Below are 57,125 nucleotides of genomic sequence, written 5' to 3'. Positions count from 1 at the left end.
CAGCATTGCCGGGATCTCCTCGACCTTTGTCTTCATGTTCATCCTGTTTGGCGCCTTCCTGCTGAAATCGGGAGCGGGCAACTTCATCGTCAATATCTCCAGGACGGTTGCCGGCAAGCTTGTCGGCGGACCCGGCCTGGTGGCGGTGATCGCCAGCGGCCTGACGGGCACGATTTCGGGGTCCGCCGTCGCCAACACGGCATCGACCGGCGTCATCACGATTCCGATGATGAAAAAGGCCGGTTTCAAGCCGCAATTCGCCGGCGGCGTGGAAGCCGCCGCCTCCACCGGCGGGCAATTGATGCCGCCCATCATGGGCGCCGGTGCCTTCGTCATGGCCTCCATCACCCAGCTGCCCTACACCACCATCGTGCTGGTCAGCATCCTGCCCGCCATCCTGTATTTCCTGACCGTCGCCTTCTTCGTCCGGATCGAGGCGCGCAAGGTCAATGCCGTGCTGCCGCCGGAGGAGAATGCGCCGACCGTCTGGCAGGTCTTCAGGGAAGGCGGCCCGCCCTTCATCATCCCGGTCGCCCTGCTGATCGGCATGCTGGTCATCGGCTACACGCCGACCTATGCCGCCGGGTACGCCATCCTGACCTGTATCGCGGCCTCCTGGCTGACCCCGAACCGCATGGGCCTGAAACAGATCATCGCCGCCCTCGAGCTCGGCTCGCGGAACATGATCATGACCGCCATCCTGCTGTGCTCCGTCGGCCTCGTCGTCAATGTCATCGCCACGACCGGGCTCGGCAACACCTTCTCGCTGATGATCACCAGCTGGGCCGGGGGATCCCTGTCCATCGCCATCATCCTGGTGGCGCTGGCCTCCCTCGTCCTGGGCATGGGCCTGCCGGTGACCGCCGCCTATATCGTGCTCGGCACCCTTTCCGCCCCCGCCCTCAACCAGCTGATCCTGCAGGACCAGCTGATCGAACAGCTGGTCAGCGGCACCCTGCCGGACACGGCCAAGGCGATCTTCATGCTGACCGCGCCCGACTCCATCGCGGCCCTCGCCGGCCCGATGCCGTTCGACCAGGCCCATGCGCTGATCAAGGGCATGCCGTTTGAAAGCCTGTCCCTGCTGTATGACACGGCCTTCACCGCCCCCGTGCTGGCGACCGCCCTGCTGTCGGCGCACATGATCGTGTTCTGGCTGTCCCAGGACAGCAACGTGACCCCGCCCGTCTGCCTGGCCTCCTTCACCGCCGCCGCCATCGCCAAATCGCCGCCGATGCTGACCGGATTCTATTCCTGGAAAATCGCGAAAGGGCTGTATTTCGTCCCCTTCCTGATCGCCTTCACGCCGCTGATGAGCGGCAACTGGCCGGAGATGCTGGAAGTGTTCGGGTTCGCCGTTTTCGGTTTCTGGGCGCTCTGCGCTGCCCTGGAAGGCCATTGGGAGAACAGGATGAATCTGCTCGAGCGGGCGGTGATCGGCGCCGTCGGCTTCGCCCTGATGTGGCCGGCCCATCTCTATATCAACATCGCCGCGCTGGCCGTGTTTGCCGTGGTTTTCTATCTCAACAAACGCAAGCCCTGGCCCCATGCCAATGCGGAGATGGGCGCGCCGAGCACATAACGCGTCCTGTCCGCCGCCGGGGCCTCGGCCATCAGGCTCCATAATGGCAGGCTGCAGCCCCTGACCGGCACGGCGTCGAGACAACCGGCGCACGCTGTCGAGGTCAGGGGTGCGTCCCCGCCATGGTGACGTAGACGCATTACAGCCTCGGGTCATCCAGGCCTGAGGATGGCAGGCTCGGTTTGCACCCAACTGCGGGGTCGGCTCTTATACGGGCCGGGAGACAGATCCATGGGCACCGGCCTCACCCTCATCATCTGCGCGGTCATGGTCTCGACCACATTCCTGTCCGGGCTGTTCGGCATGGCGGGCGGGCTGGTCCTTGTTGGCGTGTTGTTCGCGTTGCTGCCGGTGCAGGACGCCTTGACGCTGCACGGGATCACCCAGCTCGCGTCCAATCTCTGGCGCGCGGCGATGTGGTGGCGCTTTATCCGGCCGCGCACCGCCATCGGCTACATGATCGGCTGCCTGATCGTGCTCGGGGCGTGGACGCTGTGGCAATATATCCCGAGCAAGGCGGTGGCCCTCTTGTTGCTGGGTGTGCTGCCGTTCCTCAGCCGGTTGCTGCCGAGCAGGATCCGCGGCAACCCGGAGACGGTGCTGGGCGGGCTCGCCTACGGGCTGTTATGCATGGTGCTGATGCTGGTCACCGGTGTGGCCGGGCCGGTGCTCGATCAGTTTTTCCTGAACGGCAAGCTCGACCGGCGGGAAATCATCGCCACCAAGGGCGTCTGCCAGGTGGCGGGGCACGCCTTGAAGGTGCTGTATTTCGGGTTCCTGCTGGACAGCAGCGCCAGCATCGATCCGACCCTCGCCATCCTCGCCGTCGGCTCGGCCCTGCTCGGGACATGGCTTGCCAAGCCTGTGCTCCAGGCGATGTCCGACACCACCTATCGCCGTTGGGCCGGGCATATCGTGACAGTTGTGTCGCTGTATTACGTCGGCTACGGCGGCTGGCTGATCGCCGACGTCTATCTGCCCTGATGCGTCACGCGACGCAGAAGGGCCGGAACCCGGGGCCGCGCCCGGTCTCTTGAGCCGGTCCACCCTGAAATCTCGCTGTCGGAACAGGCATTGCGCCGCCAAGACCGGGAAAACCGTGCCCGGTCATATCCCGGACCTGGTTCAGGAGGCGGCGCCATCCTCGGAAGACAAGCCGGACGCACCGGGCATGACGGCCGCAATCCCGTTGGCAAGGCGACGCTGCTGGTCTATGGGATGTAGGCGGTCATTCACGGCCGCCCTGCCGCGCGCTGCGTCCGACGGCGCCAGAAAAACCGATCCGCACCCGGAGGAAACATGCCAAGCGTCGGCACCCTGATCGTGGATACACTGGTCCGGAACGGCATCGACCGGATCTTCTGCGTCCCCGGCGAAAGCTATCTCGGCCTGCTGGACGCGCTGTACCAGCGGGACGATATCGACACCGTGGTCTGCCGGCACGAAGCCGGCGCCGGTTTCATGGCCCTGGCCGACGCCCGGCTCTCCGGCGTGCCGGGTATTGCCTGCGTCAGCCGCGGCCCCGGTGCCAGCAATGCCGCCATCGCCGTCCATACCGCCCAGCAGGACGGCGTGCCCTTCATCCTGCTGGTCGGCCAGGTGCCGGCACGGGATGTGCGGCGGGATTCCTTCCAGGAGATCGACTACGGCCACATGTTCGGCCGGATCGCCAAATGGACCGCCGAGATCACCGACCCGGAGCAGGCCCCGGAGGTCATGCTGCGGGCCCTCGTCACCGCCATGACGGGGACGCCGGGCCCGGTTGTCGTGGTCGTGCCGGAGGACGTGCTGACCGCACACCTCGACGCGGCGCCGGTCACCGTCCCCGCACCCCCGGCAACGGCGCCCGACCCGGCCCAGCTCGTTGCCCTGCGCACTACACTCGCCACCGCCGAACGGCCGCTTGCCATTGTCGGCAGCGCCTTTGACCGGCCCGGCGGCCGCGCGGCCATCGGCGACTTCCTTTCCGCCTGGCAGGTCCCGGCCGTGGTCTCCTTCCGCCGCCAGGACCTGGTCGACAATACAGAGCGGCACTATGCCGGCGACATGGGGCTGGCCAACCCGGCGGACCAGATGGCGGCGCTGCGCGACGCCGACCTGCTGCTCGTGCTCGGCGCCCGGCTCTCGGACATCACCACCCAGGGCTACAGCTATCCGCGCATGGTCCGGCCGGAGATGACACTGGTCCATGTCCACGCCGACCCGGCGCAGATCGGCACCCATTTCGCGCCGGACCTCTCGTTCGCCTGCGATCCCATCCGTTTCGTTGCCGAAATGGGTCCGGCCGCGGCACCGCCGCCGGACGGCAGGGCGGCCTGGACCGACCGGTTGCGCGCCATCCGCAACGGCATCGCCGCGCCGCGCAGCTTTTCGGTGACCGACGGCATCCCGTTCGAGACGGTGGTCCACCGGATGGGCGAAATCCTGCCCGAGAACGCCATCGTCACGGTGGACGCCGGCACTTTCGGCGCACCGGTCTATCGGGTGGTGCCGTTCCGGCCCTCCCAGCGGCTGCTGGCGCCGATTTCCGGCGCCATGGGTTTCGGAATCCCGGCCGCGGTTGCCGCCGGCCTGCGCCGGCCCGGCACGCCGGTGATCTGCCTTGTCGGCGACGGCGGTTTCCTGATGACCGGCAGCGAGCTTTCCGTCGCCATGGAACGCGGTCTGCCGCTGAAAGTAATTCTCTCGGAGAACGGCGTCTATGCCTCGATCCGGATCAACCAGGAGCGGCAGTTTCCTGGCCGTCCGGTCGGGACCGGCTTCGTCAATCCGGACCTCGAGCTGATGGGGCGGGCCTATGGCTTCGCCGTCACGCGGTTGAAGACAGAGGCCGATCTCGACCGCCTGCCGGCGCTTCTCGCCGCGCCCGGGCCGCAATTCATTGTCGTCGATACCAGTCTGGACGCGGTGCTACCAAAAAACAGCTAGGCGACCGCCATCAACCATGGGTCTGGCCAGGCCGGCCCTGGAACGCGAACCGGCAACAAGCGAACGGGAAAGGAAACCAGTATGAGCGAGCAAAAAGTCGCATTGATCACCGGCGGGGGCGGCGGAATCGGGGCCGCCATGGCCAGGGCCGTCGCCGCCCGCGGCGTCCGGATCGCCGTAACCGACATAGATGGCGCCGCCGCCGGCAGAGTGGCCGCCGAAATCAACGAGCGGCATGGCGCGGGCTCCGCCGTCGCCTTCCCGCACGATGTCTCTGTCGAGGCGGACTGCACCAGGGCCGTCGCCGAGACAATCGCCGCCTTCGGCAGCCTCGACATCCTGTTCAACAATGCCGGGATCAGCGTCAGCACATTCCGGCCCGACGCGGAGACGAACCTGCCTTCCATCGCCGAGGTCACGCCGGAGCTGATGACCCGGTTCTTCTCGATCAACTACATGGGCGCCGTGCACATGATCCGCGCCGCGGTACCGGCCATGGTCGAAAGTGGCTGGGGCCGCGTCGTCAACAACACGACCAGCTTCATCACCATGCTGCGGGTGCTGCCCTACGGCCCGCTGAAAGCCGCCCTGGAGGCGAGCTCCGCGGTCTGGGCGCAGGAACTGGACGGCACCGGCGTCACCGTCAACGTCCTGGTCCCGGGCGGACCGACCGATACCGCCTTCATCAGCGACGGGGCGGGCATTCCGCGCGCCAAGATGCTGAAACCCGAGGTAATGGGCCCACCGGCCGCCTGGCTGGCCAGCCCCGAGTCCGACGGGATCACGGGCAAGCGCTATATCGCCGGCTTCTGGGACACGGCCCTGCCCGAGCTCGACGCGGCAAAGGAGGCCGGTGCGCCGATCGGCTGGCCCGACCTCGCCACCGCCACGCGGCTCTGGCCCGGTCAGGAACCTGGCAAGGGCCCCGGCATGGGGCTCTAGCGGGGTAAAGGGGGGAGTGCATGCACCGAACTTCGGCTCGTCAGGCGGCGGCCAAATCGCAATGCGCCGTCCGACCGGTCGTCGGCAGACAGAAATTCATTGGATATAATAAATCGGTCGTTCCTGGCACCCTCTTTCGGGTTATCACCCGCCACTCAATCAGCGCCACCACCGCTTCCACTGCCACCTGTATCGGCCCCACCAGTACCATCTCCGCCTCCATCGGCCCCGCCACTTCCTCCGATGCCACTAGGCTCAGTCTTCAACGTCCCAGAAGATGTGAGAGATGATGGTCCACGACTTACGCTTCCGAATCCCGTTAGTGAACCATTACCTCCACCGTCTGAGCCGCCTAGACCACCGTTTTCCGTCCCCAGAGGGAGACCCCCACTTACGAGCTTACCAAGTTCAGAAAGAATGCCGCTCGTGGTAGCAGTCGGGCTCTCACCATTCCCTGAGACTTCATTCTTGGAAAGAACCGGGCGAGGTATTGGAACAGGAGGATTCACGAAACTCTCCTTGGTTCGAACACCGTTTGTGCCATCTCCACCTCCGGCTCCGGTGTTCACGCCATCATCTCCAGCTCGGCCGCCTTGGGTGGCACCGTCCCCCGCATCTCCGCCACCACCTTGACTGAAACCAGAGGCTAAGAGAGGGTCGATCTTGCTGTCGGCTCCACCCTCTGAGCCGCCTCGATCACCCGCCGCGAACCCATCGCCAGTATCTCCACCTGTACCAAACCCAATACCGGGACCCGTACCGGGGGCCGAATCGAAGTTTTCGGACATCAAGCGATAGGTCAAGCTACCAACTAAGATGACCAGCGTGACCAACGCCGTGAGATAGGCTGCTGTCATCAGTCGTCTGGCACGGCGCTCTCGAACCTCAAGGAAGCCGGTAAGGTAGATACTGACGGCTCGGAGGCTCTCCTTGCGTGCTTTCAGACCATCCTGAGGCTCAAGATAAAGCATCGTCCCGGACGGCGAAGCGGTTTGCGCCACGGGCCCAACGCCCTCGACCAGACCATCTATCGCTTCACGCAGGTATCGTTGGAGCACGTCAGCTTGGTCGAGCTTGTCGCCTACGTTTCTGAACTCGGCATAAATCTCATTGCGTGCGTCTCGGAGGTTTTTCGCCGTCGCGGCATTTACAGCCCCCCATACGCCGATAATCACGCTTGCAATGCCAGCAAGCACGCCGAGAGCAGCTCCGATTTCACCACCTAAAGCGCTAACGATTTCTGACATGTGGGCCACCCAAGAGAAGCCATTATAAAGTGTATTATAAGATCTCCACTTACAACCCAAACGGAATAAGCGTCCGGACATGACGTTCCAAAAAGCCCTGCCGCTAGTAAACGGCTTAACCATACACAGTAGGTCTTGCGGCAAAGGCGGGCCGCCACTAAATCATCTCCATGCAAACGAAAAAGCGAGCCCTTTCGGATCTTCTCAATCGAAAGCTACAGGTCGTCCAATCAGACGGCAGGAAGCGCGTCCTCTACAAGAGCAGCCTCATCTTGGCTGTAGGTGCATTGGAACTCTACGACCAGCGAACGCGCGCCGTGCCCGGTTGTGAAACTGCTTTGCTGTACGAAAGCGGAAACAGGGTGAAGGACGTGTCCGCCCTCCGAGAGGCGTTGGATAAAGCACAAGAAGCGCAACGCCTTGAGCAATCCAACAATAACTCCAAGCGAGCTCAAAGCGACGTGGACTTGGACGAAAGGTATCGCCAAAGGCACGTGGTAGCAGCTTACTACTTGAAGTCCTACGGGAAGCAGAACCCGTGGCCAGTGTTCGTCATGTCCCCCCCGGACTTCCAGACTGAACTTGGCATCCTATACACCACTCAACATCGGCACCTGAATGAATCCGCCTACTACGGCCTGCCAGCCGGTATCGACTTCGAGGTCGATGAGGATGAGCAGGACGATGCTCAAACACTGCGGGCTCTCAGAGAGGCTCGGGGAGATCTCGACGCGTTTGCCGTGACGGCGCAAAGAAAGTTGTACCCGCTCGTTTACGAAGAGAGCGGAGACAGGCCACGAATGATCCTTCCACTGGCTCGGCATGATCTATGGTCCGCACTGAGGGACTCACGGTTCAGACGGTCCCCTGCCCTCCACATCGAGCGCTGGGTTGATTTCACTGCGCGTGAACTCACGTTCCTGCGGGGCCTAACAACTAGCAAGTTGGAGATTGCCGAAGATGGCAATCAGACCGTCATCGAGGACCTGACCAGAGAAGAGGTGTTGACGACAACACGGGGGCGACTTCGCCTCACAGAGAAGGGAAAGCTGCTTTTCGAGGAAGCAGACCGTCGCAGAGGGTGATGAGGATTCCTTAGAGAGAGGTAGCCCTTCACAAGCGAGAGCAACCCAACCTTCCCCCATCCGTTCCTACAAGATCTGATTTTCAAGATCCAGTAAGCAACTGATATAAATAAATAATCAGGTCGGTTTGAGAAGGTCTGGCGGAGAGAGAGGGATTCGAACCCTCGGTACGCTTACGCGCACAACGGTTTTCGAGACCGTCCCATTCAACCACTCTGGCACCTCTCCGAACAGGGGCCGGAACATAGCGGGGCGGGTGGCGGGATTCAATACCGGAATTGCATGCCCGGCATTCCGGTTTTCGCACCGGCCCGCGCCGCCTGAATCGCCCCCTATTTCAGATGATAGGTCAGGGCGCTGCGGATGAGCAGCCGCAGCGGGTCGCGCGGCAGGGATGTGCCTGCTTTGAAATGCACCGCGCGATTGCCTTCATACTGGAAATCGTCCGGGAACAGGCTGCGGAAATCCGCGATGAGGGTCGTCCGGCAATGGGTATAGAGGGCAAAGCCGCCCTGTTTCGGCAGGCCGAGCCGGATGGTGGAGCCTGCCTTCGTGTCCGGCGTCAGGTAGGCGGGCTGGCCCCATTTCAGGCATTCCTGCAGGCTGCCGACTCCGGGCGTCTCCGCCGCCGTCTCGAAGATCAGGCCGCGCAAGGCCAGCAGCCCGTCCCGCTGCGGCCGGGGAAGGGCTTCGTAGGCGGCGGCCACCGCCGGGTCCGGGAAAGCAGGATCAGCCTTCAGCATGACACTCCACCATTTCGTCCCGCTCATACTATCGGGCGCCGCCGGGCCGGTCAAAAACCCGGTACGCGGCCGGCCCCGGTGGAAAGCCGCTTCGCCGCCCCGTTCAGGGCCTTTGCGCCTCTCCGCTCCGGACACTATATATAGGGGACGGATCCGGTGACGGAGCGGACATCCGGGGGTGGCAGACCTGCCCTGGAGATTCTCTCAAAAACCGGGCACTCCGCTGTTGACTTGAACGTCGCCAGGAGTATAGTCCGCCGCTCCGACGCGGAAGTAAGTGTCCGCGCGCCCTTTTCATTGCCAGAGTATTGACAATGTTCGCAGTCGTTAAAACCGGCGGTAAACAGTACAAAGTCGCCCCGAACGACGTCATCAAGGTCGAGAAGCTGTCCGGCGACGCCGGCTCTTCCATTGATCTTGCCGACGTTCTGATGCTGGGTGAAGGCGAAGACCTCACAGTCGGTGCGCCGACTGTCGCAGGTGCTGTTGTACGTGCCGAAGTGCTTGAGCAGACCAAAGGCGACAAGGTCGTCGTCTTTAAAAAGAAGCGCCGTCAGGGCTATCGCCGGACCCGCGGACATCGTCAGGAACTGACGGTGCTGCGCGTGACCGACATCCTGGCCGACGGTAAGAAGAAAGCCGCGCCGAAGAAGGCCGCTGCCAAGAAAGCTCCGGCGAAAGCCGACGCTCCGGCAGAGGTTTCGGCCGAAGCCGAGACGAAGGAGTAATCCATGGCCCATAAAAAGGCAGGCGGTAGTTCCCGTAACGGTCGCGATTCCGCCGGACGCCGTCTTGGCGTCAAGAAGTTCGGTGGCGAAGCCGTGATCGCTGGCAACATCATTGTGCGTCAGCGGGGCACCAAGTTCCATCCGGGCGAGAATGTCGGGATCGGACGCGACCACACCCTGTTCGCGCTGTCCGAAGGCAAGGTTGCCTTCCGCCGGAAGAGCAACGGCCGCACCTTCGTGGAAGTGGCACTGGCCGAAGCAGCAGAATAACGCCGCATCCGCCTGCGGGCGGGTCACGGCTGCGGATGAGGGAACGGTCCTGTGACTGTTCCCTTTTTTCGTGCCCGGATGCCGGCCCCGGTTTCGGAGCGGCGGACCGGGTTTTACTGGATGACATGAGATGAAGTTTCTCGATCAGGCCAAGGTGTTTCTGAAGAGCGGCGACGGCGGCCCCGGATCCGTCAGTTTCCGGCGCGAGGCCTTCATCGAATATGGCGGACCGGACGGCGGCGACGGCGGCCGCGGCGGCGCCGTGATCCTGGAATGTGTCGACGGCCTGAACACGCTGATCGACTATCGCTACCAGCAGCATTTCAAGGCCCAGAGCGGCCGGCCCGGTTCCGGCGGCAACCGCAGCGGCGCCAGCGGCGGCGACGCGGTGCTGCGCCTGCCGGTCGGCACGCAGATTCTCGACGACGACCGCGAGCATGTCATCGCCGACCTGACCCGGGTCGGCGAGCGTATCGTCCTGATGAAGGGCGGCGATGGCGGCTTCGGCAACGCCCATTACAAGACCTCCACGAACCAGGCGCCGCGCAAGTCCCTGCCGGGCTGGCCGGGCGAGGAAATGTGGGTCTGGCTGCGCCTGAAGCTGATCGCCGATGCCGGGCTGGTCGGCCTGCCCAATGCCGGCAAGTCGACCTTCCTGTCCAGCGTCACACGGGCCCGCCCGAAGATCGCGGACTATCCCTTCACCACCCTGCATCCCGGCCTCGGCGTCGCCACGGTCGGCAAGGACGAATTCGTCATCGCCGATATCCCGGGCCTGATCGAGGGCGCCTCGGAAGGGGCCGGGCTCGGCCACCGCTTCCTCGGCCATGTCGAGCGCTGCGCCGTGCTGCTGCATCTGGTCGATGCCACCCAGAACGATCCGGCCGCGGCCTATCGCACCGTGCGGCAGGAGCTCGAGGAATATGGCGGCGGCCTCGCCGACAAGCAGGAGATCATCGCCCTGTCGAAGATCGATTCGGTGGCCGAGGAGGACATCCCGGTGCTGGTCGACATGGTGCAGCAGGAAATCGGCCGCAAGGTCATCACCATCTCCGCCGTCTCCGGCGCCGGCCTCGATGCCGCGCTGGCCACCCTGATGGGCCCGGTTCAGGAAGCCCGCCGCGCCCGCAAGGACGCAACGGCGGCGGACGCGGATCAGGCCGCCGCGGAAGCCGCCAATCTGACGAATGCCCCGGAAGATGCCGGCAAGAGCGGGGCCGGCTGGTCTCCCGTATGAGTCCCGACGGCACGGAACAGACAAAGAGCGCCGGTCTCGACACGGCCGAACGGATCGTCGTCAAGATCGGCTCCGCCCTGCTGGTGGACGAGGACGGCGGCCAGGTCCGGCGCGACTGGCTGAACTCCCTGGCCGACGATATCGCGGCCCTGAAGGCGGCCGGCAAGCAGGTTCTGGTCGTCTCCTCCGGCGCCATCGCCGTCGGCCGGCGCCATCTCGGCCTGCCGAAAGGCGCCCTGAAGCTCGAGGAAAAGCAGGCAGCGGCCGCAACCGGCCAGATCCGGCTCGCCCACGCCTATCAGGAGGCGCTGGCCCGGCACGGCATCACCGTGGCCCAGATCCTGCTCTCCCCGGACGACACCGAAGAGCGCCGCCGCCACCTGAACGCCCGCTCCACCCTGACCGCCCTGCTCGGCCTCGGCGCGGTGCCCGTGATCAACGAGAACGACACGGTCGCGACCGAGGAAATCCGCTTCGGCGACAATGACAGGCTCGGCGCCCGGGTCGCCCAGATGGTCAGCGCGGACACGCTGATCCTGCTGTCCGACATCGACGGGCTCTATACCGCCGATCCGCGCCGCGATGCCTCGGCCGCCCACATCCCCTTCGTCGCGCATATCGACGCGGAGATTGAGGCGATGGCCGGGACCGCCGGCAGCGACCACGCGTCGGGCGGCATGGTGACCAAGATCGCCGCCGGCAAGATCGCCACCGCCGCCGGCTGCCGCATGGCCATCGCCAAGGGCTACGCGCCGCATCCCCTGCGCGCCATCAGCGACGGCGCGCCGGTGACATGGTTCGCGGCAGCGACGACTCCGCGCGGTGCCCGCAAGAACTGGATTGCCGGCTCCCTCACGCCAAAAGGCTCCCTCATGCTGGATGACGGCGCCCTGAAGGCGCTGACCCGCGGCAAGAGCCTGCTGCCGGCAGGCGTCACCGCGGTCAGCGGAAGTTTCGAACGCGGCGACCTGGTGGAAATCCTCGACCCGGCGGGCCGGCCGGTTGCCCGCGGCCTGTCGGCCTATGGTGCGGCGGACGCCAGGCTGATCGCCGGGTACAAATCCCGTGAAATAGAACGGGTCCTCGGCTACCGTGGCCGCGACGAGTTGGTGCACAGGGACGATCTGGTGCTTGAGCGCTGACCGGCGCGCACCGGAAGAATTTGGGGAGCGGATGGACCCATGGCCATTCTTGAGATCGACAGGGCGGACAGCAGCGATATTGCCGGGATGATGTCCGGCCTCGGCGCCGCCGCGCGTGAGGCGGCCGCAGCCCTGGTCATTGCGACAACGGAACAAAAGAATGCGGCGCTGATAAATGCTGCCGAAGCGATCCGTGCGTCCCTGCCGCAGATCCTGGCCGCGAACGCAAAAGACCTTGATTTTGCGCGCGAAAAGGGCGTCCGCGAGTCCCTGATGGACCGCCTGGTTCTGGATGCGGACCGGATCGAAGCCATCGCCAGGGGCATGGAAGACGTCGCCGCCCTGCCCGATCCGATCGGCGGTGTGATGGCGGAATGGGATCGTCCGAACGGGCTGAGGATTTCCCGTATCCGGGTGCCGCTCGGCGTCATCGGCATCATCTATGAATCCCGCCCGAACGTGACGGCGGATGCCGGCAGCCTGTGCCTGAAATCCGGCAATGCGGCGATCCTGCGCGGCGGCTCGGAGAGCTTCCATTCCTCGAATGCGCTGGTCGACTGCCTGCACCAGGGGCTGAAGGCCGCCGGTCTGCCGGAAGCCGCGGTGCAGCTGATCCCGACCCGCGACCGGGCGGCGGTCGGCGTGCTGCTGACCATGAGTGACACCGTCGATATCATCGTGCCCCGGGGCGGCAAGAGCCTGATCGAGCGGGTGCAGAAGGAAAGCCGGATCCCGGTGATCGCCCATCTCGACGGTGTCTGCCATGTCTATGTCGATGCGGCGGCGGACCCGGCCATGGCCCGCGAGATCGTGCTGAATTCGAAAATGCGCCGGACCAGCGTCTGCGGGTCGGCCGAAACCCTGCTGATCGACAAAAAGGTCGCGGCGGACCAGCTTCCCGGCATCGCCGCGGCGCTGCGGGACGCCAGCTGCCTGCTGAAGGGCGACGCCGCCGCGCGGAAAATCCTCCCGGATATGCAGGACGCGACGGAAGCCGACTGGTCCACGGAATATCTGGATGCCATTCTCTCGATCCGGGTGGTCGACGGCGTGGACGACGCGATCGGCCATATCAACCGTTACGGCTCGCACCATACGGACAGCATCGTCACCGGGGACGCGGCCGCCGCCGCGCGCTTCGCCGCCCGGGTGGACAGCGCCATCGTGCTGCACAATGCCTCGACCCAGTTCGCCGACGGCGGCGAGTTCGGCATGGGCGCGGAGATCGGCATTTCCACCGGCAAGATGCATGCCCGGGGGCCGGTCGGGGCGGAGCAGCTGACCAGCTTCAAATATGTCGTGACCGGCACCGGCCAGACGCGCCCGTGAACAGGCATCCGCGTCACGCCGTTAAAGCGTCATGATCAAAGATCCCAAAGCCCGCCGTTTCCTCGCCGCCGCGCGCGGCAAGACCATCGCGGTGATGGGCGGATCCTTCAACCCGGCGCACAAGGGCCATCTCGACGTTGCCCTCTATGCCCTGAGGAAGCTCCGGGCGGACGAGGTCTGGTGGATGGTCTCGCCCCAGAACCCGCTGAAGACCGCCGACGGGATGGCGCCCTTCGCCGAGCGCATGGCCTCGGCCGAGCGGATCGCCCGGCATCATTCCAGGATCCGGGTGACGGATATCGAGGTCCGGCTCGGCACAAGGTTCACGGCCGACACGCTCCGCCGCCTCGTCGGCGGCGTCCGGGACGCCCGGTTTATCTGGGTCATGGGAGCGGACAACCTGGTCGGCTTTCACCGCTGGGCGGCATGGAAACAAATCTTCAACAGTGTCGCCGTTGCAGTTTTCGACCGTCCATCCTATTCTCTAAGGGCCTTGTCGGGCCCGGCGGCCCGCCGTTTTGCCAGGACGCGTATCCGGGAACGCTCCGGTCCGCTGCTTCGCAATCGACGGGCACCGGCGTGGGTGTTCTTTCACACCCCGCTGAATCCGTTGTCTGCTACCCGAATCCGGTACAGGACAGACGGACGCTAATCCTGATATATGGCACAAACGGGCGCCGTTCCGGATTGACGGTGCCTGAATATATGATCGGCTTAGCGCCATTGGCGCGAAAGGAGACTGTCATACCGAAAAAAACCGCTCTCCCTTCAAGGGAAAGCCTCGTCGATCTGGCCTCTCGCTCGCTCGACGATAGTAAGGCTGAAGATTTGGTCGTTATCGACCTCGAAGGCAAAACCTCCATCTGCGATTACATGATCATCGCAAGCGGGCGATCCACCCGCCAGGTCGCCGCCATGGCGGGACACCTCATCGAAAAACTGAAATCCGTCGGCGTGACGGGGATCTCCGTGGAAGGTCTCTCCCAGGGCGATTGGGTTCTGGTCGATGCCGGCGACGTCATCGTGCATCTGTTCCGTCCGGAAGTCCGCGAATTCTACGGACTCGAGAAAATGTGGGGCAGCGAGCTCGCCGACAGCGGCAGGACCGTTCAGGTCGGCGGCATGGACGATGCGCGGGAACTCGCCAGCGCCTGAGTAACTGACCGGCAGGTGGCGCGGCGCCGACAGCACGGACTGGCGCCCGCCTGAAGATCGCCCGGTCCCGGAAGTTCTGCATGAAACTGACCCTGGCCGCGGTCGGCAAGGCCCGTCGTGACGTCCATTCGGACCTGTTCGCGCATTACAGCGGGCGCCTTTCCTGGCCGCTGGAGCTGCGCGAGGTCGATATCCGCCGCAAGCTCCCGCCGGAGCAGCTGCAGGAGGAAGAAGCCGCCCAGCTCCTCACCCTCGTGCCGGACGGCGCCATCGCCGTGGTGCTGGACGAGCGGGGGAAATCCCTGTCGAGCGCCGAGTTCGCTGACCGGATCGGCACCTGGCGCGATGACGGTATCAGGGACATCGTCTTCCTGATCGGCGGCGCCGACGGACATCACCCGCGCGTCCGCTCCCGGGCCGACCTGCTGTTCTCGCTGGGCCGGGCAACCTGGCCGCACATGCTGGTGCGCGGCATGATCGCCGAACAGCTCTACCGGGCGCAGCAAATCCTGGCCGGGCATCCCTATCATCGGGAATGACCCCATTATCGGGAATGACCATGGACCTCTAACTCTGTATAAACCGGAACCATGACCGAGCAGCCGAACAAACCGCGTCCCGTCCTCCTCTGCATCATGGACGGCTGGGGACAGCGCAGCGAGCGTGAGCACAATGCCGTCGCCCTCGCCAACACCCCGAATGTCGACCGCCTGACAGCGTCCGAGCCGAGCGGTTTCATGCGCGCCAGCGGCGCCGATGTCGGCCTGCCGGACGGGCAGATGGGCAATTCCGAGGTCGGGCACATGAATCTTGGCGCCGGGCGCGTGGTCATGCAGGACCTGCCGCGCATCGACACGGCCGTCAGCGACGGATCGCTCGCGAAGAATCCCGCACTGAAAGCCCTGATCGAGGCGGCAAAGGCCGGAACCGGCCGCTGCCACCTGCTCGGCCTGACCTCGCCCGGCGGCGTGCACGCGCACCAGCGCCATATCGCCGCCCTCGCCCGGGCGCTGACCGATGCCGGCATCGAGGTGCTGGTACACGCCTTCCTCGATGGCCGCGACACACCGCCGAAGAGCGCCCGCGGCGATATCAAACGCCTGCTGGCCGACCTCCCGGACGGCGCGAAGATCGCCACCCTCTCCGGCCGGTTCTACGCCATGGACCGGGACAACCGCTGGGAGCGGGTGGAGCAGGCCTACAAGGTCATTGCGGAAGCGGAAGGAAATGCCGCCGCCGACCCGCTCGCGGAAATCGACCGGGCCTATGCCGCCGGCGAGACCGACGAGTTCGTCACCCCGGCCGCGATGCCGGGCTATGACGGCGTCCGGGACGGCGACGTGCTGCTCTGTGCCAATTTCCGGGCCGACCGGATGCGCGAAATCCTGGCCAGCCTGCTCGCCCCCGCATTCGACGGTTTTGCCCGCCCCCGGCCGCTCAATTTCGCCGCTGCCGCCGGCATGGTGAGCTACTCGAGCGCGCTGGACCCGTTCCTGTCCGTGTTGTTCCCGGCGCTGGATCTGGAGAACACCCTCGGCGAGACGGTCGCCAAGGCGGGCCTCGCCCAGCTGCGCATGGCCGAGACCGAGAAATATCCGCACGTCACCTTTTTCCTGAATGGCGGCCGCGAGGAAGTGTTCGAGGGCGAGGACCGCATCATGGTGCCATCGCCGAAGGTCCGGACCTACGACCTGCAGCCGGAAATGTCCGCGCCGGAGCTGACCGCAAAGCTGGTCGGCGCCATCGAGAGCGGCAAATACGATCTGATCGTCTGCAACTTCGCCAACCCGGACATGGTCGGCCATACCGGCAGTCTGGACGCGGCGATCAAGGCGGTGGAAACCGTGGATGGCGCCGTCGGCCAGGTCGAGGCCGCCCTGCGCAAGACCGGCGGCTGCATGTTCCTGACCGCCGATCACGGCAATTGCGAAATGATGCAGGACCCGGAAACCGGCGGCCCGCACACGGCGCACACCACCAATCTGGTGCCGACAATCCTGGTCAACGCGCCGAGCGGAATCGAAAGCCTCGCAACCGGCCGCCTCGCCGATGTCGCCCCGACCCTGCTGGACCTGCTGGGCGTGGCCCAGCCGGCGGACATGACCGGCACCTCCCTGTTGCGCATGAACGCCGCCCGCGCGGCAGAGTAGCGGCGGACCGCGCCATGGCGAGCACACGCGACAGGGCCGGCCGGGTGCCGGCGTCCGTCGTGGCGCTTATGCTGCTTGGCCTGCTCCTCGGCACGCCGCCGGCGCGCAGCGCGGAATCCCTGCCTGACGCGGAGACCCTCGACCACAATCTCGATCAGGTGGAGAAAGCGCTGCAGAACGGCGCCGCGCGCAAGCGCGACCTGGATGAACTTGCCAACAGCGTGGAGCAGGAACTGCAGCGCCTGCGGCAGGCGCTGGTGCAGGCGGCCGCGGCCACGCAGCAGCGCGAAGCCGCGCTGACGGCCGTCGAAGACAGGCTCGCGGAGCTCAAGTCGGAACGCACCCTGAGCGCGGCATCCCTCGGGATCAAGAAACGGCAGCTCGCCCAGGTCTCCGGCGCCCTGCGGCGCCTGGCCGCGCGGCCGCCGATCGCCATGGTCGCTTCCCCCGCCGATCCCCTCGATACCGTGCACACAGCCATGCTCCTCAGCGCCGTCGCGCCGGCCCTGCGCCGGGACGCCCGGCAGCTGGCAACGGAAATCGCCCGGCACGAAGCCGTCGAGCGCGGGATCCTGGAGGAGAAACGGCGGCTGGCCTCGGCGACGGCCGGCCTCGAACGCGAACGGGAGACCGTCGCCGCGCTGCTGGCGCAGAAGCAGAAGGCACGCCAGTCCATGGCAAAAGAACGGTCGGCGGTGGTCGACCGGCTGAACGCCCTCGCCGCCTCGGCCCGGGACCTGCGCGATCTGATGCAGAAGATCGAACGCCACAAGGCGGCAGGAGACGAGGCCCGGGAGCGGCTCAACACAATGGTCCAGAAGGATGCGTCACCGTCCGCCGAGAGCACCGTGGCGCCGGGCGCCGCTCCGGCCGACAGTGCGAACACCGCAACCGGCACCGGCGCGCTCTCCCCTGATTTCGTGGCCGATCTTCCGCAGGGTCCCGAGATCGGCGCAAGCAAAGGCGGCCTGACCTTTCCGGCCGCCGGTGAAATAAGCCAGCGCTACGGCACCGCGAACCGCCTCGGGCTGACCGAACAGGGCGTCGTGATCGCCACACGGGAGAACGCTCAAGTCGTTGCCCCTTTTGACGGAAAAGTCATTTATGCCGGACCGTTTCGCGGATATGGTCAGATTGTGATGATTGAACATGGGCAGGACTACCTTACCTTGATGGCAGGTATGTCCGCGATTGATGTTCAGGTGGGGCAGGGCGTGCTTGCAGGCGAGCCTGTGGCTCGTATGGGAGAAATTGGGACGGGTGCCGACGGAACCGAGGGGCTTTATGTGGAGTTTCGCCACAATGGTGCCCCGATCGATCCGATACCATGGTGGTCCGCGCGCACGAACAAGGTAAGGCGATGATGAAATCGATCCGTCAGACGAAATTCTGGTCCAGGGCCGCTCTGGTCGGTGCCGTAGCCGCCACAGCGCTGCTTTTCGTGCCGCCGTCGGAGGATGCCAGTGCGCAGCTGCAGCCGACAAACGACACCTACGACCAGCTCAAGCTCTTCGCCGACGTGTTCGAAAGGGTGCGCTCCGAATATGTCGAGGAAGTCACGGACCAGGAGCTGATGGAAGCGGCCATCAACGGCATGCTGACCAATCTCGACCCGCATTCGAGCTTCCTGAACTCGAAGAGCTTCCGCGACATGCGGGTGCAGACCAAGGGCGAGTTCGGCGGCCTCGGCATCGAGGTCTCCATGGAGAATGGCCTGGTCAAGGTGGTCTCGCCGATCGACGACACGCCGGCGGCGGAAGCCGGGCTGGAGCCGGGCGACCTGATCACCCATCTCAACGGCGAGCCGGTCATGGGCCTGACCCTCGGCCAGGCGGTCGAGAAGATGCGCGGCCCGGTCGATTCCGACCTGACCATCTCGATCCGGCGCAGGGACGAGGAGCCTTTCGACGTCACCCTGACCCGCGCCGTGATCAAGATCCGTTCCGTTCGCTCCCGGATGATCGACGATGTCGGCTATATCCGCATTACCACCTTCAACGAGCAGACCACCTCCGGCCTGCACAAGGCGATCGAGAAGATCAAGGCGGAGAAGGGTGGCAATCTGACCGGCTATGTCATCGACCTGCGCAACAATCCGGGCGGCCTGCTGGACGAGGCGATCTCCGTCTCCGACACCTTCCTGGAGCAGGGCGAGATCGTGTCGACCCGCGGCCGCGATCCGGAGAATGCCTCCCGTGTTCATGCCAAGGCCGGTGACATGACCGAGGGCAAGCCGCTGGTGGTGCTGATCAATGGCGGCTCGGCCTCGGCCTCGGAAATCGTCGCCGGCGCGCTGCAGGACCATCGCCGGGCCATCCTGCTTGGCACCCAGAGCTTCGGCAAAGGGTCGGTCCAGACCATCATCCCGCTATCCGGACAGGTCGCGATGCGCCTGACCACGGCGCGCTACTACACGCCGTCCGGCAGCTCCATTCAGCAGACCGGTATCTCGCCGGATATCGATGTGCCGCTGGCCCGGATCGAGACACTCGACAATGGCCGGGGACGGCGTGAATCGGACCTGCGTGGCGCCCTGGTCAATCCGGCCGGGAATGGCGATGAAACATCCGAAGCCAAGCCAGCGGACGACGACGACACGGCAGAGAAAAAGCCGGCGCAGGAAGATTATCAGCTCGCCCGGGCGCTCGACCTGCTGCGGGGCATTGACCTCTACAGACAGCGCATCGTGAATTGAAACTGGCCCTTCCGAAAATCAGCCTGAAACTGCCGGGTCTTCCGTTTCGCAAACGGGGCCCGGCGGAAAGCTTGGAAGACGACGGTCCGCCGAAGAAGACCAGCCGCCTCGGCCGGATCCTGCGGATCGCCGGCATGGCGGCGCTCGGCACCGTGGTGATCGGCAGCCTTGGTGCCGTGGTCGGCTGGCTCGTGGTCAATGGCCTGGAAACCGTGGCGGAGCGCGAGGCAAGGAAGCCGATCCTCACGGTCGCGATCCTCGCCGACGGCGTCACTCCGGAGCCGAACACGAGCCTCGACAACATGCCCGCGGACAAGCCCGGCAGCCATGACGACGGTCATGCCATGGCGGGCAGTGACGGGAAGACCGAAGACGGCGCGGCCGGACACAGCGACACCCCGGGAGCCAGTACCGCCAGCCCCGATGCCGAACCAGCCAAGCCGGAGGGGCCCCGGTTCGAACTGGCGCTGGTGGAGGAAACCGAAAAAGGCATGCTCCCGGTCGTGGCGCCAGACGGCCGCATGGCCTGGGAGACCTATGCCCGGCCTTTCAACGATGATTCCAAGCTGCCGCGCGTCGCCATCATCATGACCCGGATGGGCGTTTCCCGCTCCCTGACGGCGGCCGCCGCCGAAGCTCTCCCGCCTGAAATCTCGTTCTCCTTCTCAACCACGGCAAGCGATCTCGACGACCAGGTGGCCATGGCGCAGCAGGCGGGGCACGAGGTTTTTCTCGATATTCCCATGGAGCCGTTCGGTTATCCGGCGAATGACCCCGGCCCCATGACCCTGCTGACCTCGCTCAGCGCCGTCGACAATCTGAACAGACTGGAATCGGCGCTCGGCCGGACGGTCGGATATGCCGGCATTGTCGGTGTGAGAGGTTCCCTGTTCACCACGGACGAGGAGGCCCTGACACCCGTCCTGGGGGTCCTGAAGGAGCGCGGCCTGATGTATGTGGACGATGCGGCAACGTCCCGGACCATCGCCCTGGAAATTGCCGGCTCGATCCAGCTTCCCCGGGCCATCGCGAACGCGAGCATCGACGACAATCCGGCGCTTCCGGACATGGAACGCCGGCTGGCCGCGCTGGAGCGGACCGCACGGCGTACCGGGTTCGCGCTCGGCGTGGTCCCGCCCCTGCCTGTGACCATCGACCTTCTGGTATCGTGGTCATCGACACTCGCCGAACGCGGCTTCGTGCTGGCACCGGCGACCGCGATCGCGAACAAGCAAAGCCTGCGCTGACCTACAGGCGCCCGATTGGAGAATGCCGAGATGGCCGGTCAAGCGGATGACCTTCCCTATCGTCCCTGCGTCGGGATTGTGCTGATCAACAACAAAGGCGAGATATTCGTCGGGCGGCGCGCCGATACCAGACCCGACGCATGGCAGATGCCCCAGGGCGGTATCGACGATGGCGAGGAGCTGCTGGGCGCAAGCCTGCGGGAGCTCGCCGAAGAGACCGGGGTGACGACGTGCGAGGTTATTGCCGTGACGCCGGACTGGCTGACCTACGATTTCCCGTCCGACATGGTGCGCACGGGAATAAAGGCGCGCTATCGCGGACAGAAGCAAAAATGGATTCTGGCCCGGTTTACCGGCGCGGAGTCCGAAATCGATCTCTCCGGCCATTCCGCGGAGTTCGATGCCTGGCAATGGGTTGGGAGTGATCAGGTGCTGCGCCTGATCGTGGAGTTCAAGCGGCCGGTTTACCAGACCGTCATCGACCATTTCGCCCAACACCTTTCGCGCTAGTTTCCTTGCCTTCAGCCACCGGGCTGATAGGGTTGATAGAGACCGGCATCCAATACCGGGCCATTCTCACGAATGGCCGACCGCCGGTCGGGAGAAACGGAAAGCCGAGGTGCGATGGGCGCGGCGAGCGATACCCTTCCGCAAACATTCGAGCGTCGCGGGACTTGTGTCCCCATGCTGTCGGTTCCGGCATTCAATCACCTGCGTGTGCGCGAATATCTCGGAGGGCGCGGGCGCTTGCTCGAAGCGACCATCCCGAATTTCTCCGGCACCCGTCGCGGCGAGTTTGCCATTGTCGATTGGAAACAGCTGCCCAGCATGGGAACGCTTTCCGAGCGTGACCAGGAGGTCCACGGCCGGATTCTCCAGACCAGTAATGCCCAGGATCTCGACCCAATCAACGTCCGCTCCATCCTGCAACAGGCCGATTCCGCCTACAGCCCGGACGAAGAACGCCGCCGTCTGGCACGGGAACAGGTCCAGCGCGACCTCGAGGAAAAAGAGATCGTACGGATGTCCTGCATCGCCCAGATGACGCGCGAATGCGGCATTGCCCAGGGCGATACCTTCATGGCGCGGGCGAGTACGCAGACGCTGCTGAACCTGATGACCGGCAAGAGCGCGGTCGAAGGATTCCGCATGGATGAACTGGTCGCCAAGGTCATGGGGCACACGGCGGTGCGCGCCGGCTGTTCCGTCGAGGAAGTCCGCGACTGGCTGGAGCCCCTTGTCGGGCTGATTGCCCCCTTTGGCAGCGTTGACGCCGACAAGAGCAAGAAAACAAGCGGCTTCCTGTTCCGCCAGCATCTTCGCCTGCTCGAGTTCCGCGGCTCCTTGCAGACCTATGCGGCGCAGGCGCGTCCCGAGGTGTCGGACTCTGTCGAGCTTGTCATCAAGGTCACGGACCAGACAATCGGCTATGTCAGCGAGCGCATTGTCACCCTCGACGGCTTGCTCGCCAGCATCGCCGGCATGTTCAGCACGGTAGAGAATTCGGTCGCCATACTGCAGAAGCTGCGGCGGGAGGTTGCCTATGGGCTGGACGGATGGGACGATCTTGTCTCTGTCTGGCTGGATGCGTTCGAGAACAGTCATCTGATCGGCGGCGAACAGGGATTGGAGCGGGCCATTCTGCATATTCTCTGGCACCTGCCCGTGCTGCCTTACAAGGAATTGCACGGCGACGCCTTCGACACCCAGTCCTCCGTCGAACGGGCACGGGTCAGGATCGTCAGTCAGATGCATTCATGGCAGACCGACGAAATGGACCACGAACTGCGCGAGCGGGTCGAGAAAGGCAAGGAAAAGTCAGACCGGGAAAAAGCCGGCTGGAACAGCAAATAGAAAAACGGCCGACGCAAGCGCCGGCCGTTTCATTCTCTCGAGCCCCGTGAGCGCGGTGGTCAGCCGACCGCGGCGCGAAGGGCTTCCAGAACCGTGATCCGCTGCTCGATCCGCTCGCGGTCAAGATCCGTCTTCGCATCCTTCAGATCATCACGCAGATCCGCAAGGTCGGCATCGACCTTTGCGGAATCCACCTGGTTCAGTATCTGGGCTTCTTCGGCAAGCACCGTGCAGCGGGTTTCCGTCACTTCGGCGAAACCGCCGGCAACGAAGATCCGCTCGGCCACGGAGCCGTTCTGGTGAATGTCGATCACCCCGGGCTCAAGGGTGGAGATCATCGGCGCGTGGCGCGGCAGCACACCGAAATAGCCTTCCGTGCCCGGCACGACGACCATTTCGGCCGCTTCCGAGTAGAGAAGCTTTTCCGGCGATACCAGCTCGAACTGTGTCGTCTCGGCCATGTCTATGGCTCCACTCCGTTAGGCAACCTGAATTAAGCCGCTTCCGCCGCCATCTTCTTGGCCTTCTCGACGGCTTCCTCGATGGTGCCGACCATGTAGAAGGCGGCCTCCGGAAGATCGTCATACTCGCCGGCAACGATGCCCTTGAAGCCCTTGATGGTGTCCTCGAGGGAAACCAGCTTGCCCGGAGACCCGGTGAAGACCTCGGCAACGTGGAACGGCTGGGAGAGGAAACGCTGGATCTTCCGGGCGCGGGCCACGGTCTGGCGATCTTCTTCCGACAGCTCGTCCATGCCGAGAATGGCGATGATGTCCTGCAGGGACTTGTAGGTCTGCAGCACTTCCTGCACCGAACGGGCGATCTGGTAATGCTCGTCACCGATGATCCGCGGATCGAGCATCCGGGAGGTGGAGTCGAGCGGGTCAACGGCCGGGTAGATGCCGAGCTCGGCAATCTGACGGCTGAGAACCGTGGTCGCATCAAGGTGCGAGAAGGACGTGGCAGGTGCCGGGTCGGTCAAGTCATCGGCAGGCACGTAAATGGCCTGCACCGAGGTGATCGAGCCCTTCTTGGTGGTGGTGATGCGTTCCTGCAGCATACCCATGTCGGTCGCCAGGGTCGGCTGATAGCCCACCGCCGACGGGATACGGCCGAGAAGTGCGGACACTTCTGAACCGGCCTGGGTGAACCGGAAGATGTTATCCACGAAGAACAGCACGTCCTGGCCTTCTTCGTCGCGGAAATACTCGGCCTGGGTCAGACCGGTCAGCGCGACGCGCGAGCGGGCACCTGGCGGCTCGTTCATCTGGCCATAGACCAGGGCTGCCTTGGAGCCTTCGCCGTCCGGAACAATAACGCCGGATTCAACCATCTCGTGGTAGAGATCGTTACCTTCACGGGTCCGCTCACCGACGCCCGCGAACACGGAGTAACCACCGTGCGCTTTCGCGACGTTGTTGATGAGCTCCATGATCAGAACCGTCTTGCCCACGCCGGCGCCGCCGAACAGGCCGATCTTGCCGCCCTTGGCGTACGGAGCCAGCAGATCGACGACCTTGATGCCCGTGACCAGGATCTCGGCTTCGGTGGACTGCTCGGCAAAGGACGGAGCCTGGCGATGGATCGGGGATTTTGTCTTGGTCTTGACCGCAGGACCGTCGTCGACCGGGTCGCCGATGACGTTCATGATGCGGCCCAGGGTTTCCGGACCGACCGGAACCATGATCGGGGAGCCGGTATCTTCAACCGGCTGTCCGCGCACCAGGCCTTCGGTACCGTCCATGGCGATCGTGCGAACCGTGCTCTCACCGAGGTGCTGGGCAACTTCCAGAACCAACAGGTTTTCACCATTCTTCGTATGCAGGGCGTTCAGGATGGCCGGGATCTCGCCGTCGAACTGAACGTCGACAACGGCGCCGATTACCTGTGTGACTTTGCCTGTCGCAGTCTTAGCCATAAGTCAGCTCCAAACCTCTATCCGGGTTATCCGGATCCTCGTTAATTCCATTCGATCAAGACTGTCTTCAGTGCGGCCTAGACGGCCTCGGCACCGGAGATGATCTCGATAAGCTCTCTCGTGATGTTCGCCTGACGCGCCCGGTTGTAGTTCAGCGTCAGTTTCTCGATCATGTCGCCGGCATTCCGCGTGGCGTTATCCATCGCGGTCATCCGGGCTCCATGCTCACTGGCATTGCTTTCCAGCAGCGCGGTGAAGATCTGCGTCGCAACGTTGCGCGGCAGCAGCGCGGCCAGGATTGTTTCCTCGTCCGGCTCGTACTCGTAGAGAGCGCCGCTCTCCGTCTTGGACGACCCCTCTTCCACCTCCGGCATACTTACCGGAATGATCTGCTGGTTGGTGACGACCTGAGTCATCGCCGACTGGAAGCGGTTGAAGAGCAGGCTGCAGATGTCGAAATCTTCGTTCTCGAACATCTTCAGGATCTGGGCCGCCAACTCGTCGGCGGAGGCGAAGGCCACACCCTTGCGGGTCACGTCCTGGACGGAACCGACAATGAGGTCGCCGAATTCGCGCTTCAGGGCATCACGGCCACGACGGCCGACGCAAAACAGCTTGACCGTCTTGCCGGCAGCACGCATCGACCGGACGCGCTGGCGCGCCGACCGGATGATCGTGCTGTTGAAGCCACCGCACAGGCCCCGGTCTGCCGTGAAGACCACCAGCAGGTGGATATCGTCGCGACCGGTTCCCGACAGCAGCTTCGGGCCGCCGGCCTGCGTCGCGGCTCCGGCCAACGACGCAATCATCCGGTTCATCCGCGCGGCATAGGGCCGGGAGGCTTCCGCCTGTTCCTGGGCACGGCGGAGCTTCGCCGCCGCGACCATTTTCATGGCAGAGGTGATCTTCCGCGTCGACTTGACGCTGTTGATCCTGATCTTCAGGTCCTTGAGGGTGGCCATGTATGCTCCTCGCTCTGCTCGCTAGCTGCCAATCCTCAGGCGAAGGTCTTGACGAAGCTGCTGAGGAATGCCTTCAGCTTTTCTTCGATATCGGCAGTCAGCGCCTGCTCGGTCCGGATCGCGTCCAGGATGTCCTTGCCCTTGGCACGGATATCCGAGAGATAGGCCTGCTCGAAGCGGGTCACATCGCCGAGCGGCAGCTCGTCGAGATAGCCACGCACACCGGCATAGATCACCGCAACCTGCTCTTCCACCGTCAGCGGAGAATATTGCGGCTGCTTCAGCAGCTCGGTCAGGCGGGCACCACGGGCCAGCAGCTTCTGCGTGATCGGGTCGAGGTCCGATGCGAACTGCGCAAAGGCCGCCATTTCACGATACTGGGCGAGTTCCAGCTTGATGGAACCGGCAACCTGCTTCATCGCCTTGATCTGGGCGGCGGAGCCGACGCGGCTGACCGAGAGACCGACGTTCACGGCCGGGCGGATGCCCTGATAGAACAGCTCGGTTTCGAGGAAGATCTGACCGTCGGTGATCGAGATCACGTTGGTCGGGATGTATGCGGAGACGTCACCGGCCTGGGTTTCGATGACCGGAAGGGCGGTCATGGAACCGGCACCGTGCTCATCATTCAACTTCGCCGCACGCTCGAGGAGACGGGAGTGCAGATAGAATACGTCACCCGGAAATGCTTCACGCCCCGGAGGACGACGGAGCAGCAGGGACATCTGGCGATAGGCGACGGCCTGCTTGGACAGATCGTCATAGACGATGACACTGTGCATGCCGTTGTCGCGGAAATACTCACCCATGGTGCAACCGGTATACGGCGCCAGATACTGCATCGGCGCCGGCTCGGACGCGGTTGCGGCCACGACGATGGAATATTCCATCGCGCCGTAATTTTCCAGGGTCTTCACGATCTGCGCGACCGTGGAACGCTTCTGGCCGATGGCGACATAGATGCAGAACAGCTTCTTGCTGTCGTCGTCGCCTGCAGCGTCATTGACGGCCTTCTGGTTGATGAAGGCATCGATGGCGATGGCGGTCTTGCCGGTCTGGCGGTCACCAATGATCAGCTCACGCTGGCCACGGCCGACCGGGATCAGGCTGTCGATGGCCTTCAGGCCGGTCTGCATCGGCTCATGCACGGATTTCCGCGGCATGATGCCCGGCGCCTTCACTTCGACGCGCTTGCGCTCGACATCTTCGAGCGGGCCCTTGTCGTCGATCGGGTTGCCGAGGCCGTCGACAACGCGGCCCAGCAGGCTCTTGCCGACCGGAACGTCGACGATGGAGCCGGTCCGCTTGACGGTGTCGCCTTCCTTGATCGACCGGTCGTCACCGAAGATAACGATACCGACATTGTCGCTTTCGAGGTTCAGCGCCATGCCCCGGATACCGCCCGGGAATTCCACCATTTCACCAGCCTGGACCTGGTCCAGACCATAGACGCGGGCGATACCGTCACCGACGGAGAGAACCTGACCGACTTCGGCCACTTCTGCTTCGGTACCGAAATTCGCGATCTGTTTCTTCAGAATCGAAGAAATCTCAGCGGCGCGGATATCCATCAGCCAACACCTTTCATGGCAAGCTGCAGACGCTGCAGCTTGGAACGGATTGAATTGTCGATCATGCGCGAACCAACACGCACGATAAGTCCGCCGATCAAAGCCGGATCGACAGAGAGATTAACGGAGACCTTCTTGCCGACGGCCTTCTTCAGCGCATCGGAGATGTCGGAAAGCTGGGCATCGCTCAGCTCAACGGCAGAGGTCACATCGGCCGTCACTTCGCCGCGCCGGGCGGCAAGCTGGGCCAGAAATGCGGTGATCATGGCGTTCATAGCGAAGAGACGACGGTTGGATGCCACGGCGCCGAGGAATTTCTGGGTCAGCGCATGCGCCCCCATCTTTTCCAGCACCGCGGCCATACCGCGTGTCTGCTCTGCCCGTGTCAGGACCGGGGAACGCACAAGGCGTGAGAGGTCAGGGCTTTCGATCAGAGCCTGCCGCAGGGATTTCAGATCCCCCGCAACGGCATCCAAAGCCTTTTCCCCTTCCGCCAGCTCATAGAGGGCGGAAGCATATCTTCCGGCCAAGCCTGTCGTTTCGGAAGCCACCAGGGAACGCCTCATTCCAGAGATTATCGCCGTTTACCGGGCACCGTTTCGAAAGCGCACCGTTTATCAGCGAATATTGAACAACAAAAACCCTCGTTGACGGCAGTTTCCGCCAAGCGCGGCGGTTCTCTAGCATAGAGGTTCACCCCGTGCAAGCGGTCGGTTGCCGCTTCCCGCAAGGCGGGTCGCCCCGCACGGAAGGCTGGGGCCCTCAGAGGAAACTATACGGGTCGATATCCACCGCCACGCGCACCGAATTCGGCACCTCCACGCGGCCGAGCCAGGCCCGCAGCACAGCCTGGATATTGACGTCGCGCCGGGTCTTGATCAGCAGACGGCGGCGGTGCCGGCCGCGCAGCAATGCCAGCGGTGCCGGCGCCGGACCAAGCACCGCAACGCCCTCGATATCCGGTGCCGCACGGCCGATCCGGCTGGCCACCATGTCCGCCTGGTTGGCATCGGCCGCACTGACGATGATCGCGGCCAGCCGGCCGAAGGGCGGCATGCCCTGCTGCTCCCGGGCCGCGGCCTCTTCGGCGAGGAAGCCGTCGCGATCCCAGGCCGCGATCGCTTTCAGAACCGGATTCTCCGGCTGATGGGTCTGCAGCAGCACACGGCCGGCATGTTCCGCCCGGCCGGCCCGGCCGGCCACCTGGTGCAAAAGCTGATAGGTCCGCTCCGACGCCCGCAGATCGCCGCCGGCGAGACCGAGATCCGCGTCGACCACACCGACGACGGTCAGTTTCGGGAAATGGTAGCCCTTGGCCACGATCTGGGTGCCGAGCAGGATATCCACTTCGCCGGCCCGGACGCTGCGGACGAACTCGGCCGCGGCCGTCGGCCCCTGCAGGGTGTCGCTGGAGACGATCTGGAACCGGGCATCGGGAAACAGGGCCGCGACTTCCTCCGCCATCCGTTCCACACCGGGACCGCTGGCAACGAAACTGTCTTCGGCTGCGCATTCCGGGCAGGTCTTCGGCAGCCGCGCGCTGTAGCCGCAATGATGGCATTGCAGGCGGCCGAGCAGACGATGTTCGACCAGCCAGGCCGAACAGCTCGGACATTCCAGCCGATGCCCGCAGGCCCGACACAGGGTCAGCGGCGCATAGCCCCGGCGGTTGAGGAAGACCAGTGACTGTTCGCCGGCGGCAAGCGCGCCCGCGATCGCCTCGATCAGCGGCCGGGACAGCCAGCGGCCGCGTTCCGGCTGATCCCGGCGCAGATCGACCAGTTCCACCGACGGCAGGGTGGCGACACCGTGCCGGACGGTCAGACGCAGATGCTGGTAGCGGCCATTCTCGACATTGCGCATGGTCTCCAGGGCCGGCGTCGCGGACACCAGGATGACCGGACAGGGGGTCAGGCTGGCCCGGACCACGGCCATGTCCCGGCCGTGATAGATCACCCCCTCCTCCTGCTTGTAGGCGGACTCGTGCTCCTCATCGACCACGATCAGGCCGAGATCGGGAAACGGCAGATAGAGTGCGGAGCGGGCGCCGACCAGCACGCGGGCCTTGCCCTCGGCGACCTGGCGCCAGGTATGCCGGCGGCGGCGCGGCTTCAGCTCGGAATGCCATTCCGCCGGGCGCACGCCGAAGCGGGCCTCGAACCGGTTCAGCCATTCCGCCGACAGGGCGATTTCCGGCAGCAGAACCAGGATCTGCTTGCCCATGCGCAGCGCGGTCGCAACCGCCTCGAAATAGACTTCGGTCTTGCCCGCCCCGGTCTCGCCGTCGAGCAGCACGGGGGAAAACCGTTCTGCGCCCACCGCGGCGATCAGGGCTTCGGCCGCCGTATGCTGTTCGTCCGACAGCGGAGTCTCCCGGGGCAGATCCGGATCGGGCTGCGGGAACGGCGCATCCGCCGGCAGCGCCACGCTGACCAGCCCGCCCCCCTCGGCCAGGCCCTTCACCACAGACGTGCCGACACCGGTCTCATCGGCGATCTCCCGCGCCGTGCGCGGCGGCCCCTCCGCCAGCAGATCAAGCACCCGGCGGCGGGCCGGGGTCAGCCGCAGCCCGAGCGCTTCCACCGCCCCGGTTCCGCCGGACAGCGCGGCATAGGCGGTCACCGGTTTCGCCGGCTCGAAGGCGTCGGGCACGCTGATGGCCATGCGCAGCACGGCCCCCTGTGCCGTCAGCGTGTAGGACGCGGTCCAGTCCACCAGCTTCAGCACAGCCTCCGGCAAGGGCGGTACCGGCAGGGCGCGAATCACCGGTTTCAGGCGGCTCCGCGCCACCTGCCCGCTCTCCGGGTCTTCCGCCACATCAAGGGCCCAGACCACACCGGTGGTGCGCCGGTTGCCGAGCGGCAGTTCGACGATGCTGCCGCACTGCAGCGCCATCTCGGCATCCGCCAGATAATCGTAGGGACCGGCCAGCGGCAGCGGAATCAACACCTGGATACGGCGGGACTCATCGGGAAATAGATCGGACATGCGCCGGAGTGTGGCGAGGTGTTCGGCGCTCCGCAACGGTCTCGGTCAGGCAATGGCGGGCCGCCGGCCTCACAGGGGCGGACCGGACCTTCTGTTTCCTGCAGTTCCGTGAAAGCCTCCGGCATCATCCCGGCGTCACTGGTACCCGTCCCCTGTATGCGCTAGACTCGCTTCGTCGATTCAGCCATACGGGGCGCGGATTCACCACCTGCCGAGGATACAGGACGACATGAAGTTTTTCATCGACACTGCGGATGTCGCGGAGATCAAGGATCTGGCCGCCACCGGTCTCGTGGACGGGGTGACGACCAACCCGTCGCTCATCGCCAAGTCCGGCCGCCCGATCCTGGAAGTGATCAAGGAAATCTGCGGCGTCGTCGACGGTCCGGTCAGCGCGGAAGTCACCGCGACCGACCACGCGACAATGATGAAAGAGGCGGCCCTGCTGCTCAAGCTGGCCGACAATATCGCCATCAAGGTGCCGCTGACGGTCGATGGTCTGAAAACCTGCAAGGCGCTGAGCGACGACGGCATTCAGGTCAATGTCACCCTCTGCTTCTCCGCCGGGCAGGCCCTGCTGGCCGCCAAGGCCGGTGCCGCCTTCATTTCGCCCTTCGTCGGCCGGCTCGACGATATCGGCATCAACGGCATGGACCTGATCGCGGATATCGCGGACATCTATGCGAATTTCGATTTCGACACGGAAATCCTGGTCGCCTCAGTGCGCGGCCCGCAGCATGTCATCGACGCCGCCAAGCTCGGCGCGGATGTGGCCACGCTGCCGCCGGCCGTGCTGCGCAGCCTGTACAACCACCCGCTCACCGACAAGGGTCTCGACGCCTTCCTGAAGGATTGGGCGAAGACCGGGCAGAGCATCCTCTAGGGACGGACGGCAAGCGATGACAGGCAAGGGCTCCGTGGCGGAACCGGGCAAGAAAAGCGTCAAGCAGGCGGCCAACCAACCTGCCGCCACGCTGACGGCCGGACAGGTCGCGGACTATCTTTCCGCCCATCCGAACTTCCTGGTCGAGCACCCGGAGCTGATCGACGTGCTGACCCCGCCGAGCCGGACCAGCGGCGGGGCGGTGGTCGACATGCAGCATTTCATGCTGGAGCGGCTGCGCGCCGAGAATCAGAGGCTGAAGGATTCACACGCCGGTCTGATCGCCACCGTGCGCGGCAACCAGTCGACCCAGAACCGCATCCACGCGGCGATCCTGCGCATCGTGGCCGCCAACTCCTTCGACAACCTGATCCAGTCAGTGACCATCGACCTGCCGGTCATGCTCGGCATCGACGTGGTGACGATCTGCATCGAGGCCGGCGACGTGCCGATCCCGAAGGCCTATGCCTCGGGCGTGCGCTCCATCCCGGCCGGGACCATCGACCGCAAGATCGGAGTCGGCAGGGACGTCATGCTGGCCGCCAATGTCGAGGGCGATGAAGAGATTTTCGGCTCGGCCGCCGGGCTGGTCTCGTCCATGGCGCTGGCCCGCATCCAGGTCAGCCCGCACTCGCCGATGGGCCTGATGGCCTTCGGGACACGGGACGGCGAAGCCTATCATCACGGTCAGGCAACCGAGCTGCTGAGTTTCCTGGCCCGCACTACGGAGCTGACCATCCGGCAATGGCTGAACCTTCCGGGCTGACCAAGAGCGAAACCATCACCGATCTCAACGGCGCCGTCCGGGTCTGGAAACAGTGGCTGACGAGCGAGAAACGCGCCTCCGCGCACACCCTCACGGCCTATGAGCGGGATCTCGAACAGTTTCTCGAGTTCATGCAGGATCATCTCGGCACGATTCCCGGCTTTGCCGATCTCGCCGCCCTGAAGCCGGCGGATTTCCGGGCCTATCTGGCCCGCCGGGCGGCCAAGGGCTACGCCAAGACCTCGACCGGCCGCGCGCTCTCCGTGATCCGCGGCTTCTTCCGCTTTCTCGAACGGCGGGGCGTGCTTTCGAACGCCGCCATCTTCTCCATCCGGGGGCCGCGCATTCCGGCCTCGGTGCCGAAGGCGCTGACCGTCGCCGAGGCGGCGGAAACCCTCGACGCCATCGGCGATCTCGCCTCCGAGCCCTGGATCGCCGCCCGCGACATCGCGCTGGTCTCCTTGCTCTACGGCGCCGGTCTGCGCATCGGCGAGGCGCTGGCGCTGAACCGCGATGCGCTGCCGGTCGGCGAGACGCTCTCCATCACCGGCAAGGGAAACAAGCAGCGGATCGTCCCGGTGCTGCCCGCCGTCCGCGCCGCGATCGACGATTATATCGCCCAGTGCCCCTATCGGGGCGGCCCGGAAGATCCGCTGTTCCGCGGCGCCCGGGGCAAGCGCCTGCAGGCCGGCATCGCCCAGCGCACCATGCGGCTGGCCCGGGGCTGGCTGGACCTGCCGGAAACCGCGACGCCGCATGCCCTGAGACATTCCTTCGCCACCCACCTGCTGGCCGGCGGCGGCGATCTGCGCGCCATCCAGGAACTGCTCGGCCACGCGTCGCTCTCCACCACCCAGCGCTACACCAGCGTCGATGCGGAGCGGCTGATGGACGTGCACAGCCGGGCCCATCCGAGGGATCGCTAGGGCAGGCCTAGTTCCGGAAGAACACCAGCTTGCGGTCCTCCTCCCAGTCCGGCACCCAGAAATAATAATGCAGGTCGCACATGCCGTCCTCAAGGATGATCGCCATCGGACAGGCGCCCTCGATGCCGGTCATCTCCCGCACCTCTTCTCCGGTGAGTTTCTCCAGAGAGATCTTCGGCGGCGGCGTACCGGTGCCGCACAGACCCATCTGGTTTGCGCTGTCGAAGAAGGTCAGCACTCCCTCCGAGACCAGAACACCCTTCTCGTGCGTCGCCACGACCAGCTGAAAGGTGCGCCCATCCGGATTATCGTCGCTGACATAGCCGGCGACCTTGTCCTGGAAGCCGTCACAGGTAACATCGCCGGTTTCGACCTGCCAGTCGTGGCGATAGGCGTTCGCGCCGCCCTGGAAGCGCATCTCGGCGCTGAGCTCACCCTCGGTGACATCCTGCGCCCCGGCGCCACTGCCCCACAGCAACACGCAGCCGAAGGCCATCAAGACAAACCGCATCTGCAGACACTCCCCATCCGTTTCACCCGAGTGCGCTTGCACAGCGTTATCGGCTCGGCCATGCTCACTACCAGTTCACCCGGCGGCGGCCCGCGCCCGCATGGCACTGCCGGCCCGCCAGTCTAATCATAGCGTCCGAACAGGGAACAGCCGATGCCCGAGATTGCGCATAAGGGCTATATGCCGACCATCTGGGAAAGCCTCGCCGCGGCACCGCATCCCTCCCTCAGTTTCCAGAGCTCCTTCTGGCATTCCGTTGCCCCGGCAGGTCCCGCCTGCACCCGCCTCGAGGGCGAGGCGCGGACGGAGATCGCGGTTGTCGGCGGCGGTTTCCTCGGTCTCTCGACCGCCCTGCATCTGGCCGAGGCCGGGCACAGGGTGACCCTGCTGGAAGCGGACGAGGCCGGATTCGGCGCCTCCGGACGCAATACCGGTTTTGTCGTGCCCAATCTCCTCACCGGTCTCGACCCGCGCCATGCAAAGGAGAAATTCGGGCCGGAGAAAGGCGAGCTGCTGGTCCGCATGCTCGGCGAGGGCGGCGATCTGGTGTTCGACCTGATCCGGCGTCACCAAATCGACTGCTGGGGCAAGCAGACCGGCTGGATGCAGCCGATCCATACGGCGAAGAAAACAGCCTGGCTGGAAGACCGGGTGCAGCAGTGGCAGGCGCTCGGCCGGCCGGTCAGGCTGCTGTCCCGGGACGAGGCGGTGGCCGAGACCGGATCCGAGGCCTATCATGGCGCCTTCCTCGACCCGACCGGCGGCCATATCAACCCGCTCGCCTTCGTGCGCGGGCTGGCCCATGCCGCCGTGAAGGCCGGGGTCACGCTGCATAGTGACAGCCGGGCGACCGGGATCGGTAAAAAGGGTGCCGAATGGCATCTGCAGACCGATCACGGCACGCTGATCGCCGACCGGGTGCTGCTGACCACCAACAGCACCGGCGGCGGGCTCGCGCCGAAGGCGGAAGGCACCCAGTTCCCGATCACCCTGTTCCAGGTGGCAACCCGGCAGCTCGATCCCGAACTGCGCAAGAGCGTCCTGCCGAACGACCGCTGCTCCGCCGATACCCGCAAGGACCTGATCGCCTACCGCTGGACCGACGACAACCGGATCGTCACCGGCGGGCTGCTGGCCAACCCGCTCGGCTCGCTGGAACGGGGCCGCACGCACCATCTCGGCCGGCTGCAGGAACTGCTGCCGCAACTGCCGAAGCTGGAAGCGGAATTCTACTGGCAGGGCCGTCTCGCCGCCGCGCGGGATTACATGCCCCGGCTGATGCAGCTCGGCGACGGCGCATTCTCCGCCATCGCCTGCAACGGACGCGGCATTGCCATGACCACCGCCCTCGGCCGCAAGCTGGCCTACTGGCTCTCCGGCGGCGCCAACGAGGATCTGCCGCTGCCGATCACCGCCCCGGACCCGGTCCTGCTGCCGAAGCTGGCGCCGCTCGCCTTTTCGTTCTGGCTGCCGATGGGCCGGCATCAGGATGCGAAGGATATGAGGGAGTAAATTCCCTCTCTCCCTACATCGTCATCCCGGGCTTGACCCGGGATCTCCCGAGGCCGGACTCAGCCCGAGGATCATAAAGGTCCCGGCTCTCCGGCCGGGATGACGAATAGATAAGTTTCCAAACAAAAACCGCGGCTCGAAGGCCGCGGTTTTCTGTGTGAACTCGAAAAGCCCGATCAGATGTGGATTGCGCCCTTGTTGACCGCGAGGCCCGCTTCCTTGACCGCTTCGGCCAGGGTCGGGTGGCCGTGGCAGATCCGGCCGATATCCTCGGCGGAGCCGCCGAACGCCATGACGGCCGCAACCTCATGGATAAGATCGCCGGCACCCGGGCCCATGATATGGGCACCGAGCACGGCATCCGTCTTCTTGTCCGCCAGGATCTTCACGAAGCCCTCGGTCATCCCGGTCGACTTGGCGCGGGCATTGGCGCTGAACGGGAAGGAGCCGGAATTGTATTCGACGCCCGCTTCCTTCAGCTGCTCCTCGGTCTTGCCGATGCTGGCCACTTCCGGCCAGGTGTAGACGATGCCCGGAACCAGATTGTAATCCACATGGCCGGACTGGCCCGCCATGGTCTCGACCGCGGCAACGCCGTCTTCCTCGGCCTTGTGCGCCAGCATCGGGCCCAGGATCACGTCGCCGATGGCGAAGATGCCCGGCACGTTGGTCTCGAAATCCGCGTCGACGGTGATGAAGCCGCGCTTGTCCATTTCCACGCCCACCTTGTCGAGGCCGAGGCCTTCGGTGAAGGGCCGGCGGCCGATGGCGACCAGCACCACGTCGGCGTCGATGGTTACGGCATCGCCGCCCTTGGCGGGTTCGGCCGTCAGGGAGACGCCGGTCTTGGTCTTCTTCGCCGCCGTCACCTTGGTGCCGAGCTTGAAGGTCATGCCCTGTTTCTGCAGCACGCGCTGGAATTTCTTGGCGACCTCGCCATCCATGCCCGGGACGATGCGGTCGAGGAACTCGACGACAGTCACCTTGGCGCCGAGACGGGCCCAGACGGAGGCCATCTCGAGCCCGATCACGCCGCCGCCGATGACCACGAGGTGATCCGGCACCTTGGCGATGTCGAGCGCGCCGGTGGAAGTGACAATTTTCTTCTCGTCGATCTCCAGACCCGGCAGCGGGGTCGGCTCGGAGCCTGTGGCGATCAGGACGCGCTCGGTCTTGAGCACTTCCTTCTTGCCCTTCTCGCCGGTGATCTCGACCTCGGTCGCGGACTTCACCACGGCGGAGCCGGTCTTCCAGTCGATCTTGTTTTTCTTGAACAGGAAGGCGACGCCGCCGGTGAGCTGTTCGACGACGCTGGCCTTGTTCGCCATCATCTGTTTCAGGTTCAGCTTCACGGAGCCGACATCGATGCCGATATCCTTCAGGTGATCCTGGGCCTCGGCATATTTCTCCGAGGAGGAGAGCAGTGCCTTGGAGGGAATGCAGCCGACATTGAGGCAGGTGCCCCCGAGGGTCGCGCGCTTTTCGACGCACGCCACTTTCATGCCCAGTTGCGCGGCACGGATGGCGGCCACATAACCGCCCGGGCCCGCACCGATGACGACGAGATCGTAGCTGTCAGCCATGGTAAATCGCTCTCTTGTCCAGCTCGTTCTTGGGAAGAAGCGCGCGGGACAAGCCCGCGCGCAATCCAGTTACATGTCGATCAGCAGGCGGCGCGGATCTTCCAGCGCATCCTTGACGCGGACCAGGAAGGTGACCGCCTCGCGGCCGTCGATGATGCGGTGATCGTAGCTCATCGCCAGATACATCATCGGCCGGATCTCGACCTTGCCGTTCACGACCATCGGCCGGTCCTGGATCTTGTGCATGCCGAGAATGCCGGACTGCGGGGGATTCAGGATCGGGGTCGACATCAGCGAGCCGTAGACACCGCCATTGGTGATGGTGAAGGTGCCGCCCGTCATGTCCTTCATGGTGAGCTTGCCGTCCCGCGCCTTGCGGCCGAGATCGCCGATACCCTTTTCCACGCCGGCGAAGCTGAGATCATCCGCATCGCGCAGCACCGGCACGACCAGGCCCTGCGGCGTGCCGACAGCAACACCGATATCGTAGTAATTCTTGTAGATCAGCTCGTCGCCATAGATCTCGGCATTGACCGCCGGGAGTTCCTTCAGGGCGGCGATGCAGGCCTTCACGAAGAAGGACATGAAGCCGAGCTTCACGCCGTGCTTCTTCTCGAAAGCATCCTTGTATTCGGCGCGCAGGCCCATGACCGCGCCCATATCCACCTCGTTGAAGGTGGTCAGCATGGCGGCGGTGTTCTGGGCCTCTTTCAGGCGCCGGGCGATGGACTGGCGCAGACGGGTCATCTTCACCCGCTCCTCGCGCGGATCGTCCGCACGCGGCGGCAGCGGCCCGGCAGCAGCAGGAGCCGCACCGGCCGGGGCCGAGGCGGAAGCCTTGGCGGTACCGGCTTCGATTGCGGCCAGCACGTCGCCCTTCACCAGACGGCCATCCTTGCCGGTCGGCTTGATCTTTGCAGGGTCGAGATTGTTGTCCTCAACCAGTTTGCGCACGGCCGGCGACAGGGTCTTCACCTCATGGCTCCCGGCAGCAGCGGCGGGCGCGGCGGCAGGTGCCGGAGCAGCTTTCGGCGCTTCTTCCTTCGCGGCGGGTGCCGGCGCGGCCTCGGCCTTGGCTTCCGCCGGCTTCTCAGCCGGTTCCGCCTTCTTCGCCGGCGCGGCGCCTTCGGCGATCACCCCGAGCAGCGCATCGACCCCGACGGTCGCGTCCACATCGGCGACGATTTCCTGCAGGGTTCCCGCGGCCGGAGAATTGACCTCAAGGGTTACCTTGTCCGTTTCCAGCTCGACCAGGGGCTCGTCAAGACCGACAGCATCCCCGACGGCTTTCATCCAGCGCGCCACAGTTGCCTCGGACACCGATTCCCCAAGAACCGGGACCTTGATTTCCGTCGCCATTTTTCCGTCCATTCTCTCTTTGTTGCGCCATGACCGGCGCGTCATGTGAGGTGCCGCCGGGGATGGGCCGGCGGCTGGTATTGCTTTGGATTATTCGGCCGCGTACCGGCTGCCCTTGCTCATTTCCTCGCCGACGGCCAGGGCTTCCTGAACCAGCGCTTCCTGTTCGCGAACATGGCGGCCGTGACTGCCGGTCGCCGGCGATGCCGCTTCGGCCCGGCCCGCATAAAGCGGACGCTTGCAGGCGCCGTCGAGCTCGACCAGCACGCTTTCGATGCGGCGATCGACGAAGGACCAGGCCCCCATGTTCCAGGGCTCTTCCTGGCACCAGACCACCTCGGCCTGCGGGAAACGGGCCAGTTCCTCCATCAGCGCCTTGCGCGGGAACGGATAGAGCTGTTCCAGGCGCAGGAAGAAGACGTCGGTCTGACCGCGCCGGGCCCGCTCCTCGTACAGGTCGTAATAGACCTTGCCGGAGCAGATCACGACCCGCTTCACGTCCTTGTCCTTGCACAGCACCTCGTTGTCATACATGACCCGGTGGAAGCTGGTGCCCTCGGCCATGTCATCCAGCGTCGAGACGCAGAGTTTGTGGCGCAGCAGGGATTTCGGCGACATCACGATCAGCGGCTTGCGGAAATCGCGGCGCTGCTGACGGCGCAGGACATGGAAATAGTTTGCCGGTGTGGTGCAGTACACCACCTGCATGTTGTCTTCGCCGCAGAGCTGCAGATAGCGCTCGAGACGGGCGGAGGAATGCTCCGGACCCTGGCCTTCATAGCCGTGTGGCAACAGCATCACGAGGCCGGACATGCGCAGCCATTTGTGCTCGCCGGAACTGATGAACTGGTCGACCACGACCTGGGCACCATTTGCGAAATCGCCGAACTGGGCTTCCCAGAGCGTGAGAATGTTCGGCTCCGCCTGGCTGAAGCCGTATTCGAAGCCGAGCACCGAGGCTTCCGACAGCGGGCTGTCGATCACTTCGTAATGCAGCGGATCCGTGCCCAGGCTGTTGAGCGGAATGTGCCGCTCCTCGGTATTCTGGTCGATCCAGACCGAATGCCGCTGGGAGAAGGTGCCGCGGCCGGAATCCTGACCGCTGAGCCGGACCCCGTCGCCCTGTACCAGCAGGGTGCCGAACGCCAGGCTCTCGGCATTTGCCCAGTCGATGCCCTCGCCGCTCTCGATCGCCTTGCGGCGCTGCTCGACAACGCGCTTCAGCTTGCGGTTCATGGAGAAACCGTCCGGCGCCTGGGTCAGCTTCATGCCGACATCGCGCAGGATTTCCTTGTCGACCGAGGTCTCGCCCCGCCGGGCATCGCCGTGCGCCTTGGTGAAGCCGGACCATTTGCCCTCGAGCCAGTCGGCCTTGTTGGGCTTGTAGTTCAGCCCGGCCTCGAACTCGCTGTTCAGATTGTCGTCATGCTCCTTGACCATGCTCTCGGCTTCGCCGGCCTTGATGACGCCTTCGCGCTCAAGCTGCTCGGCATAGAGCTGACGGGTGGTCTTCTGGGTCGCGATCTTCGAATACATGAGGGGCTGGGTGAACATCGGCTCATCCCCCTCGTTGTGGCCGAAGCGGCGGTAGCAGAACATGTCGATGACCACGTCGACGCCGAATTCCTGGCGGAACTCGATGGCGATCCGGGCGACATGCACGACGGCTTCCGGATCGTCCCCGTTCACGTGGAAGATCGGCGCGTCCACCATCTTCGCCACATCCGTCGGATAGGGCGAGGAGCGCGAGAAGGCCGGTGCCGTGGTGAAGCCGATCTGGTTATTCACGATGACATGGATGGTGCCGCCGGTGCGGTAGCCGCGCAGGTCGGAGAAAGCGAAGGTTTCCGCCACCACGCCCTGCCCGGCAAAGGCCGCATCGCCATGCATCAGGATTCCGAGCACCTTGCGGCGGTTCGATGAGTCATTGCGCTGGGCCTGTTTTGCGCGGACCCGACCGATGACCACCGGGTTGACGATTTCCAGATGGGACGGGTTGGCGTTCAGCGTCAGGTGAACGTTGGCATCGTCGAACTCGCGGTCGGCGGAAACACCCATATGGTATTTCACGTCACCGGAGCCGCCGACATCTTCCGGATTGGCCGGATTGCCGAGAAACTCGGAAATGATGGCGCGGAACGGCTTGCTCAGGAAATTGCAGAGCACGTTCAGCCGCCCGCGGTGCGACATGCCGATCACGACCTCTTCCAGGCCGATCTGGGTGCCCCGCTTCAGGATCTGTTCCAGCGCCGGGATCAGGCTTTCCGCGCCATCCAGACCGAAGCGCTTGGTGCCGACATATTTCCGGCCGAGAAACTGCTCGAATGTCTCGGCCGCTGTCAGCCGCTCGAGGATCGTATGCTTGCCGCGCTCGGTGAATTCGGTCCGGTTGCGGATCTGCTCGATCCGCTCCTGGATCCAGGCCTTCTGCTCCGGATCCTGCATATGCATGAATTCGACGCCGATGCTGCCGCAATAGGTGCGGTCCAGCAGCTCGATGATCTGCCGCAGCGTGGCTGTTTCCAGCCCGAGCACGTGATTGATGAAGATCGGGCGATCCCAATCCTCTTCGGTGAAACCGTAATGGGCCGGATCGAGTTCGGGGTGCGGGGTCGGCGGCTCAAGACCGAGCGGGTCGAGCTTCGCTTTCAGATGCCCCCGGATCCGGTAGGCCCGGATCAGCATGATCGCCCGCAGCGAGTCCAGGCTGGCCTGGCGGATATCGCTGTCCGAGAACGGATCACCGCTTGCAGCGGGTTTCGCCGCGTCCGCGACCGGTCCGGACCCGTCGGCCGCCTCGCCGGTGCCGCCGATCACACGGTTGCCGCGGCTGGCCCAGCTCGGGCCGTGCACGTCTCCTTGGACGAGACCGACATCGTCGTGCAGATCCGCGAAGTAATCGCGCCAGCTTTCGTCTACTTGGGCCGGGTCCTGGAGAAATCGTTCGTAGAGTTCACCGATGAAAGGTGCGTTCGCACCAGAAAGAAAGGATTGATCGCTCACTACCGTCGCCATATTGGAACCTGCCCCTTTGCGAAGTGGCTGTTGGTCCTGTCTGTTTCGGCTCCGCGCGCCCCTCGCGCAGGGCCTGGGTAACCCTTGCGGCAATCCGCCGCAACGGAAAGCATCTTCTTATACTAGCTAAGAAATTACTAACTTGAAGCGGTTCTGCATGGCAGATGGCAAAAAATCGCAAGGGTGTGTCCGGACGGCAGCATGTCAGCGCCGTCCGGAACACGTCATTTAACCCGCGATCGCCTTCACCATGGTGGTGCCGAGCGACGCCGGACTGTCGGCAACGAGAATGCCGGCAGAACGCATGGCGTCCATCTTGGAACTGGCGTCGCCCTTGCCGCCCGAGATGATCGCGCCGGCATGACCCATGCGGCGGCCCGGAGGCGCGGTGACACCGGCGATGAAGCCACACATCGGCTTCTTCACCTTGTTCTGCTTGAGAAATTCAGCCGCATCCTCTTCCGCGGATCCGCCGATTTCACCGATCATGATGATCGCTTCGGTCTCCGGATCGCCGAGGAACAGGTCCAGCGCATCGATGAAGTTGGTGCCGTTCACCGGGTCGCCGCCGATCCCGATGCAGGTCGACTGGCCGAGGCCGGCCGCCGTGGTCTGGGCCACCGCCTCATAGGTCAGCGTGCCCGAGCGGGAGACGATCCCGACCTTGCCGCGGCGATGGATGTGGCCCGGCATAATCCCGATCTTGCAGGCGCCCGGTGTGATCACACCGGGGCAGTTCGGACCGATCAGGCGGGTCTTGGAGCCGGTAAGGGCACGTTTCACCTTCACCATGTCGAGCACCGGGATGCCTTCGGTGATGCAGACCACCAGCGGAATTTCCGCATCGATCGCTTCCAGGATCGAATCGGCGGCGAATGGCGGCGGCACATAGATCACCGACGCATTGCAACCGGTCCGGTCCTTCGCTTCCATGACGGTGTCGAACACCGGCAGGTCGAGATGGGTCTGACCACCCTTGCCCGGCGTGACGCCCCCGACCATCTTGGTGCCGTAGGCGATTGCCTGCTCGGAATGGAACGTGCCCTGGCTTCCGGTGAAGCCCTGGCAGATCACTTTGGTGTTTTCGTCGACCAGAACGGCCATCAGGCTGCCTCCTTCACCGCTTTGACAATTTTCTCCGCCGCGTCCGCGAGATTGTCCGCGGACGTGATCGGCAGACCGGAATCGGCGAGGATCTGCTTGCCGAGATCGACGTTCGTGCCTTCCAGCCGGACGACGAGCGGAACATGCAGGCTGACTTCCTTGGCCGCCGCAACAACGCCCTCTGCGATCACGTCGCAGCGCATGATGCCGCCGAAGATATTGACCAGGATGCCTTCGACATTCGGATCGGACAGGATGATCTTGAAGGCGGCGGTGACCCGCTCCTTCGTCGCCCCGCCGCCGACATCGAGGAAGTTCGCCGGCTCGGAGCCATAGAGCTTGATGATGTCCATGGTGGCCATGGCGAGACCCGCGCCGTTCACCATGCAACCGATACTGCCGTCGAGCTTCACATAGTTCAGCTCGTATTTGGCCGCCTCGAGTTCGGAAGCATCTTCCTCGCTCTCGTCCCGCAGCTCGGCCACGTCCTTGTGCCGGAACAGCGCGTTGTCGTCGAAGCCCATCTTGGCATCCAGCGCGATAACGTCGCCGGAGCCGGTGATGACCAACGGGTTGATTTCGACCATGGCAGCGTCGAGATCGGTGAAGGCCTTGTACATCGCCGACAGGAACTTGACCGCTGACTTTATCTGATCGCCTTCAAGGCCCAGGGCGAAGGCGATGCGGCGGGCATGGAAGCCCTGCAGGCCGGTCACCGGGTCGATGGCGATGGTGATGATCTTTTCCGGGGTCGCCTCGGCGACTTCCTCGATCTCCATGCCGCCCTCGGTCGAGGCCATCACGGTGACGCGGCTGCTGTCGCGATCGACCAGCAGGCTGAGATAAAGCTCGCGCTTGATATCGCAGCCTTCCTCGACATAGATGCGGCTGACTTCCTTGCCTGCCGGACCGGTCTGCTTGGTGACCAGCGTGGCGCCGATCATCTCGCCCGCGTTCGACTTGACGTCCGCGACCGATTTGACGACGCGGACACCGCCGGCGCCGTTCTCATTGCCCTTGAAGCGTCCCGCGCCTCGGCCACCGGCATGAATCTGAGACTTCACGACCCAGACCGGACCGCCAAGCTCGTTGGCGACCTTCTCGGCCTCCTCCGGGGTGTAGGCAACGCCGCCCCGCGGCACTGCAACACCGAATTTGGCCAAGAGTTGCTTGGCCTGATACTCGTGAATGTTCATGGCTCTCCCATTTCCCTTGCACCGGTTTTGGCGCGAGAACCGCCGAAGCCGCTGCTGCAACCGGCCAGACTGGCCGGCTCAATCCCTAACGCGGGAAGCGGCCCGGTGCCGCAGGCTTAACTGTAGCACCGAACCGCCTGATAACAAATGGTGGTATACCACATACCACCATGCCGTTCCTAGATACCGAGCTTTGCCGCAACCTCGTTGAGGCTCTTCACCGCATCGATCGAATGGTCGAACATGGCCTTCTCGTCCGCGTTCATCTCGATTTCGACGATGCGCTCGACGCCGCCGGCGCCGATCACGCAGGGCACGCCGACATACAGACCGTCAAGACCATACTCGCCGGAGCACTGCGCCGCGCAGGGCAGCACGCGCTTCTTGTCCTTGAGATAGGAGTCGGCCATCTGGATGGCGGAAGACGCCGGTGCGTAGAAGGCCGAGCCGGTTTTCAGCAGGCCGACGATTTCGGCGCCGCCGTCACGGGTACGCTGGACGATCTGGTCGATCTTCTCCTGCGTGGTCCAGCCCATCTTGATCAGATCCGGAACCGGGATGCCGGCAACGGTGGAGTAGCGGGTCAGCGGCACCATGGTGTCACCGTGGCCGCCCAGCACGAAGGCGGTGACGTCTTCAACGGAGACATTGAATTCCTCGGCCAGGAAGTAGCGGAATCGGGCGCTGTCGAGCACCCCGGCCATGCCAACGACCTTGTTGGCCGGCAGGCCGCTCAGCTTCTGCAGGATGCCAACCATGACATCGAGCGGATTGGTGATGCAGATGACGAATGCTTCGGGGCAGTTCGCCTTGATGCCGTCGGCAACCGCCTTCATGACCTTGGTGTTTGTTTCGATGAGATCGTCGCGGCTCATGCCCGGCTTGCGCGGGATGCCTGCCGTGACGATGACGACGTCGGAGCCTGCGAGCGCGCGGTAGTCGTTCGCGCCGAGCATCTTGGCATCGAATCCTTCGACCGGAGAGGCTTCCGCGATATCCAGAGACTTGCCCTGGGGGATGCCCTCAACGATATCGAAGAGCACCACGTCGCCGAGTTCCTTCAGGCCGGCGAGCAGCGCCAGCGTGCCGCCGATATTCCCAGCGCCGACCAGCGCGATTTTGTTGCGAGCCATCTTGTTCCCCACTCCTATGATTCGGGACAGATCCGCCGCGCCGTCAAGGCTTCGGCCTCCTCCTGGGCGGCGGAAAACCGAGGCGCGGTGTAGCGCGATTCCGCCCCTCCCGCAAGGCTTCAACCGGACCAGTGCCCGTTCACAAGCCCATTATCAGAAGCGCGGCGCCGAACTCTCGACCTTGAGAAGATGGTCGAGGCCGGGCTGAAGGTCGGACAGCACGAAGTCGACGCGCTGCTGAATACCCACATTCGGCTTGGCAAAACGGCTGCGCCACTCGAAAACCTTCACCGTTATGCCACACAGAACCTCGGCCATGGTTGCCTGGTGCGCGAGGATCTGCCCGCGTGCTTCGGCGAATTCGTCGAGGGTCAGCGATTCCCAGTCGAACACGGCCCTGCGGTCGAACTCGCCGAAGCGCTGGACCACGCTTTTGACAATACGGTCGAAGGCGGACGACACCTGCTTCATGCGTTTGGTCGCCGGGTCGCCTTTCCGGAACGAGCCGCGCGAAATGGCTTCCTCGATCCAGTCATGCAGTTCCTTCACGCGTGGAACGATGAGGTTGAGATAGCTCCGGTAGTAACCGAGGGACAGGAACGCGTCGCCGTAATCCTCAAGCAGTTCCGGCAGGCCGTCGAGATCCGTTTCCAGAGCTTCGGACATGCGCTGCAGTTTCTCCCGCGCGGCGGCCTTGTCCGCCATCTGCATGATGTCCCGGAGGCTGCTCGGATCGGTTATGTCCAGCTCGCCCTCGCCGAAAACATGCCGGACAAGCGGCCGGGTCAGGTTACGCATGTGACCGGCGAGCTCCCGTTTCTTCTCGTCCGACAGGCTGAGCACTTCGGTTGTCCCCACATCGATGCCGCTGGAGCGCACCGCACGGCGCAGGGAATAACAGTCGAAGGCCGGAAGCTCGGCCGCGCGCTTCAGCAGCGGGATGTCATGCCTGATCAGATCCTCGTCCCGGTTCACGTAGTTCGGCAACTCTTCGATCGCGAACTGGCCGCTGCCTGTACCGCTGCCCCGATAGAGCTCGATCCGGGTTTCCAGCCTCACATTCTTGATCAGACGCAGGCGCAGCACACCCCTGTTACGGACCGGCAAAGCCGCGCAGGCAAAGGTATTGATGGAATCCCGGTCTTCCCGATCAATGGGGCTTTGGCCGCTTTCTTCCTGAACTGTCGATCCGGACATGAGTGTCTCACGGCAAGGGCCCGGCAGGTCGGAGCTCACCGACGGCCGGGCTTGGAAATGGGTTAAGCGAAAGTCGCTGCCTCGCGCTCGATCGCCGACAGGCGATCGAGGCCGGCCCGGATATCGGACAGGACAAAATCGGCACGTCGCTCGAACGTGCCGCCGCCGCCGGGAAAACGGCTTTCCCATTCGAAAACCTTCACCGTCAGCCCGCAAAGGACCTCGGCCAGACTCTCCTGATGATCCAGAATCAGTTGCCGGACATCGCTGAAGTTCCCGACGGTCACGCGGTCCCAGCGAATCGTGGCTCTGCCTTGAAAATTCTTGAACCGGCGCTGCAGGGACTGGTGCAGGGCTCCGAGCACGCGTTCGGTATTCTGCAGCGCCGGCCCCACCATCGGATCCCGCGCGATATGGGGCACCCGGTGGGCTTCCTGGATCCAGTCCTGCAACGCACCGATTCTTGGCGCAATTGCCGCCAGGTGTTCCTTGTAAAAACCGAGGGCGAGAAAAACATCGCCATAATCCTCGAGAAGATCCGGCAGATCATCCCGTGTGGTGTGCAATGACGCCGCCATATCCGAAAGCCGCTGGAGTACTTCGGCGCCGTCGGCCTGGCGCAGCCGGTCGCGAATGATCTCCGGATCGGTGATTTCGAGATTGTCCACACCGAACACATGCTGGACGAGGGGACGCGTGAGTTTGCGCATATGCGGCTGCAATTCCCGCTTCTTGGCTTCGCTCAGCGTGAAATTCTGCAGGTTCTCGATCTCGATCCCCGCCGCCCGCAAGCCGCGGCGCAGGGAATACGGATCGAAGCTCGCCATCTCGCCGACGCTCTTCAGCATCGGCAGATCGTGGTGCAACAGATCCTCTGTCGCCGTCATGTAATCGGAAAGATCGTCAATCTCGACCTGCCCGCTGCCCATGCCGGATTCGCGATAGAGCTCGATCCGGGTTTCGACGCGGACATTCTTGATCAGCCGGACCTTCTTAAGTCCGTTTGTGCGCAGCGGAAGGATGTCGCACCGCAGCGTGTGGAGACTGTCCTGATCTGGATTTTGGGCCAGCGGGTTGTGGCGCGCCGAAAAATCGATGGCGTATGCGATGACACACTCCCGGATGCGGTGGCTTTGTACGGGCCTTCTGCCGTCCGCGAGCTATACCCGCCTCTATCTTAAGTTATTCTTAAGAATTAGATTTAATTTAAATCTATTTCCCCTAGCCGGGCAAGTTCTTGCACCATAAACTATTCCCACGATTCAACGCCGGCGCGATTCGAAGTAATCGGAGGATTGCATTTCCATCAGCCGCGAGATCGTCCGGTCGAACTCGAAACCCCAGTCCTCCCCGTCATAAAGCTTCTCCGGCGCCGCTTCGGCCGATGCGATCAGCCGCACGCCCTGGTCGTAGAGCGCGTCGATCAGAGTCATGAACCGGCGCGCCTGATCCCGGTTCGCGGCCCCGAGGATCGGGATGTCGGAGAGAATCACGGTATGGAACCGTTCCGCCACCGCAAGGAAATCGGCGGCTGCCAGCGGCACGTCGCAAAGGTCCCTGAATCCGAAACGGGCAACGCCCGACGCCGCGGCCGGAACCGCGATCTCCCGCCCCTTGCGATTGATCACGTCCGGCATTGTCTCGGCATTGTCGGTCAACTCGGCGAACGTCCGGTCCAGCTCCGCGTCCGACTCCGGCCCGGAGGGAACGTGATAGACGATCTTGCCGCGCAGTCTGCCGAGCCTGTAATCCTCGCCGTCATCCAGCCGGAACAGCTCGTGCCGGGCTTTCAGAATGCCGATGAACGGCAGGAAGAGATCGCGCTGCAGCCCATCCTTGTAGAGTTCGTCCGGCGCCCGGTTTGACGTCGCGACGACCACGACACCCAGCTCGAACATGGCGAAGAACAGCCGGGAGACGATCATCGCGTCGGCGATGTCCCGGACCTCGAACTCGTCGAAGCAGAGCAGCCAGGCACTGTCGGCGAGTTTCTGCGCGGTCGGCCGGATCGGCTCCGACGTCTTCGACACCTTGTTGTCCTGGCGCCACTGGTGGATCAGGTCATGGGCTTCGCGCATGAATTCGTGAAAATGCACACGCCGCTTTCGCTCGACCTGCGCGCCGTCGAAAAACAGATCCATCAGCATGGATTTGCCGCGCCCGACCGAGCCGTAGATATAGAGGCCCTTCGGCGGCGTGGACGGCTTGCTGCGGGCGAAGCCGAGCTTCGCGGTCCAGCCCGTCTTGGCCTGCGGCGGCCGGTAGTCAATCAGCTGATCGTGCAGCCACTGAAGCTTTGCGGCGGCCGCCTCCTGCGCCGGATCGTGCGCGATCGTGCCCTCGTCGAGCAGGGATTCGTAACGGGCCAGAGGGCCTTCATGCTTCACGGTTTATTCTCCCTCGGACGAGCCGGGCGGCCCGTTCCCCTCCAGGAACAGAAGTCGCGCAACTCGCGGCGGAGGTCAAGTCGCTGCACCGGGCCGGAGCGCTTCAGCGCCCCCCGGCGACTTCCAGTATGGATCCGGCGCAATAGCCCGCAGCATCGCTGAGCAGCCAGACAATGGCCTCGGCGACCTCTTCCGGCGCTGCGGCACGGCCGATCGGCGTGGTCGGCCCGAGGCGGGCGGCCCGGTCCGGCGCGCCGGCACTGGCATGGATGTCCGTATCGATCATGCCCGGCGCCACCGCATTGACCCGGACACCCTCGGAAATCACCTCCCGGGCGAAGCCGATGGTGAAGGAATCCACCGCCCCCTTGGAGGCGGCATAGTGGGTGAATTCATTCGGCGCACCGAGCCTGGCGGCGATGGAGGAGAGATTGACGACGGCGCCGCCGGCACCACCGTCCGTGTTCGACATCCGGCGCACCGCCTCGCGGCAACAAAGCATCAGGCCGATCACATTGAGCTGCATGACCTCGAGGATCGCAGACTCGGACATGTCCCGGACCCGGGAGATCTTGCCGGTGATCCCGGCATTGTTCACCAGCCCGCGCACCGGCCCGAGCGCCGCCTCGGCCTCGTCGAACAGCCGGATGATGTCGGCCTCCTTCGAGGTATCCGCCTGGATGACCACGGCCTTGCGGCCTTCGGCTTCAACCCTGGCAGCGACGGCGCGGGCGGCCGCCTCGTTTCCCGCGTAATTCACCGCGATGTCCCAGCCGTCACGCGCCGCGCGCACAGCCGTCGCCGCGCCAATACCGCGGCTGGCACCAGTGATGATGCAAAGTCCTCTGCTCATGCTCCGTTCCCCCCAGAACTCTCTATTCCAGGGGGGATCATAGCGCGGTTCAGTCGCCGGAGCGAACTTCCGCGGCAAACCTGATCGAGGCACGCAGCTCGGCTTTCTGGGCCACGCTGTCGCCACCCCCGCTTGCATCGGCGGCGAATTTCGGCGCCGCTTCCGCGCGCAGCATCATCGCCGGTTGCGGGCGGGGTGTCGCGCCCTGCCCGATATTGATCGCAGCCACCCGGTATCCACGATCCGGGTACACCGCCTTCAGGCGCTCCAGCTCGTCGGCGGCACGCTGGTAGATGTCGGCCCGAAGTTCGGCCAGCGCCGCCTCGCGCTCCGCCAGTGTCGGCGTGAAATCAATGCCGAGCAGGGCGTAGCTCCGGCCCGCTTCGCCGAGATCGCCGACAGTGCTGCCGATGCCGCCAAGGGCCGTGCTCGGCAGGCGGGCTTCCGCCGTGATCCGCCAGCGCTCGAACCCGGCCTCGTCCCGCAGACGGTCGTATCCGACAAGGCGCCAGGGAGCTCTATCGGATATTTTCGCCAGATCCGCCTGTACGGCCGCGCGGGCCACGCCGAACCCGCCGGCCCTGACCGCGAGATCGGCGGCGACCGTGACGGTTGCCGAGTCGGTCTCGACCCATTTTTCCAGGCTGAGATCGAGCGTGACGATATCGTCCCGCACTGTTTCCGCCTGGACGACGGGAGAGGCGAACAACATCAGGATCGCGAGGGCGGCGGACAGAAAGAGTCGGGTCATTGCATGGCTCCGGCATGTTTGGGACTGGGGCACTATCATCTTGAATTGCGTCGGCAAAATGACACGGACAGCGAAATCCCGGCATGCCGCCTCTCCGCATTCACAGTATTGCGACTGGCCCGGCGCGGCATTTCGCGATAGGGTAGCGCTGCAACTGACCGTGGAGGTTCACCCATGCGTAAACTGATCGGACTGTTCGTTCTTGCGGCCGCCGTCGTCGCCTTTACCGCGCCGGCCGCCTTTGCGGGCTGCGCTTCGTCGCACAAAACCGCTGAACAGAGCAAACCTGCACAGACCTCGTAGAAAAGCAGAACCGCAGGCTCACCTTCCGGGACGCTTGCGGCGTCTTCTGTCCTGTCGATCATAAAAACGGCCGCTGTTTCCAGCGGCCGTTTTCCTGTCCGGGGATTTTGCCCCGCGCTACATGCGCTGGACCATCAGCTTCTTGATCTCGCCGATGGCCTTGGCCGGGTTCAGGCCTTTCGGGCAGGTCTTGGTGCAGTTCATGATGGTGTGGCAGCGATAGAGCCGGAACGGATCTTCCAGGTCATCAAGCCGTTCACCGGTATATTCGTCACGGCTGTCCGCGATCCAGCGATAGGCCTGCAGCAGGACGGCCGGGCCGAGATAGCGGTCGCCGTTCCACCAGTAGCTCGGGCAGGAGGTCGAACAGCAGAAACACAGCACGCACTCCCACAGACCGTCGAGCTTCTCGCGCTCCACCGGGCTCTGCAGACGCTCCTCGTCCGGCGGCGGCGGCGATTTCGTCTTCAGCCACGGCTCGATCGAGGCGAGCTGCGCATAGGGCTGGGTCAGGTCCGGCACCAGATCCTTCACCACCGGCATGTGCGGCAGCGGGTAGATCTTCACGTCGCCCTTCACATCGTCGATGCTCTTCAGGCAGGCCAGCGTGTTGGTGCCATCGATGTTCATGGCACAGGACCCGCAGATGCCCTCGCGGCAGGAACGGCGGAAGGTGACGGAGGTATCCACCTCGTTCTTGATCTTGATCAGCGCGTCCAGGACCATCGGGCCGCATGCGTCGAGGTCGATCTCGTAGGTATCGACCCGCGGGTTCTCCCCGGTGTCCGGATCATACCGGTAGATCTTGAATGCCTTGACCCGTTTCGCGCCGGCTTCAGCCTTGTGGGTGTTGCCGATCTTGACCTTCGAGTTCGCCGGCAAAGAAAATTCAGCCATCTCTCACTTCCGATCTTTTCTTCGTTCTCAAGCGATCAGTAGACGCGCGCCGCCGGCGGCACGACCTCGACCTCGTTCGAGAGCGTGTACATGTGCACGTCGCGATACATCACCCGGTGCTTGTACGTGTCGTCGAGCCACATGACCGTGTGCTTCATCCAGTTCTCGTCATCCCGGTCCGGGAAATCCTCGTGCGCGTGCGCGCCGCGGCTTTCCGGACGAAGGCTTGCCGACGTCAGGGTGATCACCGCCTGGCTCATCAGGTTCTCCAGCTCCAGTGCCTCGACCAGATCCGAGTTCCAGATCAGGGAGCGGTCGCTGAGGCCGATATCCGGCAGCGTGGCCGCGATATCCTGGATCTTCTTCACACCATCATCCATCAGCTCGGTGGTGCGGAACACCGCCGCGTGCTGCTGCATGGCGCGCTGCATGTCGAGACGAATCTCGGCGGTCTTGCGGTCGCCCTTGGCGTGACGCATCTTGTCGAGACGCGCGATGGCATACTCGCCCGCATCCGACGGCAGCGGCTTGTGCAGCTCTCCCGGACGCACGGTTTCCTTCGCCCGCAAGGCTGCGGCCCGGCCGAACACGACAATGTCGAGCAGGGAGTTGGTACCGAGACGGTTGGCGCCATGCACGGAGACGGAGGCCGCCTCGCCGATGGCCATCAGGCCTTGGCACACCCGGTCCGGATCGTCCGCCGTCGGAGACAGCACTTCACCGTGATAGTTCGTCGGAATGCCGCCCATATTGTAATGCACGGTCGGCAGAACAGGGATCGGCTCCTTGGTCACATCGACACCGGCGAAGACCTTCGCGGTCTCGGAGATTCCCGGCAGCCGCAGATGCAGCACGTCCGGGTCGAGATGCTCGAGATGCAGGAAGATGTGATCCTTCTCGGGCCCGACGCCCCGGCCCTCGTTGATCTCGATGGTCATGGCCCGGCTGACCACGTCGCGGGAGGCCAGATCCTTGGCCGTCGGCGCGTACCGCTCCATGAAGCGCTCGCCCTCGGAATTGGTCAGATACCCGCCCTCGCCGCGCGCACCCTCGGTGATCAGACAGCCTGAGCCGTAGATCCCTGTCGGGTGGAACTGCACGAATTCCAGATCCTGCATCGGCAGACCCGCACGCACCACCATGCCGCCACCGTCACCGGTGCAGGTATGGGCGGAGGTGCAGGAGAAATAGGCCCGGCCGTAACCGCCGGTCGCCAGCACCGTCTGGTGCGCGCGGAAGCGGTGGATGGTGCCGGTTGCCAGATCGATCGCCATGACGCCACGGCAGGCGCCCTCTTCGTCCATGATCAGGTCGATGGCGAAATATTCGATGAAGAACTCTGCATTGGCCTTCAGGCTCTGCTGGTAGAGCGTGTGCAGGATGGCATGACCGGTCCGGTCGGCCGCCGCACAGGCGCGCTTGGCCATGCGCTTGCCGAAATCCAGCGTGTGGCCGCCAAACGGGCGCTGGTAGATCTTGCCCTCGTCGGTCCGCGAGAACGGCACGCCGTAATGCTCCAGCTCGATGATCGAGGGAATGGCGTTCCGGCACATGTATTCGATGGCATCCTGGTCGCCCAGCCAGTCCGACCCCTTGACGGTGTCGTACATGTGGAACTTCCAGTTGTCGCCCTCGCCCATATTGTCGAGCGCAGCGCCAACCCCGCCCTGCGCGGCCACAGTATGGGAGCGGGTCGGGAACACCTTGGTGATGCAGGCGGTCTTCAGGCCTTCGTTTGCCATCCCGAAGGCGGCACGCAGACCGGCACCGCCAGCGCCCACGACGACGGCGTCGTAGGTGTGATCGATGATCTCGTAGGACTTCATGGAGCTCAGCCTCCGAAAGCGAGTTTAAGCACCGCAAACAGGGCGGCAACGGCGAGAAGGGAACAGAGCAGCTTTACCCCAAGCAGCAGGGCCAGCTTTCCGCCTTCGTGATGGACATAGTCCTCAATCACGACCTGCAGGCCCAGCGCCGCATGATAGAAGGTCGCAATGATCAGGGAGATCATCAGAACGGCAACGATGGGAGAGCTGATCCATGCCACTGTCTCCGCGTGGCCGGCACCGGCCAACGAGATCAGGGATGCCACGAACCAGAGCGTAAGCGGGATCAGCGCTACCGCCGTCACCCGCTGCATCCACCAGTGATGCAGACCGCTTTTGGCGCTGCCAAGGCCGCGCACGCGTCCGATTGGCGTACGCATCGAGTTGTCAGTCATAACCAGCCTCTCAATAGAGTCTTTTTGTTGGCCCTGCCTCTTAGAGGGCGCAGGCGAGTATCCAGGCAAGAACTGTCAGTACTGCCGACGCAGCGAACACCAGTTTTCCTGAAAGGTAGGCGGTTTCAAGTTCGAAGCCATAGCCGGCGTCCCACACGAGATGCCGGATGCCGTTGCACAGATGGTAGAACAGAGCAAAGGAGAACCCGAAAAGGACCAGCAGTCCGATCCAGGAGCCCATGATGCCCTGCATGTAGCCGAAATAAGACCCGCCGGTGGCAGCAGCCATCAGCCACCACACCAGAAACAGGGTCCCGACCGCCAGCGCAACGCCGGTTGCGCGGTGCAAGATCGACGTGATGCTCGTGAGCTGAGGCTTATAGACCTGAAGATGCGGGGAAAGAGGGCGGTTGGAAACGCTCATGGCGCACCTTTCCTGTGGAACATCGACAACGAGGCCGAACCATATTGCACTGCGAACAGGACCTCAATTTATTTCGACCCCGCCGCTTGTCCAGTCCCTGGGCACGCTTCGCAGCCGGTTTGTGCACAGCGTCACCCGATGCCCGGCAGCCTGCGGCGGGCTGTGGATAAGAATTTGCATTTTCTGTGGATTGTTTGTGAATGGATTACTTAAATCTGAAAATTCTGTTTTAATTCAGCTTACTAATCTGTATTCATCAAGTGAATAACTGGCTGGATATTCAAAATAAAATCTGTGAATTAATGAAAAACATCCTATCTTTCTTGAATGAACACAACAGCATCGTGCACCTACCATATTTTTATTGATCTACACTCAAAACAGGGCCATAGTTTTACTAATGACATGGGAGCTTTGCTTTCGTTCTGTCGCGTTTTCACGTGGCTGACAGAGTGGGACACCCAAATAATACCGGCGGAGTCCGTGCCAAGACAGTCGCATTGGTAGTGTCGGTGTCTGCCTTCCATGTCCGACGGGCCGCGCGTCTTTTGACGGGCGGCCCGTTCGTTTTGGCCGGGGCTTCCCGGCATCCTTCTGAAGTCGCGACGATCTGTCGGATGGCAATGCCCGATCCTTCTGGTACGGTACCCTCGCGCCAACCGACGAATTATCCGGGATACACTGTGATTCAAGCTGTCCGATCCAGATGCCTGCACCTGACTGCGGCGGCCGCCTTCCTCGCCGCGCTGGTGCTTTTCCCATCCGTGGGCCAGGCCGCCTGCGCCGATCCCCCGGGCCCTGGCGTCGACTGGCGGCGTTGCAACTTCGACAATTATCCGCTGGCCGGTGTCGACCTGACCGGTGCCAACCTCAATGACGCCAGCTTCAACTGGGCGGATCTGACCGGCGCCAAGCTGGACGACAGTCGCGGCCGCGTCCGCTTCAGCCGCGCCAAGATGAAAGGCGCATCCTTCCGGAACGCACAGCTCCGCGACGCCGACTTCAGCCAGGCCGATCTGACGGATACGGATTTCACCGGCGCAAACCTGATCAAGGTCCGGTTTCAGAGCGCCATCCTCCGCGGCGCCAATCTGACGGGAACCCGTCTCCGCGATGCCGATTTCTTCCGGGCCGACCTTTCCGGCGCGACCTGGATTGACGGCAAGAGAATCTGCGCCGAAGGCTCGATCAGCTTCTGCCGCTAGGCCGGGTGGCCACTAGACCGGATGGCGTCAGCCGCCGTTCTCGCCGCTGGATTCGCGATATTCGATCATTTCCGCCAGCGCCAGGATGCGCCGGGCATTCTCGACATGCAGGGATTCGACCAGCTTGCCGTCCACCAGCACCACGCCGCTGCCGGCATCGTCTGCCTGCCGATGGGCGTCGATGATCTTCCGTGACCAGGCGATTTCCTCACCGCTCGGCGCGAAAATCCGGTTCGCCGGCTCGAGGGTTTTCGGATGGATCAGGGTCTTGCCGTCAAACCCGAGTTGCAGCCCCTGGCGGCAGACCTCCTCGAATCCCTTTGCATCATCCAGGTCAAGATGCACCCCGTCGAGCACCGCCAGGCCATAGGCCCGGGCGGCCAGCACACAGAGCCCCAGGCTGGTGACAAAGGGCAGACGGTCGCGCGTGTGCAGGGCGTGCAGATCCTTGGCCAGATCCGACGTGCCAAGCACCAGGCATCCGAGGCTTGGACTGGAGCCGGCAATCTCCTCGGCATGCAGCATGCCGAGCGGGGTTTCCATCATGCACCAGATCGACAGATTCGCGGGCGCACCGGCGGCGGCCAGCGCCTCCTCGGCGAACCAGACCTGATCCGCATGCTCGACTTTCGGCAGCAGCACCGCATCCGCGCCCGACTGCGCGACAAAGGCGAGATCTTCCGCGCCCCAACTGCTGTCCACCGCATTGATCCGGATGACGATCTCCCGGTCGCCATACCCGCCCTGCTTGAGAGCGGCCGCGATGGTCTTGCGGGCCTCGGCCTTCTTGTCGGGCGCCACCGCGTCCTCGAGATCCATGATCACGACATCGGCTTCCAGAGTCCGCGCCTTTTCAAGCGCCCGCGCATTCGAGCCCGGCATGTAGAGCGCCGAACGGCGCGGTCTGATGGAAGCGGTCATTGATCAATCTCCGGATGTGCCATTCGCGCCATCCTAGTGGATCGCAGAGGAAAACCAAGCGCGGAGAGGGACTTGTCACTTGACCGACGGCCCGTCACGGCTTCATCTCACGGAAGTCCGGACGGCGCGGCCAGGGGAGCCAGCATGGCAATTTTATCGATCCAGTCCAGGGTCAGTTACGGCTATGTCGGCAACAGCATCGCGGTGCCCGCGATCCAGTCCGCCGGCCTTGAGGTCTGGCCGCTCGACACCGTCTCCTTCTCGAACCATCCCGGGCACGGCCGGTTCACCGGTGAAACCCGCCCGGCAGCCGAACTGGAAGCACAAATCGAAGGCCTCGCGGCACTCGGCGTGCTCGACGGCCTGTCGGCGGTGCTGTCGGGATATCTCGGACGGCCCGAGACCGCGTCTGTCGTCGCAGCCACCATCGACCGGGCCCGCGCCGGCAATCCGGCCCTGCCCTATGTGCTCGACCCGGTGATCGGCGACAATGGGCGCCATTTCGTGCGCGACGGCGTGGCCGAGGCGATCGGCGCGGAGCTGCTGCCTCGGGCCGATATCGTGACGCCCAATCTCTACGAACTCGGGGTTTTGAGCGGCGCGGACGTCCCCGGCGAACCCGCCGCGATCAAGGCGGCGGCGCGGAAGCTGCTGCGGCGCTCTAGGCTGGCGGCGGTTGCCGTCACCGGCATCGAGCGTCCCGGCACGGTTTCCAACCTGCTGGTCCTCGAAGAGGCCAGCCATGAAGCCACGGCACCGAGGCTGGACCGGAGCTTCAACGGGACCGGCGACCTGTTCGCCGCGCTGCTGACCGCATGGTACGTGCGGACCGGCGATATCCGCTCCGCTTTCGCCCGCGCCGCCGGCGGTCTTGAAATGGCCACGCGCATAACCGCGCAGGCCGACCGGATGGAACTGGATCTCCCGGCGATCCTCAGGAGCCTGAAGGCTCTTCCCCCTGCGACGCTGCAGCCGGGTCACTAGCGCTGGCCTTGGAAGCATCCGGCGCCTGATCTGCCTCCCCGCCGGCAGCCGGACCACCGGATCCGGGAGCGTGGCCCGCCGCCTGTTGCTGCATCGCGTCCTGTTTGGCCGCTTCCTGTCTGTCTGCTTCCTGGGCCTGGGCGCGCTGGAAGAGAACATCGATCTCCTGGTGGATCATCAGTTTCAGCGCGTTGAGCAGCAACAGCGCCGATTGGGTCTGCGCCTGCGTGGACACCTCATAGGGGCGCGTGTCCTGATAGATCAGCATCTTCACACCGGCGATGACCTGCTGATCGGGGGACAGCTTCAGTCCTCCGTCAGCATTGGGCTGCCCGGTGCCGGGTGCCGCCTTTCCTGAAGGGGCACCGGTTCGCTCCCCGGTTTCCGCACGAGCCTGTTCAACGAAATTCATGGCATGCGCCCTCTGTTGCTGCAGCTGAAATTCAAGCCGCTCCTTCTGTTCCCGGAAGGTATCCAGGAGACGGTCGCGTTCGACTGCGGCTGCGGCAAGCGTACTGAGCGCACCCTGCAAGGCCCCATCAGTGGCCGCCGCGACCTGATCCCCGATCGGATCCGCCTTCCTGTCCTCTGCTTCCTCGTCGCTCATCACATCCTGACCCTGAACATCTTGACCCTGACCGGTCTATGCGCCGCCGCTGAACGCCTGGGCGGATGCCTCCACCGCGCGGGCCTCGGCCTCGACAGCAGCGGCCTCCCCGCCGATGCCGACCGGCTTGCCGCTCTCGACAGGGTCCGGATCGGGGGGCTTTGCTACCGGGACTTTTGGTTCTGTTTTCGGAACAGCCTTCGGATCCGCCGGCGCCGGGTCGGGGCCCTTCCCGGCAGCAGCGGGTTTGGGTTTTGGCTTCGGTGCCGCTGACGGTTTCGGCGCCGCTCCACCGGCCGGAGGAGCAGCAGACTCGAGGTCATCGTCGGCAAACTCGTCCTCAACGCCGGAAGAACCGGCCGCATCATCCTCGGCCGGAGCATCGACTGATTCCGGCTCGACCGGAAGCTCATTGGCGGGTTCCGGCGCCTCGGTATCGATGTCACCATCAAGCCCGGCCCGGGCAATCAGCGCTTCCTCGGTGATCTCTTCAGGTTCCGGATCGAGAGCCTCTTCAAGCCGCTCCACCGCCTCGCCAATCCGTTCTTCGATATAATCTTCAACCCTGTCCCGCGCGCGCTGGCGCAGCGTCCGTCGTCCGCTGGTCGGTTTCT

51 protein-coding genes, 1 tRNA gene and 1 pseudogene (2 of these 53 running past the window's edge) are annotated in these 57,125 nt (G+C 64.2%); 26 read left to right on the top strand and 27 right to left on the bottom strand.

Annotation, left to right across the window (positions count from 1 at the left end):
* The 5 genes from RH950_RS17640 to RH950_RS17620 form a co-directional block, all read left to right on the top strand.
* Window positions 1-1,582, top strand: partial view of a TRAP transporter permease gene (locus RH950_RS17640; protein WP_350059045.1) — the 3' portion only. It extends 536 nt beyond the left edge of the window; only the last 1,582 of its 2,118 coding nucleotides appear in the window; its start codon lies beyond the left edge, outside the window; it ends in the stop codon at window positions 1,580-1,582.
* A 231-nt stretch (window positions 1,583-1,813) separates the two neighbouring features.
* A complete protein-coding gene (locus tag RH950_RS17635) occupies window positions 1,814-2,566 on the top strand; it encodes a sulfite exporter TauE/SafE family protein (protein WP_350059044.1) in 753 nt (250 codons plus the stop codon).
* 315 nt (window positions 2,567-2,881) lie between these two features.
* Complete coding sequence (locus RH950_RS17630) at window positions 2,882-4,510, top strand: thiamine pyrophosphate-binding protein (protein WP_350059043.1); 1,629 nt, start codon at window positions 2,882-2,884, stop codon at window positions 4,508-4,510.
* Between the two features lie 81 nt (window positions 4,511-4,591).
* The gene (locus RH950_RS17625) at window positions 4,592-5,452 is read left to right on the top strand and encodes an SDR family NAD(P)-dependent oxidoreductase (RefSeq protein ID WP_350059042.1); all 861 of its coding nucleotides are present in this window, start codon (window positions 4,592-4,594) and stop codon (window positions 5,450-5,452) included.
* A gap of 1,417 nt (window positions 5,453-6,869) precedes the next feature.
* Window positions 6,870-7,784 carry a hypothetical protein gene (locus RH950_RS17620; RefSeq protein ID WP_350059041.1) on the top strand — a complete coding sequence of 305 codons (915 nt, stop codon included), beginning with the start codon at window positions 6,870-6,872 and terminating at the stop codon, window positions 7,782-7,784.
* Between the two features lie 138 nt (window positions 7,785-7,922).
* On the opposite strand, the gene RH950_RS17615 is transcribed toward RH950_RS17620, so the two are convergent.
* Together RH950_RS17615 and RH950_RS17610 are read right to left on the bottom strand one after the other, a co-directional pair.
* Window positions 7,923-8,012, bottom strand: a tRNA-Ser gene (locus RH950_RS17615).
* A 104-nt stretch (window positions 8,013-8,116) separates the two neighbouring features.
* Window positions 8,117-8,554 (bottom strand): DUF1801 domain-containing protein, encoded by a 438-nt coding sequence (locus RH950_RS17610; RefSeq protein ID WP_350059040.1) that lies wholly within the window; start codon window positions 8,552-8,554, stop codon window positions 8,117-8,119.
* 287 nt (window positions 8,555-8,841) lie between these two features.
* On the opposite strand from RH950_RS17610, the pseudogene rplU reads away from it, so the two are divergent.
* From rplU to RH950_RS17540, 14 genes and pseudogenes are all read left to right on the top strand, one after another.
* Window positions 8,842-9,150, top strand: a pseudogene (gene rplU / locus RH950_RS17605) (50S ribosomal protein L21); the annotation flags it as partial.
* A 108-nt stretch (window positions 9,151-9,258) separates the two neighbouring features.
* Window positions 9,259-9,525 (top strand): 50S ribosomal protein L27, encoded by a 267-nt coding sequence (gene rpmA, locus RH950_RS17600; protein WP_350059038.1) that lies wholly within the window; start codon window positions 9,259-9,261, stop codon window positions 9,523-9,525.
* A gap of 130 nt (window positions 9,526-9,655) precedes the next feature.
* Window positions 9,656-10,762: a GTPase ObgE gene (gene obgE / locus RH950_RS17595; RefSeq protein WP_350059037.1), complete on the top strand. Its 1,107-nt coding sequence runs from the start codon at window positions 9,656-9,658 to the stop codon at window positions 10,760-10,762.
* Complete coding sequence (proB, locus tag RH950_RS17590) at window positions 10,759-11,904, top strand: glutamate 5-kinase (protein WP_350059036.1); 1,146 nt, start codon at window positions 10,759-10,761, stop codon at window positions 11,902-11,904. Before obgE ends, proB begins: the two co-directional genes overlap by 4 nt.
* Before the next feature lie 45 nt (window positions 11,905-11,949).
* A complete protein-coding gene (locus tag RH950_RS17585; protein WP_502889811.1) occupies window positions 11,950-13,233 on the top strand; it encodes a glutamate-5-semialdehyde dehydrogenase in 1,284 nt (427 codons plus the stop codon).
* Between the two features lie 31 nt (window positions 13,234-13,264).
* The gene (locus RH950_RS17580; protein ID WP_350059034.1) at window positions 13,265-13,885 is read left to right on the top strand and encodes a nicotinate-nucleotide adenylyltransferase; all 621 of its coding nucleotides are present in this window, start codon (window positions 13,265-13,267) and stop codon (window positions 13,883-13,885) included.
* A 71-nt stretch (window positions 13,886-13,956) separates the two neighbouring features.
* The gene (gene rsfS / locus RH950_RS17575) at window positions 13,957-14,388 is read left to right on the top strand and encodes a ribosome silencing factor (RefSeq protein WP_350059174.1); all 432 of its coding nucleotides are present in this window, start codon (window positions 13,957-13,959) and stop codon (window positions 14,386-14,388) included.
* 80 nt (window positions 14,389-14,468) lie between these two features.
* Window positions 14,469-14,927, top strand: a complete 459-nt coding sequence (rlmH, locus tag RH950_RS17570) for a 23S rRNA (pseudouridine(1915)-N(3))-methyltransferase RlmH (RefSeq protein ID WP_350059033.1) — start codon at window positions 14,469-14,471, stop codon at window positions 14,925-14,927.
* A 51-nt stretch (window positions 14,928-14,978) separates the two neighbouring features.
* On the top strand, window positions 14,979-16,538 hold the full coding sequence (gene gpmI / locus RH950_RS17565; RefSeq protein ID WP_350059032.1) for a 2,3-bisphosphoglycerate-independent phosphoglycerate mutase: 1,560 nt from the start codon (window positions 14,979-14,981) through the stop codon (window positions 16,536-16,538).
* Window positions 16,539-16,552: 14 nt separating this feature from the next.
* Window positions 16,553-17,902: a murein hydrolase activator EnvC family protein gene (locus RH950_RS17560; RefSeq protein ID WP_350059031.1), complete on the top strand. Its 1,350-nt coding sequence runs from the start codon at window positions 16,553-16,555 to the stop codon at window positions 17,900-17,902.
* A complete protein-coding gene (locus tag RH950_RS17555; RefSeq protein ID WP_350059030.1) occupies window positions 17,899-19,233 on the top strand; it encodes a S41 family peptidase in 1,335 nt (444 codons plus the stop codon). Before RH950_RS17560 ends, RH950_RS17555 begins: the two co-directional genes overlap by 4 nt.
* A 71-nt stretch (window positions 19,234-19,304) precedes the next feature.
* On the top strand, window positions 19,305-20,480 hold the full coding sequence (locus RH950_RS17550) for a divergent polysaccharide deacetylase family protein (RefSeq protein WP_350059029.1): 1,176 nt from the start codon (window positions 19,305-19,307) through the stop codon (window positions 20,478-20,480).
* 30 nt (window positions 20,481-20,510) lie between these two features.
* The gene (locus RH950_RS17545) at window positions 20,511-20,990 is read left to right on the top strand and encodes an RNA pyrophosphohydrolase (RefSeq protein WP_350059028.1); all 480 of its coding nucleotides are present in this window, start codon (window positions 20,511-20,513) and stop codon (window positions 20,988-20,990) included.
* A 174-nt stretch (window positions 20,991-21,164) separates the two neighbouring features.
* Complete coding sequence (locus tag RH950_RS17540; RefSeq protein ID WP_350059027.1) at window positions 21,165-22,334, top strand: hypothetical protein; 1,170 nt, start codon at window positions 21,165-21,167, stop codon at window positions 22,332-22,334.
* 59 nt (window positions 22,335-22,393) lie between these two features.
* Here the strand turns inward: RH950_RS17540 and RH950_RS17535 are convergent, their stop codons facing one another.
* The 6 genes from RH950_RS17535 to RH950_RS17510 form a co-directional block, all read right to left on the bottom strand.
* On the bottom strand, window positions 22,394-22,795 hold the full coding sequence (locus RH950_RS17535) for a F0F1 ATP synthase subunit epsilon (RefSeq protein ID WP_350059026.1): 402 nt from the start codon (window positions 22,793-22,795) through the stop codon (window positions 22,394-22,396).
* Window positions 22,796-22,827: 32 nt separating this feature from the next.
* On the bottom strand, window positions 22,828-24,252 hold the full coding sequence (gene atpD / locus RH950_RS17530) for a F0F1 ATP synthase subunit beta (protein ID WP_350059025.1): 1,425 nt from the start codon (window positions 24,250-24,252) through the stop codon (window positions 22,828-22,830).
* Window positions 24,253-24,329: 77 nt separating this feature from the next.
* Window positions 24,330-25,214: a F0F1 ATP synthase subunit gamma gene (locus tag RH950_RS17525; protein ID WP_350059024.1), complete on the bottom strand. Its 885-nt coding sequence runs from the start codon at window positions 25,212-25,214 to the stop codon at window positions 24,330-24,332.
* Window positions 25,215-25,249: 35 nt separating this feature from the next.
* Entirely contained in the window at window positions 25,250-26,785 is a 1,536-nt protein-coding gene (gene atpA / locus RH950_RS17520) for a F0F1 ATP synthase subunit alpha (protein ID WP_350059023.1), read from the bottom strand.
* A complete protein-coding gene (locus RH950_RS17515) occupies window positions 26,785-27,336 on the bottom strand; it encodes a F0F1 ATP synthase subunit delta (RefSeq protein WP_350059022.1) in 552 nt (183 codons plus the stop codon). The genes atpA and RH950_RS17515 overlap by 1 nt, the downstream gene beginning before the upstream one ends.
* Window positions 27,337-27,547: 211 nt before the next feature.
* On the bottom strand, window positions 27,548-29,773 hold the full coding sequence (locus tag RH950_RS17510) for a primosomal protein N' (RefSeq protein WP_350059021.1): 2,226 nt from the start codon (window positions 29,771-29,773) through the stop codon (window positions 27,548-27,550).
* Window positions 29,774-30,002: 229 nt separating this feature from the next.
* Between RH950_RS17510 and fsa the strand changes: the two genes are divergently transcribed.
* From fsa to RH950_RS17495, 3 genes are read left to right on the top strand one after another with little or no spacing between them, the layout of a single operon-like run.
* Window positions 30,003-30,656 carry a fructose-6-phosphate aldolase gene (gene fsa, locus RH950_RS17505; protein WP_350059020.1) on the top strand — a complete coding sequence of 218 codons (654 nt, stop codon included), beginning with the start codon at window positions 30,003-30,005 and terminating at the stop codon, window positions 30,654-30,656.
* Window positions 30,657-30,672: 16 nt separating this feature from the next.
* On the top strand, window positions 30,673-31,422 hold the full coding sequence (locus RH950_RS17500) for a DUF484 family protein (RefSeq protein WP_350059019.1): 750 nt from the start codon (window positions 30,673-30,675) through the stop codon (window positions 31,420-31,422).
* Window positions 31,401-32,348 (top strand): tyrosine recombinase XerC, encoded by a 948-nt coding sequence (locus tag RH950_RS17495; protein WP_350059018.1) that lies wholly within the window; start codon window positions 31,401-31,403, stop codon window positions 32,346-32,348. The genes RH950_RS17500 and RH950_RS17495 overlap by 22 nt, the downstream gene beginning before the upstream one ends.
* Before the next feature lie 7 nt (window positions 32,349-32,355).
* On the opposite strand, the gene RH950_RS17490 is transcribed toward RH950_RS17495, so the two are convergent.
* On the bottom strand, window positions 32,356-32,859 hold the full coding sequence (locus RH950_RS17490; RefSeq protein ID WP_350059017.1) for a hypothetical protein: 504 nt from the start codon (window positions 32,857-32,859) through the stop codon (window positions 32,356-32,358).
* Window positions 32,860-33,012: 153 nt separating this feature from the next.
* Between RH950_RS17490 and RH950_RS17485 the strand changes: the two genes are divergently transcribed.
* The gene (locus tag RH950_RS17485) at window positions 33,013-34,371 is read left to right on the top strand and encodes an NAD(P)/FAD-dependent oxidoreductase (protein ID WP_350059016.1); all 1,359 of its coding nucleotides are present in this window, start codon (window positions 33,013-33,015) and stop codon (window positions 34,369-34,371) included.
* Between the two features lie 176 nt (window positions 34,372-34,547).
* Here RH950_RS17485 and lpdA read toward each other — a convergent pair whose 3' ends face one another.
* From lpdA to RH950_RS17430, 11 genes are all read right to left on the bottom strand, one after another.
* The gene (gene lpdA / locus RH950_RS17480; RefSeq protein WP_350059015.1) at window positions 34,548-35,954 is read right to left on the bottom strand and encodes a dihydrolipoyl dehydrogenase; all 1,407 of its coding nucleotides are present in this window, start codon (window positions 35,952-35,954) and stop codon (window positions 34,548-34,550) included.
* Window positions 35,955-36,023: 69 nt separating this feature from the next.
* Window positions 36,024-37,313, bottom strand: a complete 1,290-nt coding sequence (gene odhB / locus RH950_RS17475) for a 2-oxoglutarate dehydrogenase complex dihydrolipoyllysine-residue succinyltransferase (RefSeq protein WP_350059014.1) — start codon at window positions 37,311-37,313, stop codon at window positions 36,024-36,026.
* A gap of 90 nt (window positions 37,314-37,403) precedes the next feature.
* On the bottom strand, window positions 37,404-40,328 hold the full coding sequence (locus tag RH950_RS17470; RefSeq protein ID WP_350059013.1) for a 2-oxoglutarate dehydrogenase E1 component: 2,925 nt from the start codon (window positions 40,326-40,328) through the stop codon (window positions 37,404-37,406).
* Window positions 40,329-40,556: 228 nt separating this feature from the next.
* Entirely contained in the window at window positions 40,557-41,432 is an 876-nt protein-coding gene (sucD, locus tag RH950_RS17465; protein ID WP_350059012.1) for a succinate--CoA ligase subunit alpha, read from the bottom strand.
* Window positions 41,432-42,628 (bottom strand): ADP-forming succinate--CoA ligase subunit beta, encoded by a 1,197-nt coding sequence (sucC, locus tag RH950_RS17460; protein WP_350059011.1) that lies wholly within the window; start codon window positions 42,626-42,628, stop codon window positions 41,432-41,434. Before sucC ends, sucD begins: the two co-directional genes overlap by 1 nt.
* A gap of 179 nt (window positions 42,629-42,807) precedes the next feature.
* A complete protein-coding gene (mdh, locus tag RH950_RS17455) occupies window positions 42,808-43,761 on the bottom strand; it encodes a malate dehydrogenase (RefSeq protein WP_350059010.1) in 954 nt (317 codons plus the stop codon).
* A gap of 153 nt (window positions 43,762-43,914) precedes the next feature.
* The gene (locus RH950_RS17450; protein ID WP_350059009.1) at window positions 43,915-44,958 is read right to left on the bottom strand and encodes a hypothetical protein; all 1,044 of its coding nucleotides are present in this window, start codon (window positions 44,956-44,958) and stop codon (window positions 43,915-43,917) included.
* A gap of 62 nt (window positions 44,959-45,020) precedes the next feature.
* Entirely contained in the window at window positions 45,021-45,887 is an 867-nt protein-coding gene (locus RH950_RS17445; RefSeq protein ID WP_350059008.1) for an LMBR1 domain-containing protein, read from the bottom strand.
* 333 nt (window positions 45,888-46,220) lie between these two features.
* Entirely contained in the window at window positions 46,221-47,345 is a 1,125-nt protein-coding gene (zapE, locus tag RH950_RS17440) for a cell division protein ZapE (protein WP_350059007.1), read from the bottom strand.
* Window positions 47,346-47,448: 103 nt separating this feature from the next.
* Window positions 47,449-48,198: an SDR family oxidoreductase gene (locus RH950_RS17435; protein ID WP_350059006.1), complete on the bottom strand. Its 750-nt coding sequence runs from the start codon at window positions 48,196-48,198 to the stop codon at window positions 47,449-47,451.
* Window positions 48,199-48,247: 49 nt separating this feature from the next.
* Window positions 48,248-48,949 carry a hypothetical protein gene (locus tag RH950_RS17430; protein WP_350059005.1) on the bottom strand — a complete coding sequence of 234 codons (702 nt, stop codon included), beginning with the start codon at window positions 48,947-48,949 and terminating at the stop codon, window positions 48,248-48,250.
* A 174-nt stretch (window positions 48,950-49,123) separates the two neighbouring features.
* Here RH950_RS17430 and RH950_RS17425 point away from each other — a divergent pair, with 174 nt between their 5' ends.
* Entirely contained in the window at window positions 49,124-49,252 is a 129-nt protein-coding gene (locus RH950_RS17425; protein WP_350059004.1) for a hypothetical protein, read from the top strand.
* A gap of 117 nt (window positions 49,253-49,369) precedes the next feature.
* Here RH950_RS17425 and RH950_RS17420 read toward each other — a convergent pair whose 3' ends face one another.
* From RH950_RS17420 to sdhC, 4 genes are read right to left on the bottom strand one after another with little or no spacing between them, the layout of a single operon-like run.
* Window positions 49,370-50,149, bottom strand: a complete 780-nt coding sequence (locus RH950_RS17420; protein ID WP_350059003.1) for a succinate dehydrogenase iron-sulfur subunit — start codon at window positions 50,147-50,149, stop codon at window positions 49,370-49,372.
* 35 nt (window positions 50,150-50,184) lie between these two features.
* Window positions 50,185-51,975, bottom strand: coding sequence for a succinate dehydrogenase flavoprotein subunit (gene sdhA / locus RH950_RS17415; RefSeq protein ID WP_350059002.1), 1,791 nt, complete (start codon window positions 51,973-51,975; stop codon window positions 50,185-50,187).
* A gap of 5 nt (window positions 51,976-51,980) precedes the next feature.
* The gene (sdhD, locus tag RH950_RS17410) at window positions 51,981-52,370 is read right to left on the bottom strand and encodes a succinate dehydrogenase, hydrophobic membrane anchor protein (protein ID WP_350059001.1); all 390 of its coding nucleotides are present in this window, start codon (window positions 52,368-52,370) and stop codon (window positions 51,981-51,983) included.
* Between the two features lie 40 nt (window positions 52,371-52,410).
* A complete protein-coding gene (gene sdhC, locus RH950_RS17405) occupies window positions 52,411-52,794 on the bottom strand; it encodes a succinate dehydrogenase, cytochrome b556 subunit (RefSeq protein ID WP_350059000.1) in 384 nt (127 codons plus the stop codon).
* 683 nt (window positions 52,795-53,477) lie between these two features.
* On the opposite strand from sdhC, the gene RH950_RS17400 reads away from it, so the two are divergent.
* Entirely contained in the window at window positions 53,478-53,999 is a 522-nt protein-coding gene (locus RH950_RS17400; protein ID WP_350058999.1) for a pentapeptide repeat-containing protein, read from the top strand.
* A gap of 27 nt (window positions 54,000-54,026) precedes the next feature.
* Here the strand turns inward: RH950_RS17400 and RH950_RS17395 are convergent, their stop codons facing one another.
* Window positions 54,027-54,920: an HpcH/HpaI aldolase/citrate lyase family protein gene (locus RH950_RS17395; RefSeq protein ID WP_350058998.1), complete on the bottom strand. Its 894-nt coding sequence runs from the start codon at window positions 54,918-54,920 to the stop codon at window positions 54,027-54,029.
* Window positions 54,921-55,064: 144 nt separating this feature from the next.
* Between RH950_RS17395 and pdxY the strand changes: the two genes are divergently transcribed.
* Entirely contained in the window at window positions 55,065-55,904 is an 840-nt protein-coding gene (gene pdxY / locus RH950_RS17390) for a pyridoxal kinase (protein ID WP_350058997.1), read from the top strand.
* On the opposite strand, the gene RH950_RS17385 is transcribed toward pdxY, so the two are convergent.
* Both RH950_RS17385 and RH950_RS17380 read right to left on the bottom strand, forming a co-directional pair.
* Window positions 55,855-56,511, bottom strand: a complete 657-nt coding sequence (locus tag RH950_RS17385) for a hypothetical protein (protein ID WP_350058996.1) — start codon at window positions 56,509-56,511, stop codon at window positions 55,855-55,857. The two genes, pdxY and RH950_RS17385, sit on opposite strands and share 50 nt — an antisense overlap.
* 36 nt (window positions 56,512-56,547) lie before the next feature.
* A protein-coding gene (locus RH950_RS17380; RefSeq protein ID WP_350058995.1) for a YlcI/YnfO family protein crosses the window boundary here: on the bottom strand, window positions 56,548-57,125 show its 3' portion. 7 nt of this gene lie beyond the right edge of the window; 578 of the gene's 585 nt are visible here — the last part of the coding sequence; its start codon lies off the right edge, out of view; it ends in the stop codon at window positions 56,548-56,550.

The sequence above is a fragment of the Nisaea sp. genome, from assembly GCF_040217065.1.
Lineage (GTDB): Bacteria > Pseudomonadota > Alphaproteobacteria > Thalassobaculales > Thalassobaculaceae > Nisaea.
Note: the sequence above shows the minus strand (reverse complement) of the source record. Positions and strands in the feature narration are given on the sequence as shown.

What these genes read in the sequence shown, in the direction of transcription:
- RH950_RS17635 (WP_350059044.1), top strand. Translation starts at nt 1,814, where the DNA reads ATGGGCACCGGCCTCACCCTCATCATCTGCGCGGTCATGGTCTCGACC.
- RH950_RS17630 (WP_350059043.1), top strand. Translation starts at nt 2,882, where the DNA reads ATGCCAAGCGTCGGCACCCTGATCGTGGATACACTGGTCCGGAACGGC.
- RH950_RS17625 (WP_350059042.1), top strand. Translation starts at nt 4,592, where the DNA reads ATGAGCGAGCAAAAAGTCGCATTGATCACCGGCGGGGGCGGCGGAATC.
- RH950_RS17620 (WP_350059041.1), top strand. Translation starts at nt 6,870, where the DNA reads ATGCAAACGAAAAAGCGAGCCCTTTCGGATCTTCTCAATCGAAAGCTA.
- RH950_RS17610 (WP_350059040.1), bottom strand. Translation starts at nt 8,554, where the DNA reads ATGAGCGGGACGAAATGGTGGAGTGTCATGCTGAAGGCTGATCCTGCT.
- rpmA (WP_350059038.1), top strand. Translation starts at nt 9,259, where the DNA reads ATGGCCCATAAAAAGGCAGGCGGTAGTTCCCGTAACGGTCGCGATTCC.
- obgE (WP_350059037.1), top strand. Translation starts at nt 9,656, where the DNA reads ATGAAGTTTCTCGATCAGGCCAAGGTGTTTCTGAAGAGCGGCGACGGC.
- proB (WP_350059036.1), top strand. Translation starts at nt 10,759, where the DNA reads ATGAGTCCCGACGGCACGGAACAGACAAAGAGCGCCGGTCTCGACACG.
- RH950_RS17580 (WP_350059034.1), top strand. Translation starts at nt 13,265, where the DNA reads ATGATCAAAGATCCCAAAGCCCGCCGTTTCCTCGCCGCCGCGCGCGGC.
- rlmH (WP_350059033.1), top strand. Translation starts at nt 14,469, where the DNA reads ATGAAACTGACCCTGGCCGCGGTCGGCAAGGCCCGTCGTGACGTCCAT.
- gpmI (WP_350059032.1), top strand. Translation starts at nt 14,979, where the DNA reads ATGACCGAGCAGCCGAACAAACCGCGTCCCGTCCTCCTCTGCATCATG.
- RH950_RS17560 (WP_350059031.1), top strand. Translation starts at nt 16,553, where the DNA reads ATGGCGAGCACACGCGACAGGGCCGGCCGGGTGCCGGCGTCCGTCGTG.
- RH950_RS17555 (WP_350059030.1), top strand. Translation starts at nt 17,899, where the DNA reads ATGATGAAATCGATCCGTCAGACGAAATTCTGGTCCAGGGCCGCTCTG.
- RH950_RS17545 (WP_350059028.1), top strand. Translation starts at nt 20,511, where the DNA reads ATGGCCGGTCAAGCGGATGACCTTCCCTATCGTCCCTGCGTCGGGATT.
- RH950_RS17540 (WP_350059027.1), top strand. Translation starts at nt 21,165, where the DNA reads ATGCTGTCGGTTCCGGCATTCAATCACCTGCGTGTGCGCGAATATCTC.
- RH950_RS17535 (WP_350059026.1), bottom strand. Translation starts at nt 22,795, where the DNA reads ATGGCCGAGACGACACAGTTCGAGCTGGTATCGCCGGAAAAGCTTCTC.
- atpD (WP_350059025.1), bottom strand. Translation starts at nt 24,252, where the DNA reads ATGGCTAAGACTGCGACAGGCAAAGTCACACAGGTAATCGGCGCCGTT.
- RH950_RS17525 (WP_350059024.1), bottom strand. Translation starts at nt 25,214, where the DNA reads ATGGCCACCCTCAAGGACCTGAAGATCAGGATCAACAGCGTCAAGTCG.
- atpA (WP_350059023.1), bottom strand. Translation starts at nt 26,785, where the DNA reads ATGGATATCCGCGCCGCTGAGATTTCTTCGATTCTGAAGAAACAGATC.
- RH950_RS17510 (WP_350059021.1), bottom strand. Translation starts at nt 29,773, where the DNA reads ATGTCCGATCTATTTCCCGATGAGTCCCGCCGTATCCAGGTGTTGATT.
- fsa (WP_350059020.1), top strand. Translation starts at nt 30,003, where the DNA reads ATGAAGTTTTTCATCGACACTGCGGATGTCGCGGAGATCAAGGATCTG.
- RH950_RS17500 (WP_350059019.1), top strand. Translation starts at nt 30,673, where the DNA reads ATGACAGGCAAGGGCTCCGTGGCGGAACCGGGCAAGAAAAGCGTCAAG.
- RH950_RS17495 (WP_350059018.1), top strand. Translation starts at nt 31,401, where the DNA reads ATGGCTGAACCTTCCGGGCTGACCAAGAGCGAAACCATCACCGATCTC.
- RH950_RS17490 (WP_350059017.1), bottom strand. Translation starts at nt 32,859, where the DNA reads ATGCGGTTTGTCTTGATGGCCTTCGGCTGCGTGTTGCTGTGGGGCAGT.
- RH950_RS17485 (WP_350059016.1), top strand. Translation starts at nt 33,013, where the DNA reads ATGCCCGAGATTGCGCATAAGGGCTATATGCCGACCATCTGGGAAAGC.
- lpdA (WP_350059015.1), bottom strand. Translation starts at nt 35,954, where the DNA reads ATGGCTGACAGCTACGATCTCGTCGTCATCGGTGCGGGCCCGGGCGGT.
- odhB (WP_350059014.1), bottom strand. Translation starts at nt 37,313, where the DNA reads ATGGCGACGGAAATCAAGGTCCCGGTTCTTGGGGAATCGGTGTCCGAG.
- RH950_RS17470 (WP_350059013.1), bottom strand. Translation starts at nt 40,328, where the DNA reads ATGGCGACGGTAGTGAGCGATCAATCCTTTCTTTCTGGTGCGAACGCA.
- sucD (WP_350059012.1), bottom strand. Translation starts at nt 41,432, where the DNA reads ATGGCCGTTCTGGTCGACGAAAACACCAAAGTGATCTGCCAGGGCTTC.
- sucC (WP_350059011.1), bottom strand. Translation starts at nt 42,628, where the DNA reads ATGAACATTCACGAGTATCAGGCCAAGCAACTCTTGGCCAAATTCGGT.
- mdh (WP_350059010.1), bottom strand. Translation starts at nt 43,761, where the DNA reads ATGGCTCGCAACAAAATCGCGCTGGTCGGCGCTGGGAATATCGGCGGC.
- RH950_RS17450 (WP_350059009.1), bottom strand. Translation starts at nt 44,958, where the DNA reads ATGTCCGGATCGACAGTTCAGGAAGAAAGCGGCCAAAGCCCCATTGAT.
- RH950_RS17445 (WP_350059008.1), bottom strand. Translation starts at nt 45,887, where the DNA reads ATGGGCAGCGGGCAGGTCGAGATTGACGATCTTTCCGATTACATGACG.
- RH950_RS17435 (WP_350059006.1), bottom strand. Translation starts at nt 48,198, where the DNA reads ATGAGCAGAGGACTTTGCATCATCACTGGTGCCAGCCGCGGTATTGGC.
- RH950_RS17430 (WP_350059005.1), bottom strand. Translation starts at nt 48,949, where the DNA reads ATGACCCGACTCTTTCTGTCCGCCGCCCTCGCGATCCTGATGTTGTTC.
- RH950_RS17425 (WP_350059004.1), top strand. Translation starts at nt 49,124, where the DNA reads ATGCGTAAACTGATCGGACTGTTCGTTCTTGCGGCCGCCGTCGTCGCC.
- RH950_RS17420 (WP_350059003.1), bottom strand. Translation starts at nt 50,149, where the DNA reads ATGGCTGAATTTTCTTTGCCGGCGAACTCGAAGGTCAAGATCGGCAAC.
- sdhA (WP_350059002.1), bottom strand. Translation starts at nt 51,975, where the DNA reads ATGAAGTCCTACGAGATCATCGATCACACCTACGACGCCGTCGTCGTG.
- sdhD (WP_350059001.1), bottom strand. Translation starts at nt 52,370, where the DNA reads ATGACTGACAACTCGATGCGTACGCCAATCGGACGCGTGCGCGGCCTT.
- sdhC (WP_350059000.1), bottom strand. Translation starts at nt 52,794, where the DNA reads ATGAGCGTTTCCAACCGCCCTCTTTCCCCGCATCTTCAGGTCTATAAG.
- RH950_RS17395 (WP_350058998.1), bottom strand. Translation starts at nt 54,920, where the DNA reads ATGACCGCTTCCATCAGACCGCGCCGTTCGGCGCTCTACATGCCGGGC.
- pdxY (WP_350058997.1), top strand. Translation starts at nt 55,065, where the DNA reads ATGGCAATTTTATCGATCCAGTCCAGGGTCAGTTACGGCTATGTCGGC.
- RH950_RS17385 (WP_350058996.1), bottom strand. Translation starts at nt 56,511, where the DNA reads ATGAGCGACGAGGAAGCAGAGGACAGGAAGGCGGATCCGATCGGGGAT.